This is a genomic window from Roseomonas elaeocarpi, assembly GCF_042433915.1.
Lineage (GTDB): Bacteria > Pseudomonadota > Alphaproteobacteria > Acetobacterales > Acetobacteraceae > Roseomonas > Roseomonas elaeocarpi.
Map to the genome: position 1 here is coordinate 57672 of NZ_JBHLUN010000013.1, position 56289 is coordinate 113960.

At 70.6% G+C, this 56289-nt stretch carries 52 protein-coding genes and 1 tRNA gene (2 of these 53 running past the window's edge); 35 read left to right on the forward strand and 18 right to left on the reverse strand.

The genetic code is table 11. The features are described 5' to 3' along the window. From ACFFGY_RS17800 to ACFFGY_RS17815, 4 genes are all read right to left on the reverse strand, one after another. A protein-coding gene (locus ACFFGY_RS17800; RefSeq protein WP_377045866.1) for an ABC transporter permease crosses the window boundary here: on the reverse strand, positions 1-344 show its 5' portion. Its footprint begins 520 nt before the window's first position; 344 of the gene's 864 nt are visible here — the first part of the coding sequence; its start codon is at positions 342-344; its stop codon lies beyond the left edge, outside the window. A gap of 3 nt (positions 345-347) precedes the next feature. Then, entirely contained in the window at positions 348-1352 is a 1005-nt protein-coding gene (locus tag ACFFGY_RS17805) for an ABC transporter permease (protein WP_377045867.1), read from the reverse strand. 9 nt (positions 1353-1361) lie between these two features. Continuing rightward, complete coding sequence (locus ACFFGY_RS17810) at positions 1362-3257, reverse strand: ABC transporter substrate-binding protein (protein WP_377045868.1); 1896 nt, start codon at positions 3255-3257, stop codon at positions 1362-1364. Positions 3258-3368: 111 nt separating this feature from the next. Further along, on the reverse strand, positions 3369-4307 hold the full coding sequence (locus ACFFGY_RS17815) for an ArsR/SmtB family transcription factor (RefSeq protein ID WP_377045869.1): 939 nt from the start codon (positions 4305-4307) through the stop codon (positions 3369-3371). A 416-nt stretch (positions 4308-4723) separates the two neighbouring features. On the opposite strand from ACFFGY_RS17815, the gene ACFFGY_RS17820 reads away from it, so the two are divergent. Next, positions 4724-4960 carry a helix-turn-helix domain-containing protein gene (locus ACFFGY_RS17820; protein ID WP_377045870.1) on the forward strand — a complete coding sequence of 79 codons (237 nt, stop codon included), beginning with the start codon at positions 4724-4726 and terminating at the stop codon, positions 4958-4960. 9 nt (positions 4961-4969) lie between these two features. On the opposite strand, the gene ACFFGY_RS17825 is transcribed toward ACFFGY_RS17820, so the two are convergent. From ACFFGY_RS17825 to ACFFGY_RS17855, 7 genes are all read right to left on the reverse strand, one after another. After that, positions 4970-5266: a hypothetical protein gene (locus ACFFGY_RS17825; protein ID WP_377045871.1), complete on the reverse strand. Its 297-nt coding sequence runs from the start codon at positions 5264-5266 to the stop codon at positions 4970-4972. A 276-nt stretch (positions 5267-5542) separates the two neighbouring features. Beyond that, complete coding sequence (gene xylA, locus ACFFGY_RS17830; RefSeq protein ID WP_377045872.1) at positions 5543-6859, reverse strand: xylose isomerase; 1317 nt, start codon at positions 6857-6859, stop codon at positions 5543-5545. A gap of 59 nt (positions 6860-6918) precedes the next feature. Next, entirely contained in the window at positions 6919-8100 is a 1182-nt protein-coding gene (locus tag ACFFGY_RS17835) for a Gfo/Idh/MocA family protein (protein ID WP_377045873.1), read from the reverse strand. Position 8101: 1 nt separating this feature from the next. After that, positions 8102-9157, reverse strand: a complete 1056-nt coding sequence (locus ACFFGY_RS17840) for a sugar phosphate isomerase/epimerase family protein (protein WP_377045874.1) — start codon at positions 9155-9157, stop codon at positions 8102-8104. Positions 9158-9188: 31 nt separating this feature from the next. After that, entirely contained in the window at positions 9189-10010 is an 822-nt protein-coding gene (locus ACFFGY_RS17845; protein ID WP_377045875.1) for a carbohydrate ABC transporter permease, read from the reverse strand. Further along, positions 10010-10957 carry a carbohydrate ABC transporter permease gene (locus tag ACFFGY_RS17850; RefSeq protein ID WP_377045876.1) on the reverse strand — a complete coding sequence of 316 codons (948 nt, stop codon included), beginning with the start codon at positions 10955-10957 and terminating at the stop codon, positions 10010-10012. The genes ACFFGY_RS17845 and ACFFGY_RS17850 overlap by 1 nt, the downstream gene beginning before the upstream one ends. Next, positions 10954-12213 (reverse strand): ABC transporter substrate-binding protein, encoded by a 1260-nt coding sequence (locus ACFFGY_RS17855; protein ID WP_377045877.1) that lies wholly within the window; start codon positions 12211-12213, stop codon positions 10954-10956. Before ACFFGY_RS17855 ends, ACFFGY_RS17850 begins: the two co-directional genes overlap by 4 nt. Positions 12214-12417: 204 nt before the next feature. Between ACFFGY_RS17855 and ACFFGY_RS17860 the strand changes: the two genes are divergently transcribed. The 3 genes from ACFFGY_RS17860 (at position 12418) to ACFFGY_RS17870 (ending at position 15462) form a co-directional block, all read left to right on the forward strand. Next, positions 12418-13620 carry an ROK family transcriptional regulator gene (locus ACFFGY_RS17860; protein WP_377045878.1) on the forward strand — a complete coding sequence of 401 codons (1203 nt, stop codon included), beginning with the start codon at positions 12418-12420 and terminating at the stop codon, positions 13618-13620. An 83-nt stretch (positions 13621-13703) separates the two neighbouring features. Beyond that, the gene (locus ACFFGY_RS17865) at positions 13704-14801 is read left to right on the forward strand and encodes a Gfo/Idh/MocA family protein (RefSeq protein WP_377045879.1); all 1098 of its coding nucleotides are present in this window, start codon (positions 13704-13706) and stop codon (positions 14799-14801) included. Positions 14802-14814: 13 nt separating this feature from the next. Continuing rightward, entirely contained in the window at positions 14815-15462 is a 648-nt protein-coding gene (locus tag ACFFGY_RS17870) for a ThuA domain-containing protein (protein WP_377045880.1), read from the forward strand. Between the two features lie 276 nt (positions 15463-15738). Here the strand turns inward: ACFFGY_RS17870 and ACFFGY_RS17875 are convergent. Further along, positions 15739-15813: transfer RNA gene (locus ACFFGY_RS17875), tRNA-Gly, on the reverse strand. 205 nt (positions 15814-16018) lie between these two features. Between ACFFGY_RS17875 and ACFFGY_RS17880 the strand changes: the two genes are divergently transcribed. From ACFFGY_RS17880 to ACFFGY_RS17960, 17 genes are all read left to right on the forward strand, one after another. Next, positions 16019-16960, forward strand: a complete 942-nt coding sequence (locus ACFFGY_RS17880; protein WP_377045881.1) for a tetratricopeptide repeat protein — start codon at positions 16019-16021, stop codon at positions 16958-16960. A gap of 37 nt (positions 16961-16997) precedes the next feature. Next, entirely contained in the window at positions 16998-17663 is a 666-nt protein-coding gene (locus tag ACFFGY_RS17885; protein ID WP_377045882.1) for an LON peptidase substrate-binding domain-containing protein, read from the forward strand. Positions 17664-17846: 183 nt separating this feature from the next. Then, positions 17847-18074: a Trm112 family protein gene (locus ACFFGY_RS17890; protein ID WP_377045883.1), complete on the forward strand. Its 228-nt coding sequence runs from the start codon at positions 17847-17849 to the stop codon at positions 18072-18074. 11 nt (positions 18075-18085) lie between these two features. Next, entirely contained in the window at positions 18086-18535 is a 450-nt protein-coding gene (locus tag ACFFGY_RS17895) for a gamma-butyrobetaine hydroxylase-like domain-containing protein (RefSeq protein ID WP_377045884.1), read from the forward strand. A gap of 69 nt (positions 18536-18604) precedes the next feature. Continuing rightward, positions 18605-19261: a hypothetical protein gene (locus ACFFGY_RS17900; protein ID WP_377045885.1), complete on the forward strand. Its 657-nt coding sequence runs from the start codon at positions 18605-18607 to the stop codon at positions 19259-19261. Beyond that, positions 19261-20202 carry a protein-methionine-sulfoxide reductase heme-binding subunit MsrQ gene (locus ACFFGY_RS17905; protein ID WP_377045886.1) on the forward strand — a complete coding sequence of 314 codons (942 nt, stop codon included), beginning with the start codon at positions 19261-19263 and terminating at the stop codon, positions 20200-20202. Before ACFFGY_RS17900 ends, ACFFGY_RS17905 begins: the two co-directional genes overlap by 1 nt. 149 nt (positions 20203-20351) lie before the next feature. Then, on the forward strand, positions 20352-20807 hold the full coding sequence (locus tag ACFFGY_RS17910) for a hypothetical protein (protein ID WP_377045887.1): 456 nt from the start codon (positions 20352-20354) through the stop codon (positions 20805-20807). Then, on the forward strand, positions 20804-21088 hold the full coding sequence (locus ACFFGY_RS17915) for a monovalent cation/H+ antiporter complex subunit F (RefSeq protein WP_377045888.1): 285 nt from the start codon (positions 20804-20806) through the stop codon (positions 21086-21088). The genes ACFFGY_RS17910 and ACFFGY_RS17915 overlap by 4 nt, the downstream gene beginning before the upstream one ends. Further along, positions 21085-21396: a monovalent cation/H(+) antiporter subunit G gene (locus ACFFGY_RS17920; protein ID WP_377045889.1), complete on the forward strand. Its 312-nt coding sequence runs from the start codon at positions 21085-21087 to the stop codon at positions 21394-21396. The genes ACFFGY_RS17915 and ACFFGY_RS17920 overlap by 4 nt, the downstream gene beginning before the upstream one ends. Further along, entirely contained in the window at positions 21393-21674 is a 282-nt protein-coding gene (locus tag ACFFGY_RS17925) for a Na(+)/H(+) antiporter subunit B (protein WP_377045890.1), read from the forward strand. Before ACFFGY_RS17920 ends, ACFFGY_RS17925 begins: the two co-directional genes overlap by 4 nt. Beyond that, positions 21671-22423, forward strand: a complete 753-nt coding sequence (locus ACFFGY_RS17930; RefSeq protein WP_377045891.1) for an MnhB domain-containing protein — start codon at positions 21671-21673, stop codon at positions 22421-22423. Before ACFFGY_RS17925 ends, ACFFGY_RS17930 begins: the two co-directional genes overlap by 4 nt. Positions 22424-22445: 22 nt before the next feature. Continuing rightward, the gene (locus tag ACFFGY_RS17935) at positions 22446-22790 is read left to right on the forward strand and encodes a sodium:proton antiporter (RefSeq protein ID WP_377045892.1); all 345 of its coding nucleotides are present in this window, start codon (positions 22446-22448) and stop codon (positions 22788-22790) included. Beyond that, positions 22787-24544, forward strand: coding sequence for a complex I subunit 5 family protein (locus ACFFGY_RS17940; protein WP_377045893.1), 1758 nt, complete (start codon positions 22787-22789; stop codon positions 24542-24544). Before ACFFGY_RS17935 ends, ACFFGY_RS17940 begins: the two co-directional genes overlap by 4 nt. Before the next feature lie 267 nt (positions 24545-24811). Beyond that, complete coding sequence (locus ACFFGY_RS17945) at positions 24812-25840, forward strand: amidohydrolase family protein (RefSeq protein ID WP_377045894.1); 1029 nt, start codon at positions 24812-24814, stop codon at positions 25838-25840. A gap of 181 nt (positions 25841-26021) precedes the next feature. Next, on the forward strand, positions 26022-27032 hold the full coding sequence (locus ACFFGY_RS17950; protein WP_377045895.1) for an ABC transporter substrate-binding protein: 1011 nt from the start codon (positions 26022-26024) through the stop codon (positions 27030-27032). A gap of 89 nt (positions 27033-27121) precedes the next feature. Next, the gene (locus ACFFGY_RS17955; protein ID WP_377045896.1) at positions 27122-28159 is read left to right on the forward strand and encodes an ABC transporter substrate-binding protein; all 1038 of its coding nucleotides are present in this window, start codon (positions 27122-27124) and stop codon (positions 28157-28159) included. 128 nt (positions 28160-28287) lie between these two features. Then, positions 28288-29541, forward strand: coding sequence for a LysR substrate-binding domain-containing protein (locus ACFFGY_RS17960; RefSeq protein WP_377045897.1), 1254 nt, complete (start codon positions 28288-28290; stop codon positions 29539-29541). 47 nt (positions 29542-29588) lie between these two features. Here the strand turns inward: ACFFGY_RS17960 and ACFFGY_RS17965 are convergent, their stop codons facing one another. Beyond that, entirely contained in the window at positions 29589-30632 is a 1044-nt protein-coding gene (locus ACFFGY_RS17965; protein WP_377045898.1) for an ABC transporter substrate-binding protein, read from the reverse strand. Between the two features lie 316 nt (positions 30633-30948). Here ACFFGY_RS17965 and ACFFGY_RS17970 point away from each other — a divergent pair, with 316 nt between their 5' ends. From ACFFGY_RS17970 to ACFFGY_RS18005, 8 genes are all read left to right on the forward strand, one after another. Continuing rightward, positions 30949-31923, forward strand: a complete 975-nt coding sequence (locus ACFFGY_RS17970; RefSeq protein ID WP_377045899.1) for an ABC transporter substrate-binding protein — start codon at positions 30949-30951, stop codon at positions 31921-31923. An 18-nt stretch (positions 31924-31941) separates the two neighbouring features. Next, positions 31942-32796 (forward strand): amidohydrolase family protein, encoded by an 855-nt coding sequence (locus ACFFGY_RS17975; protein WP_377045900.1) that lies wholly within the window; start codon positions 31942-31944, stop codon positions 32794-32796. 31 nt (positions 32797-32827) lie between these two features. Then, positions 32828-33637 (forward strand): ABC transporter ATP-binding protein, encoded by an 810-nt coding sequence (locus ACFFGY_RS17980; RefSeq protein WP_377045901.1) that lies wholly within the window; start codon positions 32828-32830, stop codon positions 33635-33637. Positions 33638-33669: 32 nt separating this feature from the next. Continuing rightward, entirely contained in the window at positions 33670-34545 is an 876-nt protein-coding gene (locus tag ACFFGY_RS17985; RefSeq protein ID WP_377045902.1) for an ABC transporter permease, read from the forward strand. Between the two features lie 161 nt (positions 34546-34706). After that, on the forward strand, positions 34707-35600 hold the full coding sequence (locus tag ACFFGY_RS17990; protein ID WP_377045903.1) for a substrate-binding domain-containing protein: 894 nt from the start codon (positions 34707-34709) through the stop codon (positions 35598-35600). Between the two features lie 157 nt (positions 35601-35757). After that, the gene (locus ACFFGY_RS17995; protein ID WP_377045904.1) at positions 35758-36579 is read left to right on the forward strand and encodes a formate/nitrite transporter family protein; all 822 of its coding nucleotides are present in this window, start codon (positions 35758-35760) and stop codon (positions 36577-36579) included. A gap of 95 nt (positions 36580-36674) precedes the next feature. Further along, positions 36675-38003 (forward strand): putative DNA modification/repair radical SAM protein, encoded by a 1329-nt coding sequence (locus tag ACFFGY_RS18000; RefSeq protein ID WP_377045905.1) that lies wholly within the window; start codon positions 36675-36677, stop codon positions 38001-38003. 112 nt (positions 38004-38115) lie between these two features. Next, the gene (locus ACFFGY_RS18005; protein ID WP_377045906.1) at positions 38116-39789 is read left to right on the forward strand and encodes a UdgX family uracil-DNA binding protein; all 1674 of its coding nucleotides are present in this window, start codon (positions 38116-38118) and stop codon (positions 39787-39789) included. On the opposite strand, the gene ACFFGY_RS18010 is transcribed toward ACFFGY_RS18005, so the two are convergent. The 3 genes from ACFFGY_RS18010 to ACFFGY_RS18020 form a co-directional block, all read right to left on the reverse strand. Then, complete coding sequence (locus ACFFGY_RS18010) at positions 39734-40807, reverse strand: tetratricopeptide repeat protein (protein WP_377045907.1); 1074 nt, start codon at positions 40805-40807, stop codon at positions 39734-39736. The genes ACFFGY_RS18005 and ACFFGY_RS18010 overlap by 56 nt on opposite strands. 152 nt (positions 40808-40959) lie before the next feature. Then, complete coding sequence (locus ACFFGY_RS18015; protein WP_377045908.1) at positions 40960-41931, reverse strand: OmpA family protein; 972 nt, start codon at positions 41929-41931, stop codon at positions 40960-40962. 227 nt (positions 41932-42158) lie between these two features. Beyond that, positions 42159-43406, reverse strand: coding sequence for a cupin domain-containing protein (locus ACFFGY_RS18020; protein ID WP_377045909.1), 1248 nt, complete (start codon positions 43404-43406; stop codon positions 42159-42161). A gap of 281 nt (positions 43407-43687) precedes the next feature. On the opposite strand from ACFFGY_RS18020, the gene ACFFGY_RS18025 reads away from it, so the two are divergent. From ACFFGY_RS18025 to ACFFGY_RS18040, 4 genes are all read left to right on the forward strand, one after another. After that, the gene (locus ACFFGY_RS18025) at positions 43688-48670 is read left to right on the forward strand and encodes an NAD-glutamate dehydrogenase domain-containing protein (RefSeq protein ID WP_377045910.1); all 4983 of its coding nucleotides are present in this window, start codon (positions 43688-43690) and stop codon (positions 48668-48670) included. A gap of 160 nt (positions 48671-48830) precedes the next feature. Next, positions 48831-50093, forward strand: a complete 1263-nt coding sequence (locus ACFFGY_RS18030) for an MFS transporter (RefSeq protein WP_377045911.1) — start codon at positions 48831-48833, stop codon at positions 50091-50093. Between the two features lie 586 nt (positions 50094-50679). Continuing rightward, the gene (locus tag ACFFGY_RS18035; protein ID WP_377045912.1) at positions 50680-50886 is read left to right on the forward strand and encodes a hypothetical protein; all 207 of its coding nucleotides are present in this window, start codon (positions 50680-50682) and stop codon (positions 50884-50886) included. Continuing rightward, positions 50886-52349: an amidase gene (locus tag ACFFGY_RS18040; RefSeq protein WP_377045913.1), complete on the forward strand. Its 1464-nt coding sequence runs from the start codon at positions 50886-50888 to the stop codon at positions 52347-52349. Before ACFFGY_RS18035 ends, ACFFGY_RS18040 begins: the two co-directional genes overlap by 1 nt. 303 nt (positions 52350-52652) lie before the next feature. On the opposite strand, the gene ACFFGY_RS18045 is transcribed toward ACFFGY_RS18040, so the two are convergent. Then, entirely contained in the window at positions 52653-54071 is a 1419-nt protein-coding gene (locus tag ACFFGY_RS18045; RefSeq protein WP_377045914.1) for an amidase, read from the reverse strand. Then, complete coding sequence (locus ACFFGY_RS18050) at positions 54068-54274, reverse strand: hypothetical protein (protein WP_377045915.1); 207 nt, start codon at positions 54272-54274, stop codon at positions 54068-54070. The genes ACFFGY_RS18045 and ACFFGY_RS18050 overlap by 4 nt, the downstream gene beginning before the upstream one ends. A 326-nt stretch (positions 54275-54600) precedes the next feature. Here ACFFGY_RS18050 and ACFFGY_RS18055 point away from each other — a divergent pair, with 326 nt between their 5' ends. Both ACFFGY_RS18055 and ACFFGY_RS18060 read left to right on the forward strand, forming a co-directional pair. Beyond that, positions 54601-56199, forward strand: coding sequence for an ABC transporter substrate-binding protein (locus tag ACFFGY_RS18055; RefSeq protein WP_377045916.1), 1599 nt, complete (start codon positions 54601-54603; stop codon positions 56197-56199). Positions 56200-56215: 16 nt separating this feature from the next. Beyond that, positions 56216-56289, forward strand: partial view of an ABC transporter permease gene (locus ACFFGY_RS18060; RefSeq protein ID WP_377045917.1) — the beginning only. 880 nt of this gene lie beyond the right edge of the window; only the first 74 of its 954 coding nucleotides appear in the window; the start codon lies at positions 56216-56218; its stop codon lies off the right edge, out of view.

A 56289-nucleotide genomic window follows, 5' to 3' on the forward strand; every position in this document is an offset into this window, starting at 1 on the left:
TCATTCACCGACATCAGCAGCCGGTCCACCGGCCCGCCGGCATAGCCCGCGAAGAGCCCGACGGCGAGCGCGATCAGGCGGCTGATCACGGCCACGGTGACGCCGAACAGCAGCGTGTTGCGGATGGCGGCGCTGAGCTGCCAGAACACGTCCTGCCCGCGCGAGGTCGTGCCCAGCCAGTGCTCCGCCGAGGGCGGCATGTCCGGCGGCACCACGTAAACGTCGAGCGGCGGGTAGGGTGAGACGAAGGACAGCAGCGCCACAACCACCACGGCACCCAGCAGCAGCACGCCCGCGGTGAATTCCCAGTTGTAGCGCAAGAGGTCGCGCAGGATCTTCCACATGCGTCAGCGGGCCTGCACGCGGGGGTCGAGCAGCGGGTAGAGCAGGTCCACCAGCAGCACCGCGAAGGACACCGCCAGGATGGAGATGGTGGTCACCCCGATCACCAGGCTGTAGTCGCCGGCATGCACGGCGGCCACCAGCAGCGAGCCGAGGCCCGGATAACCGAAGACCTGCTCGGTGATGATGGCGCCGTTGAAGATGGCGCCCAGCGTCATTGCCAGCCCGGTCACCTGCGGGGCCAGGGCGTTGCGCATGATGTAGGCGCCCAGGATACGGCGGTGCTTCACCCCGGCGAGCTCGGCATAAACCACGTAATCCTCGGTGACCACGTTGGACACCAGGGAGCGCATCCCCATGAACCAGCCGCCGATGCCCACCAGCACCAGCGAGGCCGCCGGCAGCAGCGAGTGGCGCAGGACGCTGCCGATGAAGTCCGGGCTGAATCCCGGCTGCAATCCCTGCGCGTAGGCACCGGTGATCGGCAGCACCGGCCAGACATAGCCGAACAGGATCAGCAGCACGAAGGCCACGATGTAGTAGGGCACCGGATGCACGCCCATCGCCACGATACCCGCGAACTTCAGCAGCCGGTTGCGCCGGTAGTAGCCGGCCAGCCCGCCCAGCAGGTTGCCCAGCCCCCAGGACAGCACCGTGGCCACCAGCATCAGCCCCGCCGTCCAGGGTAGTGCGCGGCCGATCAGCGTCGAGACCGGGGTGGGAAAGGCCGAGAGAGAGGGTCCGAAATCGCCCACCAGGATGCGCCCCCAGAAAGCGAGCCACTGGTGCAGCGCGCTGCCGCCCGTGCCGTAAAGGTCCTGCAGCGAGCGGCGCATCATGTCGATCGCCTCCGGGCTGGTGGTGCCGAAGGCGGTGGCGGCGGTGACCGTCTGCTCCACCGGATCGATCGGCGTCGCGTGCGTGATCACGTAGGTCACGTTGATGCCGATGAACACCACCAGCACGAACTGCAACAATCGCCGCAGAAGGTAGAGGCCGTAGCCGCGCATGCGTGACGCTCAGGCCTGACGGGGCTTCAGGCGCGAGATCATGTAGCGGGTGTTGCCCCAGTTGGGGACGGGATCGGTGTAGGGGTCTTCCGCGGTTGGATAGCCCGTCCAGTAGGTCGTATCCATCGTGGTGAACACGTTGTAGGCCATCAGCGGGATGATCGGCATCTCGCGCACCATCAGCTTGGCGTAGTCGCGCCCGATCTCCACCACCGAGGGATCTTCGAAGGGCGTGGAGCGCATGCGCTCGATGATCGCGTCCAGCTCCGGGCTCGACCAGCGCTGCCAGTTGCGGAAGGGCTGCGCCTTGCCGGGCGGCGCCACGTATTGCGAGTGCCAGCTGTCGAGGAAGTAGGCGAGGTCGGGATGACCGCCATAGGTCTCGACGCTCCAGGCCATCATGGTCTCGAAGTCGCCGGCGTTGCGGCGGTCGGTCAGGCTGGTGCCCTGTGCCACGTCGATGCGGCTGTCGATGCCGAACTGCCGCCAGTTCTGCGCGATCATGGTGCCGCTGCGCGTCATCACCGGCCGCGTCTCGCCCTCCACCACCACCTTGATCGCGAAGGGCTTGCCATCGGGCGTCATCCAGTTGCTGCCCTGCTTGCGGAAGCCCGCGGCCTCCAGCAGCTCGGTCGCCGCCTGGGTGTTCTGCTTCCACCAGCCGTAGCCGAGCGAGCGCGCGATCTCCGCCGGGTCGGTCGGCACACTGGGGTTGGAGGGGCGCACCAGCGCCGCGATCTGCGCGCCGACTGTGGGGTCGTAGGGCTTGATCCGCTGCTTGCCGGTGTCGAGCTCGAAGGCGCTCAGCCAGTCCTGCAACGGCCCGTGGTAGTCGCGCGGATGCGTGCCGGTGGGCGGCAGCGCGATGGCGGAGATCGTGGCGGCGCCGCGGTAGCCCGCCATCGACACCGCCTTCATGTCGATCAGCAGCGCCAGCGCCCAGCGCACCCGGCGATCGGTGAACATCGGGTTCTGGGTGTTGAAGATCAGCGCGGGCAGGGTGGGATCGGGATGGGCGTAGGGGAACTTCGGGAACCAGCCGCGCAGCTTGTCCGACTGCCGCACCAGCGTGAACATCCCCTCCGGCGCCACGTCGTGCACCACGTCGAGCTCGTGGTTCAGCTGCGCGATGACGCGCTTGTCGGCCGGACCGCCATCGACGTAGGACACGTAGCGCGGCCCGGGCTCGCCGAAGCGGCCGAGCGAGGTGCGCTGCCAGTCGTCGCGCCGCTGCCAGGTGAAGCGGCGCCCTTCAGGGTCGAAGCTGTGCAGCACGTAGGCGCTGAGCGACACCGGCGGGTTGAAGTCGTAGCGCACCGGGTCCGCCACCTTCTCGAACACGTGCTTGGGCATGATCCAGATGGCGTTGAAGCGCACCATGAAGTTGGCGTGGAAGCGCGCGTTGGGTTTCTTGAGCTTGAACACCACGGTGTAGGGGTCGGGCGCGCTGACCTCGTCGACGTTGAGGATCAGCTGCGCGCTCCAGCGCATGCCGGGGTTCTTGATCTGCGTCTCGACCGTGTGCACCACGTCGGCGGCGGTGAACTCGACGCCGTCGCTCCAGTACAGGCCCTGGCGGAGCTTGGCCGTCATCTCGCTGAAATCGGCGTTATAGATCGGCGGGGCGGAAGCCAGCGAGTTGTCGAAGGGCCCGTCGACGCCGCTTTCCGGGTCGATGTACCACAGCGTGTCCATGACGATCTGCTGCAGGCCGTTGTACTGGCTGCCGGCGTTGATGGCCCAGATGTTGAACCAGCCTGCGTTGCGGATCACGCCTTCCGGGTTTTCCAGGATCAGCGTTTCCCGTCGCGGCGGTGCGCCGGGGGTGGCGGCGTTCTGTGCCATGGCCGGCGTGATGGCGAGTGCGATCGGCGTGGCCAGCAGGGACCTGCGGCTGAACGACATGACCAATCCTCCCGTTCCGCCTGTTTCCGGCGGATCTTGAGGATGAGGCTAGGGTTCACCGTTCCATAGCGTCAACCAAATTATCGGTACTGACCTGAAAAACGGGTCCGGTCAGGCAAGGTGCAGGCGCATCACGATGTCCTGGTCGTGATTGCCGAACTTGCGGCCGAAGATGTTGAGGCCGCCGGGATGCTTCGCGCCCTCCTCGATGCCGACGCGCAGGCGGATGGAATGGTGCTCCTCCAGCTTCAGCGCCGCCAGCGTCACGTCGGAGATGCGCAGCCCGTCCAGGAAGGTGCCGTGGTCGTTCACCAGCCAGTTGCACAGCCGACCGTACTGCGAACCTTCCAGCTTCCACCAGCGCGGCGTGAAGGTGCCGCGCTTGTCGCCGTAATCCGCGGGCGAGGTCCAGGTGCCGATCGGCACGCCGTTGATCCGCAGCGAGATGTCGGAAGGCCAGTTCAGGCTGGTGCCCGGCACCTCGGAGGACATCTCCAGGCTGACCTCCACACCGCGGACCGGGGCGCCGAGCAGCTTGGCATTGTTGGGGAACTGGTACTCGACGAAGCCGCGCGAGAACCACAGCAGTGCCGCTTCGACCCGTGCCGGATCAAGAAAGAAATCAGGCACGTCCAACAGCCCGATCACGCCGCTGCCCGAGCAAAGTCCGCAGGGCGCATGCACCTCGCAGGAGGTATAGAGGCCGAGCGGCATCGCCACCTCCACCATGTCGTGGCGTCGCTGCGGGGCGGGACCGTCGAGGCGGATGACGATGTCGTCGAACCTGACCCGGCAGATCTTCTGCTGGCCCTTGGCGGCCTTCACCAGCTCGGTCTCGATCAACCCGCACTGCTCCAGGATCAGCACGTTCGCGGCCACCGTCGATTGCGGCAGGTCCAGCAGCGCGCCGATGCGGTTCACGTTCAGGGGGCCGTGCTGCCGCAGCAGGCGCAGGATCTGCAGCCGCACCGTCGAGGCGAGCCCGCGCAATGCCACGGGATCGGCTTCCGGGATCACTGTCAGGAAGGTGCGGCTCGGTGCACTCGTCATACGTCTGGCCCCGCGGGAAACCTGACGAGTATATCCGGAAAACGGATTTTGTAATGTGCAACCCGGCGGCCAGGCACCCTTCGGAGATGACCTTGCCGGCGTCTCGGGTGTGGAAACGTTGCGGGTTCAGGCAGCGACCCTGAACGTCGGACAAGCCGCTGACCCTTCCGACCGGCGACCATCCCCTGCGCAGAGTGAACTTGCCTGCCGCCGCAACGGACTTAACCTATGTTATATCGCAGCGGTCGCACAATCGAAACCTGACCGGTGACGCGGTGGGGGGAGGCGTGCGGCCGATCCCCGCCTCCGAAGGCGGCGGTGCCCGGACGCCGGGTTGTTGTGAAATTGCAGCTAGCAAAACGTACGGTGCCGGAATATCCCGTCATCCAACACAGGTCCAAGGCAGTTTTCCGCCCATGCCGCAGAAGTCCCTTCCTGGTGGTCAGAACAAGCTTCCGGAGCGGAGAAAGCTGTGGGAGGACGTGACGCTGACCCTGATCCAGTTTCAAGGACATGACCTGCCGCTGAGCCTGGCTGAGCTCGCCGAGCAGACGGGATTGCGCAAGAGCGCACTGTTGCGTGCGCTCGCCACGGCGGAGCAGCGGGGCGACCTCGTGCGCGTCGGCGACTTCGACTGGCGGCGCGGAGCCTAGCCGCAGGCGCTACTTCGGCTCCGGTGCGCCGAGGTCCCGCAGGTTGGGGCGCATGCTGCTGCCGCGCAGCGTTCCCCATTCCTCCTGCCACAGGTCTTCATCATCGAGCACCGCCAGGGCAGCCGGACTGAGAGTGCGGTTGAGTGCTGTCAGGATTGCCTTCGGCATCACCATCACCGCGTCATCGTAGCCCTCGGGGCCGATGATCTCGGCCAGAACCTGGCCGCCTTCGCTGAACAGGATCAGGGTCACGCCATCCTTCAGGAGGTCGCGCGTGGTCCGGAACTCTAGCCGCGCCTTGCTCATCCAATCACACCAGCAGGATTAACTCAGGTTGTGTCGGGCAGAACGGCTCGTCAACCGCGCGACGGGCGGAATGGTCATACATCGCACGAAGATTTCGCCCGGCCAGGAAGACCCGTGGCGGGCGCAACATGGGCGAGGAAAGCCCATGGCCCGCGATGTGGAAGGTGGAGGCTCCTTCCGTTTCCTGTCCGGTCCGCAACCGGGATGCGGTGGTGCGTTTCGCGGCGCCCCTGAACGAGGCGCCGCATCCCCAGCTGGGCCCGCCGTGGCGAGGCTTCAGCCCCCGGCGAAACGCCCTGCCAGATTCTCCAGCCATTCCTGTTGCCCGCTGCGGGGCCTGGGGCCGATGCCGCTGGCCAGGGCGTGCTCCGCTGCCGCCTCCAGGCTGCTGCCGCCTGTCAGGACCGTCTGCCCGAAGGCGCCGTCCCAGCCGGCGTAGCGCTCCGTCCGCGCCTGGTCGATCCGGCCGTCGAGGATGATGCGCTCCGCGATCAGCAGGGCGCGCGCCATGGTGTCGATGCCCCCGACATGGGCGTGCAGCAGGTCCTCGGGCGCGATGCTCTGCCGGCGGATCTTGGCGTCGAAGTTCATGCCGCCGGTGCCCAGCCCGCCGGCGCGTACCACCTCCAGCATGGCGAGCGACAGGTCCTGGGCATTGTTGGGGAACTGGTCGGTGTCCCAACCGTTCTGCGGGTCGCCGCGGTTCATGTCGAGCGAGCCCAGGACGCCGAGCGCCGCGGCGGTGGCGATCTCGTGCTCGAAGGAATGGCCGGCCAGCGTGGCGTGGTTGGCCTCGATGTTGAGCTTCACCTCGCCCAGCAGCCCGTGCCGCGCGAGAAAGCCGTACACGGTGGCCACGTCGCGGTCGTACTGGTGCTTGGTGGGCTCCATGGGCTTGGGCTCGACCAGGATCGTGCCCTTGAAGCCGATGCGGTGCTTGTGCTCCACCACCATGGTGAGGAAGCGGCCGAGCTGCGCGTCCTCGCGCTTGAGGTCGGTGTTGAGCAGCGTGTCGTAGCCCTCGCGCCCACCCCACAGCACGTAGTTGGCGCCGCCCAGCCGGTGCGTCGCCTCCAGCGCGTGCTTCACCTGACCCGCCGCGAAGGCGAAGACCTCCGGATCGGGGTTGGTGGCGGCGCCTGCCATGTAGCGGGGGTGGCTGAACAGGTTCGCCGTTCCCCACAGCAGGCGGATGCCGGTGCGCTGCATCTGCGCCTGCACGCGCTCCAGCACCTGGTCGAGCCGCGCGTTGCTGTCGCGCAGGGTTTCGCCCTCCGGCGCCACGTCGCGGTCGTGGAAGCAGAAGAAGGGCATCCCCAGGCGCTCGAGAAAGGCGAAGGCAGCATCCGCCTTGTTCAGCGCGGACTCCATGGCATCGCCCGAGAACCACGGGCGCCCATGCGTCGGTGCGCCGAAAGGATCGAGGCCGTTGCCCACGAAGCTGTGCCAGTAGGCCACCGCCGGGCGCAGCCAGTCCTCCATGGAACGCCCCAGCACCAGGCGCTGCGCCTCGTAGTAGCGCAGGGCGAAGGGGTTGGAACTGTCGGGCCCCTCGAAGCGGACGGTGGGCAGGGCGTCGAAGAAGGTGCTCATCGTGGACGGCGTTCCTGATCGTATGGTTCACGGCGCGGCGGGCGAGGTGCCGGACGGGTTCAGGTCCCGACCGCAACCCAGGCGGCGTCGCGCCGGGCGGATTCCACCGCCGCCGCGATGAAGTGCATGCCTCGCAGGCCTTCCTCAAGGCCCGGCACCAGCAGGCTCGCCGCGTCGGCGCTTCGCCGTTCCAGCCGCGCGGTGATCTGTTCCGCCACGTCGCGGTAAAGTTGCGCAAAGGCTTCCAGGTAGCCCTCGGGATGCCCCGCGGGGATGCGCACCCCCCGGGCGGCGCCGGGCAGCATCGCGGGGCCGCCGCGCCGCAGCAGCCGCGGCGGCTCCCCGTAGGGCGTGTGCAGGAGGTTGTTGGGCTGCTCCTGCGCCCATTCCAGCCCGCCACGATCGCCGTAGATGCGCAGGCGCAACCCGTTCTCGTGGCCGGGCGCGACCTGCGAGCACCACAGCATCCCCCGCGCCCCGCCCGCGAAGCGCAGCAGCATATGGGCGTTGTCATCCAGCGCGCGGCCCGGCACGAAGCGGCTCAGCTCGGCGCAAAGGCTTTCGCAACGCAGGCCGGTCACGAACTCCGCCAGGTTGAAGGCGTGCGTGCCGATGTCGCCCACGCTGCCCGCGGCGCCGGAGCGCGACGGGTCCGTGCGCCAGGCCGCCTGCTTCTGACCGCTCCCCTCCAGCGGCGTGGTCAGCCAGTCCTGCGGGTATTCCACCTGCACCACGCGCAGCGTGCCGAGCTCGCCGGCCGCCACCATCTCGCGCGCCTGCCGCACCATGGGCGTGCCGGTATAGTTGTGGGTCAGCGCGAACAGGATGCCCGCTTCCCGCACCGCAGCCGCCATCGCTTCCGCGTCCTCGACGCTGTGGGCGAGGGGCTTGTCGCAGATCACGTGGATACCGCGCCCGGCGAAGGCGCGGACCGGTGCGGCGTGCATGTGGTTGGGCGTGACCACGGCCACCACGTCGATGCCGTCGGGACGGGCCGCTTCGCGCTCCGCCATCTCGCGGAAATCCGCGTAGGCACGGTCCGGCGCGATGTGCAGCGCCGCCGCGCTCTCGCGGGCCCGCCCCGGATCGGAGGACAGCGCCCCCGCCACCAGCTCGTAATGGTCGTCCAGCCGCGCGGCGATGCGGTGCACCGCGCCAATAAAGGCGCCCTGGCCCCCGCCCACCATGCCGAGACGTATCCGCCGTCCCAGAACCGTGCCGGCGCTTGCCTCGATCGTCATCTCAGCGGATCCCCAGCAGTGCGCGGTTGGTGTCGCGGTCCACGCCGCTTGCCGCGAAGTCATCGAAGGCGCGGGAGGCGACCTCGATGATGTGCCGCGCGATAAAGGGCGCGCCCTCGGCCGCGCCCTGCTCGCTGCTCTTGATGCAGCATTCCCATTCCAGCACCGCCCAGCCGTTGAAACCGTACTGCGACAGCTTCGAGAAGATGGGGCCGAACTGCACCTGCCCGTCGCCGAGCGAGCGGAAGCGCCCGGCCCGCCGTGCCCAGGGCTGGAAACCGGAATACACGCCCTGCCGGCCGCTCGGCTGGAACTCCGCGTCCTTCACGTGGAACATGCGAATCCGCTCATGGTAGATGTCGATGAAGGCAAGATAGTCGAGCTGCTGCAACAGGAAGTGGCTCGGGTCGTAGAGGATGTTGCAGCGCGGGTGGTTGCCCGTGCGCTCCAGGAACATCTCGTAGGTGATGCCGTCGTGCAGGTCCTCGCCCGGGTGGATCTCGTAGCAGAGGTCGACGCCGGCCTCGTCGAAGGCATCCAGGATCGGCCGCCAGCGCCGCGCCAGCTCGTCGAAGGCTTCCTCGACCAGGCCTGCCGGGCGCTGCGGCCAGGGATACACGAAGGGCCAGGCAAGCCCACCGGAAAAGGTGACGTGCGCCTTCAGGCCCAGGTTGCGCGACGCGCGGGCGTTGAGCCGCATCTGCTCCACCGCCCATTCCTGGCGCGCCTGCGGGTTGTTGCGCACTTCCGGCGCCGCGAAGCCGTCGAAGGCCCGGTCATAGGCCGGATGCACCGCGACCAGCTGCCCCTGCAGGTGCGTGGACAGTTCCGTCAGCTCCACCCCCGCATCGGCCAGGATGCCCTTGACCTCGTCGCAGTAGGTCTTGCTCTCGGCCGCGCGCTTCAGGTCGAACAGCCGCGCGTCCCAGGAGGGGATCTGCACGCCGCGGTAGCCATGCTCCGCCGCCCAGCGGGCGATGTCGGGCAGGCTGTTGAAGGGCGCCGCGTCGTCGGCGAACTGGGCCAGGAAGATGGCCGGCCCCTTGATCGTGCGCATCGTCACCTGTGTCCTCCGGATGTTCCGTACTTCAGCCTTTGACGGCGCCGCTGGTCAGGCCCGCGACGATCTGCTTCTGGGCCACGAGAAAGAAGATCACCGCCGGCACCAGCGTCAGGGTGATGAAAGCCAGGATTGCCGGCCAGTCGGTGGAATATTCCCCGGCGAAATCCATGATCGTGAGCGTCCAGGGATAGGTTCCCGGCGAGTTCAGCAGCGTCAGCGGCAGGAGGTAGCTGTTCCAGCTGTGCACCAGCGAGAAGACCGCCACCGTGGCCAGGATCGGCCGCGACAGCGGCAGCACGATGCGCCACAGGAAGCGGCCGTAGCCGCAGCCGTCCATCACCGCGGCGTCCCAGAGTTCCTCGGGCAGTTGCCGGAAGAAGCCCCAGAGCAGCAGGATCGCCATGCCCAGCCCGAAGGCCGACTGCGGCAGGATCACGCCCCAGGGCGTGTCCAGCAGACCCAGGTTCCGTACGCGGATGAACAGCGGCAGGATCGCGGTGGCCGCCGGAAACAACAGGCCCAGCAGGAAGTAGGAAAACAGCAGCCGTTTTCCCAGGAAACGGATCTGCGCGAAGGCGAAGGCCGCCATCACCGACACCACCAGCGTCAGCAGCACCGTTCCCCCCGACAGCAGCACCGAATTGCCGAGCGACAGCCACAGCCGCCGGCTGGCAAGCGCGGAAAGGTAGTTCTCGAAATACCATTCGCCCGGCAGCCCGAAGGGGTTCACCCGCAGCTCGCCCATGGTCTTGAAGCCGCCCAGCGCCACGGTGACCAGCGGCAGCAGCACGATGCCCGCCACCAGCAGCAGCGACAGGTTCCGCGCGAAGGGAGAGTCCCGGTACATCAGTCGCTCTCCCGCATCACGAAGCGGCGGTAGATCAGCGTGAAGCCCACGCAGACCAGGAACAGCACCACGCCCACCGCGCTGCCGAAGCCGATGTTCATGCGGGTGATGCCGAAGGTGTACTGGAAGCTGACCACGGTGTGCGTGGCGTTGGACGGGCCGCCGCCGGTCAGCGGCATCACCACGTCGAACAGCTGCAGCGCGCCCACCACGGAAAAGAACACGGAAATCCGGATCGCCGGGTAGAGCATGGGCAGCACGATGCGGCGAAAGGCCTGCCAGGGTGTCGCGCCGTCCATCGCGGCGGCCTCGCGCACCTCGGTCGGGATGTCCTGCAGCCCGGCCACGTAGATCATCAGGTGGAAGCCGAAGTACTTCCACACCACCACCACCAGGATGGTGTAGATGGCGAGGTCCGCGTCGGCCAGCAGGAAGGGCGGCTCCATCCCCAGTGCCCGCGCCGCCGCGGCGAGGAGGCCGACATTGCCGTCAAACACGAAGCGCCAGATCAGCCCGGCCGCGACCTCGCCCAGCACGTAGGGCAGGAAAAAGATCGTGCGGAAGACCGTGCTGGCGCGCGAGTTGCGCGACACCAGCACCGCGAGCCAGAGGGCCAGCGGCAGCTGCACGATCAGCGACACCGCCACGATCAGCAGCGTGTTCCAGCCGGCGCTGGCGAAGACGCTGTTGCGGAACAGCAGCTCGTAGTTGCGCCAGCCCACCCAGTCCGTGGGGCTGCCGTAGCCGTTCCAGCGGTAGAAGCTGTACCAGCCCGCCTCGACCACCGGCAGCACCACGAACACCGTGAAGAGCAGCGTGGCGGGCAGAAGGAAGCTGCCCGCCATGGCGTTGCGGCCCAGGGCTTCCCGGCGGGCGTCCCGGCTGGCCCCCCGGGCCTGCCGCCGGGATGGCGCCAGGGTTCCGGCCGTGGCGCCGTCCAGGCTCACTGCTCCATCTCCCAGGCATCCTGGATCTGCCGGCCGACCTCGCGCGGCTGGATACGGCCCACCGCCAGGTCGGCGGAGGTGTCGTTCACCACGCGCCCGACCGAGGGGCCCATCATCTGGTCGTAGAAGTTCTGCACGTAGGTGGCGCGCGACAAGTGGGCCGCCATCTCGCGGAAGATCGGGTTCTTCAGCGCCTCGCCGGCGCCGCGCGCCGCGGGGATGAAGAAGCCGCGTTCCGCCGCTTCGCGCTGGATCGCCGGGCTGGTGTAGAAGCGCAGGAAGTCCACGGCCTCGGGCGGCGCGCCCTTGGTGACCAGGAAGCCGTTGACGCCGCCCACCACGTCGCTGGGATCATCGCGCCCGCCGGGCACGGTGGGGAAGGGCAGCCAGCCCAGGTCGGCGTCTGGGATGCCCTGCTGGTTCGCGCTCTGCGTCCGCTGCGTGTTGACGAACCAGTTGCCCATCACCTGCAGCGCCGCCTTGCCGTCGCCGAACTGGCCCGCCGCCTGCGGCGCGGTGTCGCCGAGGAAGCCGCGCTGAAAGGGCTGCAGGTCGATCAGTTGCTTGAACATCTCGCTGGCGCGCAGGAAGTCAGGGCCGTCGAAGCCGCTCTTGCGGGTCATGGCGTTCTCGAAGCCCGCGCGGCCGCCGATGCGCAGCGCCAGGCCCGACCAGAACATGTTCAGCGGCCACTTGTCGGAACCGCCCGCCGTGAAGGGCTGGATGTTCGCGGCCTTGAGCTTGCGCACCGCCTCCAGCAGCCCGTCCCAGGTGCGCAGGCTGTCGGGCTCCACCCCCGCCTGGGCCAGCAGGCGGCGGTTATAGAACAGCGCCACCATCGACTGGTGCGAGGGCGCGCCGTAAACGTGCCCCCCGTCGCTGAGCGCTTCCACCGCGGCCGGGTTCAGGTCGTTGGCCCAGTCGCCGCGCATCTTGTCGGTGATGTCCTGCAGCAGCCCGGCCTTGGCCTGCGCGAACATCACGCCGCCGCCCCAGGTGTAGATCAGGTGCGGCCGCTCGCTGGACTGCAGCATCGTCGTCAGCTTGGCCTTGTAGGGCTCACCCGACATCACCTGGATGTCGACATGGGTTCCCGGATGGGCGGCCTCGTAGCGGCGCGCGACGTCGCGCTGCCACACGGTGGTTTCCGGCGTGTTTTCCGAGATGAACCAGCGTACCGTCGTGTCGGCGAGTGCCGGAAGTGCCGTGAACGCGAGCGTCGTGCAGACGGCCGCAGCGCGGAGCCAGCCAAGCATCGTTCCTCCCCGGACGCCGTCGAGGGCGCCTCGTTTATTTTGCATTCCGTAAAAACCATGATGGCGCCGGTGCTGGAGCGTCAAGGGAAATCTGCGATCCTCGGTCTTAGCTCCAATCTTATTTTAGGTTGCCGAATTTAATGCCTTGACGCTGCCGTGGGCGCGGCAGAATCCTGGCCGCGTGGAAGAACACGCGACATCCGCATGAAGACGGCCGATCCCGAGTTCATGCGGGCCATCAACCGCTACCACGTCATCGACGCGATCCGGCGTGCCGGGCCCATCGCGCGCGTCGGGATCACCGAACGCACCGAGCTCAGCCCCGCCACCGTATCCGCCATCACCGCCGCGCTGATCGAGGAAGGACTGGTGCAGGTGCAGCGGCTCCCCTCCAACGGCGACGCGGCGCGCGGCCGCCCGCGCGTGCTGCTGGACCTGAACGGTGCCGCCTATACCGTGGTCGGCGTGAAGCTGTCGGCGCATCGCATCGGCGTCGCGGTGACCGACGCGCGGGGGGAGCCGCTGGCGGAGCTCGTGCTGCCGCTGCGCGTGTCCCGCCAGTCGCCCGGCGTCGTGGCCGACCTGGTGGAGGACGGCGTGCGCCGCTGCGTCGCCGATGCGGGCCTGCGCATGGAGCAGATCAGCGGCATCGGCATCGGGTTGCCGGGCGTGATCGACGGCAACACCGGCGTGTCGCACTGGAGCCCCGTGCTGGGCCTGTCGCCCGTTCCCTTTGCCGAGGCCGTGGCGCAGCGCCTGGGCACGGCGGCGATCCTGGAAAACGATGCCGGGCTGGTGGCGCTGGCCGAGCACTGGTTCGGGCACGGGCGCGACCTGTCGGACTTCGCCGTGGTGACGGTGGAGAACTCGCTGGGCCTGGGCCTGATCGTGGACGGGCGCCTCCATCGCGGCGCGCACGGCGTGGGGCCGGAGCTCGGCCACGTGAAGGTGGTGGCCGGTGGCCGCCCGTGCCGCTGCGGCCAGCACGGCTGCCTCGATGCCTACGCCTCGGACTGGGGGCTGCTGCGGCTGGGCGAGGAAGCGGGGCTGCTGCTGCCCGGCGACGACACGCCGGAGCGGATCGCTCTCCTGGTCGAGCGCGCCCTGGGCGGCGACCCGGCGGCGGCGGCGCTGTTCCGGCAGGCCGGCAGCCTCCTGGGCCTCGCCGTGGCGAACCTGATCAACCTCCTCAACCCGCCACGGATCATCCTGACGGGAGAGGGGCTGCGCGCCGGCGCGCTGCTGCGCGAGCCGTTGCTGGAAGCGGTGGCGGCCAACGTCCTGCCGACGCTGCGCGAAGCCAGCGAAATCCTGTTCCACGCCTGGGGCGACGAGATGTGGGCGCGCGGTGCGGCCACCATCGTGCTGCGTCGGATCTACGAGGCGCCCTGGAACAACGCGGCCTGAAGCTGGCCGGACAAAGTTCGGGCCGGAGCAAACCGGCCTGAAACAACGCGGCCCGAAGCGGCCCGGAAGGGAAGGAGATATTCATGGAGGCTGTCAGGATCGGCCTGATCGGCTGCGGCAATATCAGCGCGGCCTACCTGCGCGGGGCGGCCTTCTTTCCCGAGCTGCGCGTCACCTGCTGCGCCGACGCCAACCCCGACCAGGCGCGCCGCCGTGCCGAGGAATTCGGGCTGCGTGCCGTCACCGTGGAGGAGCTCCTCGCCGACAGTGAGGTCGAGGTCGTGCTCAACCTCACCACGCCGCAGGCCCATGTTCCCGTGGCGATCGCCGCGCTGGAACACGGCAAGCACGTCCATACCGAGAAGCCCTTCGCCACCTCCACCGCCGAGGGGCGCCGCCTGCTCGAAGCCGCGAAGGCCACGGGGCTGCGCGTCGGCAGCGCGCCCGACACCTTCCTGGGCGGCGCGCACCAGACGGCGCGCAAGCTGATCGACGACGGCGCGATCGGCGCGCCGCTGTCGGGCACCGCCTTCATGATGAACCATGGGCACGAGCACTGGCATCCCGACCCGCGCTTCTACTACGCGGCGGGCGGCGGGCCGATGTTCGACATGGGGCCCTACTACCTGACCAACCTCGTGAACCTGCTGGGGCCGGTGGCCAAGGTCGTGGGCGCCACGACCTCGGGCTTCCGCGAGCGTACGGTCGGCAGCGGCCCGCGCACCGGCGAGGTGGTGCCGGTGGAAACGCCCACCCACGTCACCGGCCTGCTGCACTTCGCGAGCGGCGCGGTGATCGCGATCACCACCAGCTTCGACGTCTGGCAGCACCGCCACGGCAACATGGAGATCTACGGCACGGAAGGCTCGCTGGTGGTGCCCGATCCCAACCGCTTCGGCGGCACGGTGTCGCTGGCCAAGCGGCGCGAGGCCTGGGCGGACGTGCCACTGTCGCACGGCTACGCCGACGGCAACTTCCGCATCATCGGGCTGGCGGACATGGCGCGCGCCATCCGCACGGGTCGTCCGCATCGCTGCGACGCGGCGCTGGGCTTCCACGTGCTGGAGGTCATGGAAGCCTTCGAGCGCTCAGGCCGCGAGGATCGCGCCATCACGATCGAGAGCCGCTGCGAACGCCCGGCGGCCCTGCCGCCGCGCTCGGCACTGGGCGAACTGGACTGAGGGAGAAAACACCATGAGCAAGCAGGCATTGATCGTTTGGGGCGGCTGGCCCGGTCACCAGCCCGGGGAATGCGCGGCCGTGATCGGCGGCATGCTGCGCGAGGAAGGCTTCGAGGTGGTGACCGAGAACACCACCGAAGCCTTCACCGACCCGTCGTTGCGCGACTTCAGCCTGATCGTGCCCATCGTCACGATGTCCACGATCGAGAAGGAGGAGATCGAGGGCCTGAGCGAGGCCGTGCGCTCCGGCGTCGGGTTGGCCGGCTTCCACGGCCAGATGGGCGACAGCTTCCGCAACGAGGTGAAGTACCAGTTCATGGTGGGCGGCCAGTGGGTCGCGCATCCGGGCAACATCATCGACTACACCGTCCAGGTGACGCGGCCCGACGACCCGATCATGGAGGGGATCACCGAGTTCCCCTATCATTCCGAGCAGTACTACATGCACGTCGACCCCAACAACGAGGTGCTGGCCACCACCACCTTCCGCGGCGACCACTGCGCCTGGATCGACGGCCACGTCATGCCGGTGGTGTGGAAGCGGCGGCACGGCGAAGGGCGGGTCTTCTATTCCTCGCTGGGCCACGTCGCGGCGGAGTTCGAGGTGCCGCAGATGCGCACCATCATGCGCCGCGGCATGCTGTGGGCCGCCAGGGGGTGATGATCACCGGGGGCCGGGCTGCCCGCCTTTGTGGCGGGGATGCGCCGGCCCCGGGATGGCGTCCCGGCGTTGCGGGCCGAGGTGATCCTAAGATTCAGGGTGCAAGCAAGCTGTCCGGCGGGAGACTGCCGGCCGGTTCTGCGTTTCGGGGTGAGGCAATTTCTGGCTGACCGGGCGTGCCCAGGTTTTGCTCAGATGACACGTCCCTCTCTGGACCGTCACGACCGTAGGCGGTCACTCGGCATCATCAGAAAAATGAGGGAAATCAATCTCGACTGGAGCGGGCGAAGGGATTCGAACCCTCGACCCCAACCTTGGCAAGGTTGTGCTCTACCCCTGAGCTACGCCCGCATTCCGTCGGTGAGGGGCGTATGCCATGCCCCCTCCGACCCGGCAAGAGGCTCCTCGGCAGTTTTTTGCATGGCCCCGAACGGCGGCGGCTGCGATCACCATTCCCTGACCGTTGGACGCGGCCGCCACCGCACAACCGCCCATTGCGTCCTGGCGGGGCAGTCGCATCTATGGACCCCTGCAACCTGTAGGAACCGCCCCGAAGATGGACACGATCCTCGACCCCAACCGTCCCGCCGCGGGCGGCGGCGCCCCCGCCGACGCCATCCGCGACGGCGATCAGTCGACCTTTATGCAGGACGTCATCGAGGCCTCGCAGCAGACGCCGATCCTGGTGGACTTCTGGGCGACTTGGTGCGGCCCCTGCAAGCAGCTGACGCCGACGCTGGAAAAGGTGGTCCGCGCCACCGGCGGCCGGGTGAAGCTGGTCAAGATCGACATCGACAAGAACCAGGCCCTGGTCCGGCAGCTGGCGCAGATGGGGCTGCCGCTGCAGTCCGTGCCGACCGTGGTGGCCTTCTGGCGCGGCCAGATCGCCGACCTCTTCCAGGGCGCCCTGCCCGAGAGCGAGGTGAAGAAGTTCGCCGAGGCGCTGCTGAAGCTGGCCGGCGGCCAGACCCCCGCGGCCGACCTGCTGGGCGAGGCCAAGGCCGCGGTCGAGGCCGGCGACCACGCCGAGGCGCTGCAGCTCTTCGGCCAGCTGGTGCAGGCCGAGCCCGAGAACCCGGAGGCCTTCGCGGGCGTGGCCCGGGCGCTGATGGCGCTCGACGAGGAAGATCAGGCGCAGGCCGTGCTGGCCCAGGTCCCGGCCAAGATCGCCAACCATGCCGAGATCGCCTCCGTGCGCGCCGCGCTGGAACTGGCGGTGCAGGGGCGTGAGGCGAGCGCCAAGCTGGGCGAGATCGAGCGCCGCGTGGCCGCCGATCCGGACGACCATGCCGCGCGCATCGAGCTCGCCGTGGCGCTCAACGCCGCGGGCGACAAGGACGGCGCCGCGGAGGCCCTGATGGCCGCGATCCGTCGCGACCGGGACTGGAACGACCAGGCGGCGCGCAAGCAGCTGCTGAAGTTCCTGGAGTCCTGGGGCTTCGCCGACCCGGCCTCGGTTGCCGCGCGCCGCAAGCTGTCCACGCTGCTGTTCAGTTGACGAGGTCCTGCTGACCTACCAGGGAGCGCCCCCCAGGATGCCCGCCTTCCACCCCCGGCCCGACAGCCTGCCGGAGGAGATCGCGGTGTTTCCCCTCACCGGCGCTCTCCTGCTGCCGGAAGGAAGGCTGCCGCTCAACATCTTCGAGGGGCGCTACCTGAACATGGTGCAGGACTGCCTGGGCGCCGGGCGGTACCTTGGCATGATCCAGCCCGACGGCAGCGCGCCCGCCGAACCGGCGCTGCCGCCGCCGCTGTTCCGGATGGGCTGCCTGGGCCGGATCGCCTCCTTCGCGGAAACCGAGGACGGGAGGCTGCTGATCACCCTGGTGGGGGTGATCCGCTTCCGCGTGGCGGCCGAGCTGCCGCTCCACCGCGGCTACCGCCGGGTGCGGGCGCGCTACGAGAACTGGCTGCACGACCTCGACCTCGGGGCGCCGCAGCCGCCGCTCGACCGGGCCGCGCTCACCGCCGCCCTGCGGCCCTACTTCGCGCATCACGGCATCGAGGTGAACTGGGAGGCGATCGAGGGCGTGCCCGACCGGCTGCTGGTCAGCACGCTGGCCATGGTCTGCCCCTTCGAGCCGAGCGAGAAGCAGGCGCTGCTGGAAGCCTCGCTTCCGGAGGAGCGGGCCGATATCCTGCTCGCCCTGCTGCGCATGGGCATCCAGGATGGCGGCAGCGGCACCCGCCGGCCAAGCTGAGCGGGCGGGTGGCCGGAACGGGATCACCCGGGGCGGGCACCACCCGGGCGGGAACGGCCCCGGAGGCGGGGAATCACGGAAGCGGGGATTGCCCCCACCGTGCCGCCTGAACCAAGTTGCGCGAACGATTTGCCTGAGCGCCGGGGTCGCACGCCGCGTCCTCCGTGCCGAGAGTGAGACATCATGAGCGACAGCAATCCTTCCCACAGCTCCGCCGCGCAGCCGGGCGGCACCCAGGCCCCGGTGGACCCGCGCCTGCTGGAAATCCTGGTCTGCCCCGTCACCAAGGGACCGCTCCGCTACGACCGCGAGAATGGCGAGCTGGTGAGCGAGCAGGCCGGCCTGGCCTATCCGATCCGCGACGGCATCCCGATCATGCTGCCCGACGAGGCACGCCGCCTCGACGGCTGATGCGGCGCGCGATGACCGAAGCTCCCACCGAGGTCCGCCTCCGCCGCGCCGAGCGGGCGCTGGAGGTCGCCTGGCCCGACGGCGCGCGCCATCGACTGCCGGCGGAATACCTGCGGGTGGAAAGCCCCTCCGCCGAGGTGCAGGGACACGCGCCCGACCAGAAGCGCACCGTGGCGGGCCGGCGGCACGTCGGCATCATGCGGCTGGAGCCGGTGGGCAACTACGCCCTGCGGATCCTCTTCGACGACCTGCACGACACCGGCATCTACAGCTGGGCCCTGCTGCGCCAGCTGGGCGAGGAGCAGGAGGATCGCTGGCGGGCCTACGAGGCCGCGCTGGCGGCGGAGGGCCTCAGCCGCGACCCGCCGGCCCGGCGCCCTGCCGGCTCGGCGGTCAATCTGCCGAGATCGTCATGCGCCGGCCATGAAGCGGTTGCATCCAAGCACCACGATCCGACGTAGAACGATCGTCCTGGCCGTCCATCCCACCCGGGAAACGCACAACAAGGGCCTGGAACCAAGGAGCGTCGCATGACCGGATCAGCATCCCGCAGGGTTCTTCTTCTCGGCACGCTTCTGGCGGGGCTGCCCCTGCTGGGCCTCCCGGCCGCGGCGCCCGCCCGGGCCCAGGGCACCACCGCCGCGGCGCCCGCCACCCCGCCGGTGCGGATCCGCGGCACCATCACGGCGGTGACCGACAAGACGCTGAGCGTCACCACGCGTGCCGACGAGAAGCTCGAGGTCGCCCTGGGCGATCCGCTCTCGGTCACCTCGCCCAAGCCCGTGGCGCTGGCCGACATCAAGAGCGGCGACTATCTTGGCATCGTGGGCGAGCCCGGCCCCGACAACACCCTGCGCGCCCGCGCGGTGGTGGTCTTTCCCGAGGCGATGCGCGGCACCGGCGAGGGTCACTACCCCTGGGACCTGCCCGGCACCAGCATGACCAACGCCACCGTCAGCGCCGTGGTCTCGGCCAGCCAGGGCCGCACCCTGACCATGAGCTACAAGGGACAGGAGGTGAAGATCGAGGTGCCGCCCGACACCCCGATCGTGACGCCCGTCCCGGCCACCCGGGCCGACCTCAAGCCGGGCGCGGCCGTCATGCTCACCGCCACGCGCGACGCGGCCGGACACCTGTCCGCCAGCCGCGTGAACGTGGCCAAGGACGGCGTGAACCCGCCCAACTGATGTCCGACGCCGCCGAGACCGCCGCCAACGGGGCCACCAACGGGGCGGCCGGAACCCGCCCGCGCCGGGAGCGGCGCGGCGCGCCCCGGCCGCCGGCGAAACCCTTTCCCTGGCTCGACCGGGGAGGGCGGTTCTCGCCCTTCAAGTCGGCGGTCTTCGCGCTGACGATCCTGCCGGGGCTCCTCACCGGGGTGCGCTGGATCGTCGGTGATCTCGGTGGCGAGCCCTACATGGAGGCCACCCATCAGACCGGCCTCTGGGCGATCCGCTTCCTGCTGATCTCGCTGGCGGTGACGCCGCTGCGCTACCTGCTGGACTGGCCGGGCGTGGTGGTGCTGCGGCGGATGCTGGGCCTGGCCGGCCTCGCCTACGCGCTGGTGCATTTCCTGCTCTACGTGATCGACCAGAAGTTCAACCTGTTCCACGTGGTCAGTGAGATCGTGCTGCGCCTCTACCTCACCATCGGCTTCGTGGCGCTGGCGGGCCTCTGCGTGCTAGGCTGGACCTCCACCGACGCGGCGCTGCGCCGGATGGGGCGCCGCTGGAAGCAGCTGCACCGCCTCGTCTTTCCCATCGTGGTGCTGGCCGCGCTGCACTTCTACATGCAGAGCAAGGTGGACGTGAGCGAGGCCGTGATGGTGAGCGGCTTCTTTCTGTGGCTGGTGTTCTGGCGCCTGCTGCCCGCCACCCGCCGCGCCAGCATCCCCGTGCTGCTGCTCCTGGTGCCGGCCGCGGCCCTCGGCGCCGCGGCGCTGGAATATGCCTGGTACGCCCTGGCCACCCGCGTCCCCGCGATCCTGGTGCTGAAGGCCAATCTGGGCTTCGACCTCGGGCCGCGTCCGGCGGTCTGGGTGGCGATGGCCGCCGTGGTGGCGGCGCTGCTGCCGCTCTGGCCCCGGCTGCGCCGCCGCGTCTCCCCCACGGGCCCCGCCACGGCCTGACGGATACCGCCGTCCTGGCCCGGGCGCGCCCGAAGGGGCGCCCCGCTGGCCCCGGATGAGGTTGGTCCGTTGCGTGCTCCGAACAGCCCGCTGGCCGGCGGAAACCTCCTTCTCCGCCGCCGGTTACCGAAACGGCGGGAGGTAAGTGCATGCTGCTTCGGATCCTGGGTCTGGCGCTGCTCTACCTCGCCTTCGTCGGGCAGCCCACCTGGCAGGAAGCGGCCGCCGCGCTGATCGGCGCCGCGCTCTTCGCCGGCTTCTCGCTGGCGCAGCGGCAAACCGCGCCGCAGCCCTTCCGCTTCTCCCTGCCGCCACTGCACGCCGCGGTCTCGCTGCTCGGCGCCCTGGGCCGCGAAACTGCCACGGTCGGCCTGGCGCTGCTGCGCGCCGTGATCGGCCGGCCCGTCCGGGGGGAGGTGACGACGCAGCCCTTCGAGCCCGGCGGCCCCGACGCGCGCGACGCGGCACGCCGCGCCCTGGTGATCCTGGGCCTGTCGCTGGCCCCCAACGGCTTCGTGCTGGACGACACCGGGGAAGCGGAAGGCCTGCCGCTGCACCGCCTCGCGCCGCAGCCCGTCGCCGCCGACCGCCGGTGGCCGCTGTGAACCTGCCCGCCGGTGCCGACCTCGGGGCCGGCTGGCCCTGGATGCTGGCCCTGCTGGCACTGCTGCCCGCTTTCGCCCTGTCGGCGGCGATGGCGCTGCGGGGAAGCGTCGGCGCCCGGCTTGTGGCGGCGCAGCTCGCCTCCTCGGTCGCCGTGCTGGCGCTGGTGACGATGAGCTTCGCCTTCGATCAGTCCTCGCTCCTCGACCTGCCGCTGACGCTGGTGCTGTTGTCGCTGCCGGGCACGTTGGTGATGGCCCTGTTCCTGGAGCGCTGGCTGTGAAGGCGCTGCTGCTGCCCGCCCTGCTGTTGCTGACCGTGGCGGCGACCTGGCTCGGCGCGCTGGGCGCCGCGCGGCTGCGCACCCCGATGGAGCGCCTGCACGCCGTCACCTTCGTCAACATCGCCGCCGGCACCGCGCTGCTGCTCGCCGCGCTGGTCAGCGACGGTTTTTCCGCGCGGGTGCTGAAGGTGGCGCTGATCGTCGTCCTGTCCTGGGCCACCGGCGCCGCTCTGTCGCACGCCACCGGCCGTGCCCTGGTGCGGCGCGAGGCCGGGCGCGCCGCCGCGGCGGAGGGCGAGGCGCCGTGACGATCCTGCTCGGGGCGCTGTTCCTCATCGTGGCCGCGACCGGCACAGGCATCGTGCTGAGCCGCCAGCCGCGCCGTCAGGTGATGGCCATGGCCGTGCATGGCTTGGCGATGACGCTGCTGTTCGCGGCACTGCAGGCACCCGACGTGGCCTTCTCGCAGCTGGTGGTTGGCACCGTCGCCGTGCCGCTGCTCTTCCTGGTGGTGCTGGCGAGCCTGCGCCTCCACCGACCCCCGCCCGAGGACGGCGCGAAGCCGGAAGGGGGCGGGCCGGGATGAGGCTCCGCTACCTCCTGACCGCGCTGGCCGCGCTCTGCCTCCTGCCGCTGGCCGCCCCGGTGATCCGCCACATGCCGGAGTTCGGCGCCCATCCGCTCCCCTATGGTGAGGCCGTGAACCGGATCGCGCCCGCCGAGCGGCAGGTCACCAACATGGTCAGCGCGGTGAACTTCGACCTGCGCGGCTTCGACACGCTGGGCGAGGAAACCATGCTGCTCGCGGCCGTGGTGGGCACGGTGGTGCTGCTGCGCGGCGCGCGCGGCGAGGGCACGGCGGACCGCCCGGCCAGCTGCCCCGGCCGGCCCATCGCCCCGCGCAGCCCGGGCGTGGTGCTGCTGTGCCGGGTGCTGACGCCGATGCTGCTGCTCTTCGGCCTCTACGTGGTGCTGCACGCGCAGCTGACGCCGGGCGGTGGCTTCCAGGGCGGGGTGATCATCGCGTCGGGCCTCATGCTCGTCTGGCTGGGCGAGGGCTACGGTGCCTGGCGGAGGCTGGTGCCGGGCAAGGTGCTGCACGCGATGGAGGGCGGGGGCGCCGCGCTCTACACGCTCACCGGCCTCGGCGCGCTGCTGAGCGGGGCGGCGTTCCTGACCAACATCCTCCCCTTCGGCGAGATGCGGCAGCTCCTGTCGGGCGGCATCATCCCGGTGGTGAACCTGGGCGTCGGCCTCGCCGTGGCGGGCGGCTTCGCGATGCTGTTCCTGGAGTTCCTCGAGGAAACGCGCGAGCCCGAGGGCAACGACGAATGACCCTTCCGGCAAGGACGCGGCGGTGAGCGTCATCCCCTGGCTCGCCGCCGCCTGGCTCTTCGCGATCGGCCTTTACGGCATCGTCACGAGCCGCCACTACATCCACCTCATCGCCTGCCTCTCGGTGGCGCAGTCGGGCACCTACGTGCTGCTGCTGGCGATCGGTTTCCGGTGGAATGCCGGGCCGCCGGTCTTCTTCGACCATCCGCCCGGCACGCCGGCGGTGGACCCGGTGGTGCAGGCGCTGGTGCTGACCGACATCGTGGTGGGCGCCGCCGTCACGGCGCTGCTGCTGACGCTGGCGCTGCAAGTCCATAAGCGCAAGGGCACGCTCGACCCCGAGGCGCTGCGGCCCATGCGCCGATGATCTCCGCGCTGCCGCCGCTCGCCGTGGCCGTGCCGATCCTGGTGGCCGCGGCGCTGCTGGGTTTCGGGCATTTCCTGCCGCGCCGCGCCGCCGACGTGGTGGCGATCCTCTGCGCGCTGGGCATCGCCGCGCTGGGGGCGGTGATGGCCGCGCAGGCGATGCACGGGCCGCTGCTGCACTGGTTCGGCGGCTGGAGCATGCGCGGCGACGTGGTGCTGGGCATCGCTTTCTCCGCCGACCTCGCGGGTTCCACCATGGTGGCGCTGCTGGGCCTGCTGTTCGCCGCCTCCTTCCTGTTCGCCTGGGGCTTCTTCGAGGAAGTGGGCGTGCAGTTCCACGTGCTGATGCTGGTGTTCCTGGCCGCCATGGCGGGCTTCAGCCTGACGCGCGACCTGTTCAACCTGTTCGTCTGGTTCGAAGTCATGAGCGTCGCCGCCTTCGCGCTCACCGCCTACCGGCTGGAGGAGTCCTCGCTGGAAGGGGCGCTCAACTTCACCGTCACCAACACGCTGGGCGCCATCACCATGCTGGCCGGCATCGGGCTGCTCTACGGCCGGCTGGGCAGCCTCGACATGCCCACGCTGGGCCAGCGCGCGGCGGCGGCTGGCGCGGACCCGGTGCTGCTGGCGGGGTTCTGCCTCCTCACCGTCGCGCTGTTGGTCAAGGCGGCCACGGTACCCTTCCACTTCTGGCTCCCCGACGCCCACGCCGTGGCGCCGAGCCCGGTCTCGATGATCTTCTCGGGCGCCATGGTGGCGATGGGGATCTTCGGCCTCACGCGCCTCACTTGGAACATCTTTGCCCATGCCGGGCCGGTGGCGGACCAGGCGCACGGGGTGCTGCTCTGGCTGGGCGCCATCAGCACCGTGGCGGGCGGCATGCTGGCCCTGGCCCAGCGCCACCTCAAGCGGATGCTGGCCTTTTCCACCGTCTCCCACACCGGCATCCTGCTGATGGGGCTGGCCACGCTGCGCCCCGACGGGCTGGCGGGGCTGCTGACCTATCTCGTGGGGCACGGGCTGGTGAAGGCGGCGCTCTTCGCGCTGGCGGGCGTGCTGATGGCGACGCTGGGCGGCATCGACGAGATCGGGCTGCGCGGCCGCGGGCGCGACATCTGGCCCGCGGGCCTCGCCTTCGCGCTCGGCGGGCTGCTGCTGGCCGGGGCGCCGTTCGGCCTGATGGATGAGGGGGTGAAGCTGCTGGACGCCGCCGCCTCGGCCGGCGGCACCGCCTCCATCGCGGTGCTGGCCCTGCCGCTCGGCGCCGGGCTGACCGGCGGCGCCGTGCTGCGCGTCACCGGCCGGGTCTTCCTGGGCTGGGGCGAGGTGCCCGGCGAGGAAGAACGCTCGCCCAGCGAGGAAGAAAGCGAGCAGGCCAACCGCCCGCTCTGGCTCATGCTGCTGCCGGTGGCGGTGCTGCTGCTGCTCGCGCTCACCACCGGGGAATTCGTGGCCGGGTTCGCGCGCCACGCCGCGAACGGGATGATGAGCGCGGCGGGCGAGGGGCCGCCGCTCGTGCCGGACGCGCCGGCGCATTCCTGGCTGTCCTGGGCGGGGCTGGCGCTGGCGGTGGTGGTGGCCGCCTGGGACCTGGGCCGGCAGCACCTGCCGCGGCTGCTGGACCGCCCGGTGGACGCGCTGACGGCACCGGTCTTCGCCGGGCTGGACCGGCTGCACAGCGGGCTGATCGGCGACGAGGTCGCCTGGATCCTGCTGGGCCTCGCCGTGCTGGCGCTGCGGCTGGCCTATGGCTGATCCACGACCGACCACGGCTGCGCCCTCCGGGGAAAGACCGCGCCGCCGGTTCTTCCTCCGGCCCCGGCGGGAACGCGGCCGCCTCCGAGCCGCCGCTGATCCTCGAAGTCTTATCGGCGCGGCGGCGGAATCAATGGCCGCGCGGCGGGTCCTGCTTCCTAAGCTGCCAGACAGCAGGGGCGTGGCGAAGCGCAGCCTTTACGCAAGGTCCGGAAAAGGGCCAGGAAAGAACACGGCCACGACGCCGACGGAGCACGAGAGTCCGAGATGATCATCGACTGCCACGGCCACTTCACCACCGCACCCAAGAGCCTGCATGCCTGGCGCGCGCAGCAGCTCGCCAGCGTCAACGACCCCGCCAACGCGCCCCGCAAGTCCGACCTCCGCATTTCGGACGAGGAGATCCGCGACGCCATCGAGAACGGCCAGCTGAAGATGCAGCGGGACCGCGGCGGCGACCTCACGATCTTCTCGCCGATCGCCGGGCAGATGGCGCATCACCTGGGCAACGAGGCGACCAGCCGGGACTGGACCGAGCTCTGCAACGACCTGATCCACCGGGTCTGCACGATGTTCCCCGACAACTTCGCCGCCGTCTGCCAGCTGCCGCAGTCGCCCGGCGTGTCGCCCGCCAACTGCATCCCCGAGCTTCGCCGCTGCGTCGAGGAACTGGGCTTCGTCGGCTGCAACCTGAACCCCGACCCCTCGGGCGGCCACTGGAAGGAGCCGCCGCTCTACGACCGGTGGTGGTACCCGATCTTCGAGGAGATGGTGCGCCTCGACGTACCGGCGATGATCCACGTCAGCTCGTCCTGCAACCCAAACTTTCACCACACCGGCGCCCACTACATCAACGGCGACACCACCGCCTTCATGCAGTTCATCCAGTCCAGGCTGTTCGAGGACTTCCCGACGCTGCGCCTGGTGATCCCGCATGGCGGCGGCGCCGTGCCCTACCATTGGGGCCGCTACCGTGGGTTGGCGCTGGAGATGAAGGACGGCACCACGGTGGAGAAGCTGATGAACAACGTCTTCTTCGACACCTGCGTGTACCACTACCCGGGCGTGCAGCTCCTCACCGACGTGGTGCCGGTGGACAACATCCTGTTCGGCTCGGAGATGATCGGCGCCGTGCGCGGCATCGACCCCGAAACGGGCCAGTACTTCGACGACACCAAGCGCTACGTCGACGCCTGCCGCGACCTTTCCGAGGAGCAGCGCCATAAGATCTTCGAGGGCAATGCCCGCCGCGTGTATCCGCGCCTCGACGCGCAGCTGAAAAGCCGCGGCCACTGAGCCCGCCACCCCGCCGCTGAAGCGGTGAGGCGGCGCGCGGTCGGCCGCGCGGGAATGGCCCCGGATCATGCGGTTCGGGGCCGCGGGACGTCGCCCCGCGATTGAAGACTGTGGGTTGGGATGAAGCGCGGCAAAGACCGCGGCGAAACGCCCTGAAGGGGCGATGAGGGAAGGAGGGGCCATGGGAGGCGCTGGAGCCACGCGTCGGGCCGTCCTGGGCGGCGGGCTGGCCATGGCCGCGCTCGGAAGCGGCAGGCTGGCCGCGCAGGCGCCCGCGCGGCCAGTGACGATCGCCAATGCCGCGGGCAGCGTCAACGTCACGATGCAGCAGCTGATGAAGCAGCAACGCTACCTCGAGGAGTTCGGCCTCGCGCCGGAACTGATGCACGTGTCCGACGGCACCCGGATCAACAGCGGCATCATCGGCGGCGACATCGACCTCACCACCATGTCGGGCTTCGCGCAGGTGTTTCCGGCGGTGGAGCGCGGCGCGCAGCTGAAGCTGATCTGCGGCGCCGCGCTGCTGCCCTCGCTCTGCGTCTTCACCGCCAAGCCGGAGGTCCGCACCCTCAAGGACCTGGAAGGGCGCACCGTCGGCACCGGCTCGCTCGGCTCGCTGCTGCACCAGCTGATGGTGGGGCTGTTCAACAAGTACGGCGTCGACAGCAGCAAGGTGAAGTTCGTGAACATCGGCGCCAGCGTCGACGTGTTCAAGGCAACCGCGGTCGGCACGGTGGATGCCGGAACCGGCGAGAACGCCATCCTCGAGCAGCTGGACGACTACAAGGTCAGGCTGGTGGAACACGGCAACATGGCCGAGGAACTGCCGGAATACACTTATCAGGGCGGCTGGACCTCGCAGCGCACGCTCGACCAGAAGCGCGACACCGTGGTGCGCGCCCTGGCCGCCTACGCGAAGCTCTACCGCTTCGTGCAGATGCCCGAGGCGCAGGACGCCTTCCTGCGCGCGCGCCGCACGGTTCTGCCGGGCTCCGGCGACCGGGAAGGGTTGGCGCAGTGGCACTTCATCCAGCGCTACAAGCCCTTCGCGGTGGACCTGGTGCTGGGGCCGGAGCGGCTGGACTACATGCAGAAGCTGAACCTGCAGCTCGGCACGCAGAAGCAGCTCCTGCCCTACGACCGCGTGGCCGACAGCAGCGTCGCGCGCGACGCCCTGTCGCTGCTGGCCTGAGCGGCGATGTCGGCAACAGCATCGGGACGGCCCGGTCCAACGGACCGGCCGCCCGGAGATCCGAAACAACCGAGCCGGGAGACCGATCAGTGACCAGGACATCCAACCAAGGCCTGTCACGCCGCATGCTGCTCGGCGCCACGGTTCTGGGCTTCGGGGGGCTGGGCTTCGCGGCCTCCGCCGGCCGCGCCCGGGCGCAGGCCCCGGCGGCCAGGCCGGTGACCATCGCCAACGCTTCGGGTCTCGCCAGCTTCACCATGCAGGAGGTGTTGCGCCAGCAGGGCTACATGGAGGAGTTCGGCCTGAAGCCCGAAACGCTCAACATCGGCGACGGCGGCAAGATCGTGGGCGGCATCATCGGCGGCAACATCGACGTGTCCATGCTGTCCGGCTTCGCGCAGATCTTTCCGGCGATCGAGCGCGGGGCGCAGCTGAAGGTCATCGCTGGCGGCGGCATGCTGCCCTGGCAGGCGGTGTTCACGGCCAAGCCGGAGGTCCGCACGCTGAAGGACCTCGAAGGCAAGACGGTCGGCACCGGCTCGCTCGGCGCGCTGCTGCACCAGCTGATGGTGGCGCTGCTGCAGAAGCACCAGGTCGACGTTTCCAAGGTCCGTTTCGTCAACATCGGCGGCAGCGTCGACATCTTCCGCGCCGTCACCGCCGGCACCGTGGATGCCGGGCCCGGCGACCTGTCGCTGATCGACCAGCAGGACGAGTTCAAGGTCCGCCTGCTCGAGCACGGCAACATGGCCGAGGAACTGCCCGAATACACCTACCAGGGCACCTGGACCTCGACGCGCGCGATCGAGGGCAAGCGCGACGTGATCGTCCGCAGCATGGCGGCCTACGCCAAGCTCTACCGCTTCGTGCAGTCCCCGAATTCGCAGGAGGCCTTCGTGCGGGCGCAGAAGACGCTGTTCCCGCGCGCGCCGGAAGACCAGGCCGTGACCCAGTGGAAGTACATCCAGAAGTACAAGACCTATAACGAGGCGCTGGTCGTGAGCGAAGAGCGCTTCAACTACATGCAGAAGCTCAACATCGAGGTGCAGTCGCAGCGCAAGGTGCTGCCCTACAGCCAGATCGCGGACATGTCGCTGGCGAAGGAGGCGCTGGCCATGCTGGGCTAACGGCGCGGCCAGGGGCGGGCCACAGCGTTCCCCCACAGATGATCACGAAAATGTGTGGTTCGCCGGGCCTCCGCGCTTCCTATCGTCCATCCTCAAGCAAGCAAGAAATACCAGGGGTGGACAAAGAGATGGCACGGCCCGCGGGCTACAGCCTACGACATTTGCGTGTTTTCCAAGAGGTTGCCCGCCTCCGGAGCGTCCGTAAGGCGGCCGATGCCGTTCACCTGACGCAGCCGGCCGTGACGCAGGCCATCGCCAAGCTCGAAGGGCAGATCGGGACGCAGCTCTTCGACCGCCGCAGCAGCGGGACCTATCTCACGCCGGCCGGGGAGATCCTGGCCCATCGCGTCGGACGCATGTTCCGGCAGATCGAGGAGGCGCTGGCCGCGCTGAGCCCGGGTGACCTGCCCAGCGCGCAGCTCGCCTGCGCGGCGGAACGGATCACCCTGCCGCAGATCCGCGCGCTGTCGGCCATCGCCAACAACCAGGTGGCCCGCATGGCCGAGCAGGCCGGGATTTCCCAGGCCTCGCTGATCCATGCCGCGCGGGAGATGGAGCGCTGCCTGGGCACCCGCCTGCTGCGCCATGCCTCCTCCGGCCTCTCCACCACCGAGGAAGCGGGCGAGCTCGCGCGGCGGCTCTCGATCGCGGTGCGTGAGTTCGACTGCGGGCTGGAGGAAATCTGGGCCGACGCCAACCACCATCGCGGCCTGCTGCGCATCGGCGTCATGCCGCTGGCCGGCAGCTTCCTGGTCGGGCAGGTGGTCAACGAGCTGATCAAGTCCGCCCCGGAAGCGCGCGTCCAGCTGCGCACCGCCGACAGCAGCTACCTGTCCAACGCCCTGCTCAACGGCGACATCGACTTCGTGATCGGCCTGTCGCGCCTGACGGATGGCGAGAAGTTCACCCAGGAAGCGCTGGCGGCGCTGCCCTACGTGCTGGTGGCGCGCGCGGGCCATCCGCTGACGCGGCGGTCCGCGATCCGCCTCGCCGATCTCGAGGATTACGAGCTGATCGCGCCCAGCCGCGAGGCGACGCGCCGCGTGGCCTTCGACCGCCTGATCGCCCTGGTTCCGCACGCGCGGGCGACCAACATCGAGGCCTCCTCCATTTCCACCCTGCGCTTCCTCTTGTCGGGCAGCGACCGGCTGGCGCTGCTGACGCATTTCGAGTTCGAGCAGGAAAAAGCCGCGGGCGTCCTGACCGCCCTGCCGTTCGGCCCCATCGAGCCCGCCCCGTTCATCGGCGTCTCGTGGCGCAAGGATTGGGAGCTGCCGCCGCTGCACAAGCAGTTCCTGAGCCTGCTGCGCTCCCATGCCGCGGCGATCTCGGCGGTGGAAGGCCAGGCGCCGATGCTCCATTGCCCTGAGGAGGCCGCCTAGCGGCGCCGTCGCCACGGCAGCGGGCCGCTGCGGGAGCGCGGCGCCGCTCACAGCAGCCGCACCGCCTCGGCTGGCAACGACCGGTCCACGGCCGCCTCCTCGGGGACCGGCTTCGGCTGCACGCCGAGGCGAACGTTCAGCGCCTGCAGGAAGGCGATGCGCTCGGGCGGGATGGCGAGGTCCAGCGCGAAGGGCTGCACGGTCTGAAAGAAGCGCCACTGGTAGTCCGAGGACGCCTCGAAAGCCTCGTCCTTGCCGCCCAGCGCCGCCCGCCGCGCCGCGAACCAGGCGTCGCGGGAATCCGGGCCGGCCAGGAAGCGGAACATGGTGCCGTAGGCCGCGAGCGTGCGCACCAGCAGCTCCCGCTTGCTGGCGATGACGTGGTCCGCCGCGAAGCCGCCCTGGAAGGGGTAGTCCCGCAGGTTGCGCCACATGTCGCCGCCTTCCACGACGTGGACGCCCAGCGCGGGCAGCTGCGGGATCACGTCGATCTGCCCCGGGCCGGCATCCACCACGCCGGCCACCACCGCGCGGAACACGTCGGCGCTGCTGCCGATATTGGCGAAGGTCACCGACGCCGGGTCGATGCCTTTGCTCAGCAGCAGCGCCACCACCGTCTGGTGCAGCTGCGCCCCCAGTGAACCGACGCCGATCGTACGGCCTTTCAGGTCCTCCACGCTGCGGATGTCCGGCTTGGCGCTGAACACGGTCTGCTGTCCGAGCAGCACGGAACCGTTGGTGATCTTGAGCTTGGCGCCGCGCTGCACCGCCGGAAACACCTGCGAGAAGCCGGCCAGTGGGCAAAGGTCCATCTGCCCGCTCAGCACGCTGCCCATCAGCTTCGAGCCGTCGGACACGTAGAGAGGCTTCACCCGCAGCCCGAACTTTTCGAAGAAGTTCTGCTGGTGCATCAGTTCCTCGAAGGCCGAGGTCAGGTTGCCGGCGGCGTTGATGATGTTGACCGTGTCTCCACCCCCGGCCTGCGCGCGCGCCCGGCGGGGCAGGGCCGCCGGCACCAGCGCCAGCGTCGTGGCGGCCGCGGCGCCCCGCAGGATGCCGCGACGCTCCAGCGCGTGCTGTCCGGTTGTCATGGATGGGCTCTCCCCGGCTGCGCCACGTGCCACGGCCTGTTCCCCCACGGGCCGCAACGCCGTCTCGTGACGAATTTGCACGAATGATGTTCCGCAACAGCCATCAGTTCCGATATCGGTCCGATAAATCCTCGCGGTGCTGCGCTGCAACAAAGGCTTGCCGGCCTCTTCTTATACCCTTCCGGCTGCTTCTGATTGGTGCGGCCCGGCCGGTGTGAGGGAGGCTCCCCGCCAAGGACCGCGGGTCGCGACGGAGCGGGTGTGCAGGCGCGACGGCACGACGTCCCGCGGCGGGGCTGGAGTTCAGGGGAGCACCATGGCTGAGAAAGTGAAGCTCGACATCTCGATCGCGGAGTATCCGCACACCGCCGCGATCCTGAGCGGCGAAATTCCCATCGAAGGTGTGGAGCCGAACTTCATCAGGGTCGTGCCGCAGATCGGCGCCTTCCGCCGCATGGTGCGCCAGGTCGAGTTCGACGTCTGCGAGATCGCGCCCACCACCTACATCATCGCGCGCGCCTACGGTGCCCCCTTCGTGGCGCTGCCGATCTTCGTGATGCGCCGCTTCCACCATGCCGGCCTGCTGGTGCGCCCCGACGCGAACATCACCACGCCCAAGGACCTGGAAGGCAAGAAGGTCGGTGTGCGCGCCTATTCCGTCACCACCGGCGTCTGGACCCGCGCGATCCTGATCAACGAGTTCGGCCTCGATTCCTCCAAGGTGACCTGGGTGGTCGATGACGAGGAACACGTCACCGAGATGCCGCTGCCGTCCAACGTCATCCACGCGCCGGCGGGCCGCTCGCTGGCCGACATGATGGCCGATGGCGAGCTCGCGGCGGGCTTCGACGCCAATGCCGGCATCGGCCGCACCGGCAATCCGACCGGCGGCTGGAAGGTCGTGGAAGCGAACTACCCGGACCTGTTCCCCGATGCGGAAGCGCTGGAAGCCGACTGGTACCGCCGGACGCATATCTACCCGATGCACGGCACCATCGTGGTCAAGGATGCGGTGCTGCGGGAACATCCCTGGGTGGCGCAGTCGCTGTTCAAGGCCTTCTCCGAGGCCAAGCGCCAGTGGCTCGAACGCCTGCATGCCGGGCAGGCGACCACCGCCACGGACAAGCGTTACCTCGCGCTCACGAAGATCGTCGGCCCCGACCCGCTGCCCTACGGGATGGAGGCCAACCGCGCCACGATCGAGGCGCTGGAAGAAACCGCCTTCAAGCAGGAACTGACGCCGCGGCGGATGGAGATGCGGGACATCTTCGTCGATCCCGAGCGGAACTGAGAACAGGAGGAAGGCACCGTGGCTTCGCGATACGTCGACATCCACCCGCACGTCATTTCCACCGACGAGAAACGCTACCCGCACTCGCCGCTCTTCGGAAAGCAGTCGGACTGGTCCAAGGAACGCCCGACGGAGGTCGAGAACCTGATCGAGTTCATGGACGAGGCCGGCGTGGAAAAGGCCGCGATCGTCCAGTCCTCGACCTGCTACGGCTACGACAATTCCTACGTCTGCGACGCCGTGCAGCGCTATCCCGGCCGCTTCACCGCGGTGGGCTCGGTGGACCTGATGCAGCCCGACGCGCCGCAAACCATCCGCGGCTGGACCGAGCGCGGCCTCACGGGCCTGCGCCTCTTCACCGGCGGCAGCACCAAGGAGTTCGACACCTCCGAGCTCGACGATCCGCGCTCCTTCGCCGCCTGGGAAACGGCGGGCGAGCTCGGCCTGCCGATCTGCATCCAGACCGGCCCGGTCGGCCTCGCGCAGGTGGCGGGACTGGCGAAGCGCTTCCCGCAGGTGAAGATCATCCTCGACCACCTGGCGCGTCCGGTGATCGACGACGGCGCGCCTTACAAGAAGGCCGTCAGCCTCTTTGCGCTGGCGCCCTTCGAGAACGTCTACCTCAAGCTGACACCGCGCATCTTCACCACCGTGGTCCAGGGCGCGGCGCGGCCGGACACCTTTTTCCCGAAGCTGATCGAGATGTTCGGCGCCTCGCGCCTGGCCTGGGGCTCCAACTACCCCGCCTCGGAAGGCTCCATGAAGGAGAACCTCGAGATCGCCGAGGACCGCCTCTCGGTGGTGGGCGAGGCGGACCGCCGGCAGATCTTCGCCCGCACCGCACAGTCGCTCTACCCCACGCTCAAGGACTGACAAGACAACAACGACGAAAGGAGGTGACGCCGTGAACAAGAAGATCAAGCTCTCGGTGGAAAACGTGTCCAAGACGTTCCGCATCCGCGGCGGCGCCAACGGTGAGGACGGCATCCTGCCGGTCCTCCGTCACGTCAACTTCGACGTGTACGAGGGCGAGATCGTGTCGTTGATCGGCGAGAGCGGCTGCGGCAAGACCACGCTGCTGCGCATCGTGCAGGGCCTGGTGCGCCACGACGCCGGCAACATCCGGGTGGACGGGCAGCCGGTGTCGCGCCCCGGCCGCGACCGCGGCTTCGTGTTCCAGCAGGCCAGCCTGCTGCCCTGGCGCTCCGCCCGCGCCAATGTCGAGTTCGGGCTGGAGCTGCAGGGCGTGCGCGCCGCCGACCGCCACCGCCGTGCGGAGGAGCTGCTGAAGCTGGTGGGTCTGGGCCATGCCGGCGCGCAGTTCCCGCACGAGCTGTCGGGCGGCATGCAGCAGCGCATCGGCCTGGCGCGCGCGCTGGCGATCGACCCGGCGATCATGCTGATGGACGAACCCTTCAGCGCCCTCGACGCCCAGACGCGCGAAGTGCTGCAGGAAGAATTGCTGCGCATCCAGCGCGAGGTCGGCAAGACCACGCTCTTCGTCACGCACGACCTGGATGAGGCGATCTACCTCAGCAACCGCGTGGTCGTGCTCGCGGCCAAGCCCGGCCGCGTCAAGCGCATCATCGAGATCCCCTTCGAGCGCCCGCGGCCGCCGCTGACCGAGCTGCGCGGCGACCCGCGCTTCCAGCAGATCCGCGCCGAGATGTGGGAGCTGATCCGCAACAGCGCCCCGCTCGCCGCGGCCGCCTGACGATCCTGGCCGCCGAACAGGAACAAACCCCGATGTCGCAGTCCACGACCCCCATCAACATCCCCATCGACCGGAACAACATGTCCAGCCGAACGGAAGTGGCTGCGCATCTGCAGCCCGAAACCCAGATCGAGGATATCGGCCCGCCGCCCAAGCAGCGCGCTTACCTCTGGATCATCCGCCTGTGTTCCGTGGTCGCGGTGATCGGCCTCTGGGAAGTGCTGGGCCGCCAGGTCAACCCGCTCTTCATGAGCTATCCCAGTGCCATCGCCGTGGCGGCGGCGGCGATGATCGGCAGCGGGGAGCTCGGCACCGCGCTGGTGAGCAGCCTGTCCACGCTGATCCTGTCCTTCGTGATCGCCAGCGTGATCGGCCTGGGCCTCGGCCTGCTGATCGGCCGCTACCGCGCGGTGGAAGCCGCGACGGACTGGCTGGTGAACGCGCTCTACTCGACGCCGCTGGTGGCGGTGATCCCGCTGGTGATCCTGTGGTTCGGGCTGGGCAACACCGCGAAGATCTTCATCGTCACGATCCTCGCGGTCTTCCCGATCCTGATCAACACGATCTCGGGCGTGCGCAACGTACCCTCCAACCTCGTGGACGTGGGCACTGCCTTCGCCGCCAACGAGTACCAGGTCTTCACCAAGATCATCCTGCCCGCGGCGTTGCCCTACATGATGACCGGCCTGCGCCTGGGCGTCGGGCGCGCGATCATCGGCATGGTGGTGGCGGAGTTCTTCACCGCGATCACCGGCCTGGGCGCGCTGATCGTGAAGTACGGCAACCAGTACGACACGGCCTCGATGTTCGTGCCGATCTTCGTGCTGATGTTCCTGGGCGTGATCCTGTCGCTGGTGGTGCGCAGCCTCGAGCGCTGGGCCGCCCCCTGGCGCTTCACCGAGGAGTGAGCGGCGGCGGCCCGGATGCACCCCGGGTCGCGCCACTGGCCGGCCACGACCGGCTCCGTCCATTCCCGGCCGGAAGCCCATCCGGCCGCAGCAACAGCATCGCGCGGAAGGCCCGCACCGTGGGCGTGCCGCGGCGCAAGACCCGAAGCTTGGAGACACTCATGGCCTATCCCGAAAGCGGCCCCGTCCGGCTGCGCACCAACCTGGCCGACTATCCCGTCACCATGGCCCTGAAGCGCGGCGAGGTGAGCTCGCCCCTGGTGGAGTTCGACTTCTGCGGCCCCAAGACGGCGCATAACGGCTTCAAGGGCATGGTGCGCGAGAACGCCTACGATGCCGGGGAACTCGCGATCGTCACCTTCCTGCAGGCCAAGGCCTACGGGAAGCCCTACGTCATGCTGCCCGCGCCGATCTCCGGCCGCATGCAGCACCACACCATCGGCTACAGCAACAAGCACGGCGAGATGAGCCCCAAGGACATCGAGGGCAAGAAGGTCGGCGTGCGCAGCTACGCGCAGACCACCGGCCTCTGGGCGCGCGGCATCCTCCAGCACGAGTACGGCGTGGACCTCGACAAGGTCACCTGGCTGACCGTGGACGAAGGCCACCTCGCGGAATACCAAGATCCGCCCAACACCCAGCGCCTGCCCAAGGGCTCCAAGCTTGGCCAGATGCTGATCGACGGCGAGATCGCGGCCGGCATCCTGGGCAACGACATGCCCGACGACCCGAGCATCCGCACGCTGATCCCCGACGCCAAGGCCGCGGGCAAGCAGTGGTACGAGCGCGAGCGGATCGTGCCGATCAACCACATGTTCGTGGTGCACCAGGACCTGTCCCGCACCCGTCCCGACGTGATCCGCGAGCTGTTCCGGATGGTGGTGGAAAGCCGCGCCGCCGCGGGCGAGGTGGGCCTGCTGCCGCCCTTCGGCGTGGAAGCGAACCGCAAGGGGATCGAGCTGGCGATCGACTGGGCGCTGGAACAGCGGATCATCCCGCGTCGCCTCAGCGTGGACGAGCTGTTCGACGAGAACACCGCCGGCCTGACGGCCTGAGGCCGGGGGAGGAGACGGGACGCCGGACCCGTCCGCCCACCCAGGCGGCCGGTGCCCCGTCGCGGCGCGGTCAGAAATTCCGAGGTGCGGCAGGTTCCCGCAGCCGCAACCATCGCGTCACGGCGGCACTAACCCCTGGTTGAGGTGGGGGGACGCCATGCCGGAGGACCAGCAGCAGCACCGGAAGGACGCGGAGAACGAGGACGTCCAGGAGCTTTCGGCGCCGCGCTCCCCGGTGATCTACGAGGTCGTGCGACGCCAGGGGCAGGAAGAGCTCGAACGCCCCGTCGGCTCGCTTTTCTGGTCGGGCTTCGCCGCCGGCATCGCGATCATGGCCTCCGTGATCGCGCAGGGTGCCCTGATGCACAAGCTGCCGCCCGGAACGCCGGGGCGCGAGGTCATCGCGGAACTCGGCTACAGCCTGGGCTTCCTGCTGGTGATCCTCGGACGCATGCAGCTGTTTACCGAGCAGACCATCGTCACCGTGCTGCCCAACATGGCCGAGCCGGGCTGGCACCGGTTCGCGACCACCGCGCGCCTCTGGGGCATCGTCTTCCTGGCCAACATGCTGGGCACCGCCGCCGCGGCCTTCATCAACATCCGCTTCCACCTGGTGAGCCCGGAACTCGCCCACTCCATGCTCGAGGTTTCGGCCAAGCTGCTGCCGATGACACCCTCCGAGGTGCTGCTGCAGGGCATCCCAGCCGGCTTCCTGATCGCCTCGGTGGCCTGGATCCGCGCCGCCGCCAGCGGCGGCGAGTTCGCGATCGTGCTGGTGCTGACCTACGCCATCGCGCTGGGCGGTTTCACCCACGTGGTGGCGGGTGCGGCCGAGGCCTTCCTGCTGCTCTTCGACGCCCAGGCGGGGCTGGGACAGGTGCTGGGCGGCATGATCCTCCCCGCCCTGGTGGGCAACGTCATCGGCGGCACCGGCCTCTTCGCCCTGCTGGTCCACGCCCAGGTCCGGCAGGAGATGTGACGCCGCGGCCGCACCGGGCGGGCATGCGCCTCGGCGTGTGCCGCCCGGCGCCGGCGGACCTTGTTGTTCCGCTCCGGAACATAATATGAACTCTCATGCAGAGCCGCGCCATGGACCTCCGCCGTAAGCTGGAAATCCTCGCCGACGCGGCGAAGTACGATGCCTCGTGCTCGTCCTCCGGCACCGAGAAGCGCGACAGCCGCGACGGCGGCCTGGGCTCCACCGAGGGCATGGGCATCTGCCACGCCTACGCCCCCGACGGCCGCTGCATCTCCTTGCTGAAGGTGCTGCTGACCAACGCCTGCGTCTACGACTGCGCCTACTGCATCAACCGCGCGTCCTCCAACGTCGCGCGCGCCCGCTTCACGGTGCGCGAGCTGGTGGAGCTGACGCTGGACTTCTACCGCCGCAACTACATCGAGGGACTGTTCCTGAGCTCCGGCATCATCCGCTCGCCGGACTACACCATGGAGCAGATCCTCAACGTCGCCCGCCTCCTGCGCGAGGAACACGGCTTCCGCGGCTACATCCACCTCAAGACCATTCCCGACGCCGACCCGGCCCTGGTGGCCAAGGCCGGCGCCTATGCCGACCGGCTGAGCATCAACGTCGAGTTGCCCAAGGTGGAAAGCCTGGCCGCCCTGGCGCCCGAGAAGGACAGCGGCGCCATCCGCCGCGCCATGGGCGACCTGCGCCTGCGCATCGACGAGGCCAAGGAAGCCAGGAAGGACCAGGAGGCCGGCCGCACCCGCGCCGCGCCGCCGCGCTTCGCCCCCGCAGGGCAGAGCACGCAGATGATCGTGGGCGCCGACAACACCGATGACCGGCAGATCCTCCACAGCTCGGCCAACCTCTACGGCTCCTACCGGCTGCGGCGCGTCTACTACTCGGCCTATTCCCCGATCCCCGACGCGCCCTCCGCCCTGCCACCGGCCGCCCCGCCGCTGATCCGCGAGCACCGGCTGTACCAGGCCGACTGGCTGATGCGCTTCTACGGCTTCGAGGCCGGGGAGATCGTGGCGCCGGAAGACAGTGCCGAGGGCGGCGGGGCGCCGGGGATGCTCGACCTCGACGTGGACCCCAAGCTCGCCTGGGCGCTGCGCAACCGCCACCGCTTCCCGGTGGACGTGAACCGCGCCGACCGCGAAGCCCTGCTGCGCGTGCCGGGCCTGGGCGCCAAGACGGTGGAGCGGCTGCTGGCCGCCCGCCGCCACCGCGACATCCGCATGGACGACCTCGCCCGGCTGCGCGTGTCGCTGCGCAAGGTGGCGCCCTTTGTCCTCGCGGCCGACCACCATCCCCGCGCCGGGCTGCTGGACCGCGCCGACCTGCGCGCGATGCTCACCGCGGGGGAAGGGCTGGCGCGGCAGCTGCCGGTGACCGGCAAGCCGCAGCAGCTCTCGCTCTTCGGGGCCGCCGCGTGAGCGGCGCGGATGGATGGCGCGTGAGCGGCGTGGGCAGGGACTGCAGGGGCAGGGCGACGGCAACGCCATCTGAGCGGCCGGGAAGCAGGTGCCAGCCCGGGAGGGGTGCCGCGTGAGCGCCACCGCCGACCTGTTCGCGCCCGCGCTGCCGGGAAGCGATGCCGCTGCCCCCGACCTTTGCACACCCGCGCCTCCGGACGGCGTGGCGACATCCTCCACCGGTTCCGACCCCACCCACCTGTCGGACGCCACGGCCCCGGGGAGCGACGCGGGCGGCCACAGCGTCGCGCTCGGTCACCCGGCGGACTACGCCGGCTGGCGCGAGGCCGCCCGCGCACTGGTGATCGCGGGCGTCCCGCCCGAGGCCGTGCAGTGGTCCAGCCCCGCCGACCCGCCGGCGCTGTTCGGCGGCCCGCCGCCACCGCCCGCGCCCGAGGGCGCGCAGCTTCGCGTGCCCAAGGACTTCCCGGCGCTGGCGGAGGTGGTGATCCGCCACCGCGACCCGGCCCGCTTCGCCCTGCTGCACCGCCTCCTGTGGCGCCTGCAACGCGAACGCGCCCTGCTGGAGGTCGCCACCGACCCGGACGTCCACCGCGCCACCACCATGCGCAAGGCCATCGGCCGCGACGCCCACAAGATGCACGCCTTCGTCCGCTTCCGCGAAGTGCCGATGCCGGATGGCGCGCCGTCCCGCTACGTGAGCTGGTTCGAGCCGGAGCACCACATCCTGGAGGCCGAGGCTGGCTTCTTCACCCGCCGCTTCGCGCAGATGCACTGGTCGATCCTCACCCCCCGTGCCTCGGCCCACTGGGACGGCACCGCGGTGAGCTTCGGCCCCGGCGCCCGCCGCGGCGACGCCCCGGCCGAGGATGCGGCGGAAGACCTGTGGCGCGCCTACTTCGCCGCCATCTTCAATCCCGCCCGCCTGAAGCCCGATGCCATGCGCGCCGAGATGCCGGTGCGCTACTGGCGCAACCTGCCCGAAGCGCAGCTGATCCCGCGCCTGATCGCGGAAGCCCCGGCCCGGGTGGCGGCCATGGTGGAGCGCGGCGCCACCGCCCCGGCACAGCGCCGGCAGCGCGCGCTGCACCTCCCGGCCGCGCCGCGCGTTGACAGCATTGCCATGCCAGACAGCAACCCCGCGCCCATTCCCGGCGCCCCGATCGACACCGCCGCCGCCACGGCCGCCCTGCTGGAGCTCCGCCGCGGCCTGGAGACCCGCAACGACCTGCCCGACTGGGCGCGCAACAGCACCCAGCCGGTCTTCGGCGAGGGTCCGCCCGGCGCGCCGATCATGTTCATCGGCGAGCAGCCGGGCGACGAGGAGGACCTGGCCGGCCGCCCCTTCGTGGGTCCCGCCGGCCGACTGTTCAACCGCGCGCTGGAGGAAGCGGGCGTGTCCCGCGACGAGGCCTACGTCACCAATGCGGTGAAGCACTTCAAGTTCACGCCCACCGGCCGGCGCCGCCTGCACCAGTCGCCCGATGCCGGTGACATCAGCTACTACCAGCCTTTCCTGCAGCGCGAGATCGCCATCGTCGCCCCGCGCCTCGTGGTGACGCTGGGTGCCACCGCGCTGCGCGCCGTCACCGGCCGCGCCATGCCGGTGACCAAGGTTCGCGGCACGATCCTGCGGGGCGCGGACGGGAAGCCCTTCTTCCCGACCGTCCACCCGTCCTACCTGCTGCGCATCCCCGACGCCGCCACCAAGGCCCGGGAATACGAGCGCTTTATCGAGGACCTCGCTTCGGCGGCTTCGACTGCCCGCGCGCTTCCTGCTTCTTGAGCTTGCGGCGGTCCAGCTTCTCGCCCTCGGGCGCGGCCGCCTTCTTCCCCTTGCCCTTCGGGGCAAGGTCTTCCGTGGCGGGGGCGGGCTGCGCGGGCGTCGCCGCGGCGGCCACGGTGGCAGCCTCCTCCGGCGCGGCCTCGGCCGCGTCATGCAGGCGCTTCACCCCCGCATCGCCAGGCTGCCGTTCCAGCAGCTGACGCGCCAGCGGCAGCGCCTCGGCCGGGCGCTTGAGCTGCAGCAGCGCTTCCACGGAGCGGCGAAGCGCGGTCGTCTCGTCGCCGGGATAAACGTTCATCGTCTTGTTTTCGCGCGCCGCCAGCACCGACTGCGCCTCGGCCAGCGCTTCCTCGCGGCGGCCGACGCGCAGCAGGAAGGTGGCCACCATGTTGTGCAGCCCGGCATCCTCGGGCTTCATGGCCGAGGCCGCCTGCGCCGCCTCGGCGGCCTCCTCCCAGCTTTCCAGCGAGGCCAGCGCCTTGGCCAGGCCGATGCGCGGGGGAAGCTTGCTGCCGTCCGCCTCGACCTGCGCCCGTGCCTTGGCCGCCGCCGTGGCCCGGGCCGCCCGCGCGCCCTCCGCGTCGATGGGGTGCAGCACCACTGCCTGCAGCAGGTAGGCTTCCGCATCCTCCGGCGCCGCCGCCACCATCCGCTCCGCCTCGGGCACGGCTTCCTCGTGACGCTTCAACTGAAGCAGCGCGGAGCACAGGCGGCGCAGGGCACCGTAATCCGTCAGCCGGATGGCCAGGGCGCGCCGGGACACCTCTACCGCCTCTTCCGACCGCTGCGAGGCCAGCAGGTGGCCCGCCAGCATGTTCAGCGCGCCGACATCCTCGGGCCGGATCGAGATGGCTTCCTGCACGGCCTCGGCCGCGTCCCGGAAGCGCGCCTTGGCAGCCAGCGCACGACCCAGCGCCATCCAGGCACCGAAGTCACCCGGATCGCCTTCGAGCCCCAGCCGTTCGGCCAGCGCGGCGCGGGTCGTCTCGTCCTGGGTCTCGTTCAGCAATTCGGTCATGCCTGCGCTCCGCCAGGGCCCGCTGGAACGGGCCATGGTCCATGGTTCAGTGCAGCAATTTGCCAAAATGGAGCAAAGTTACAAGTTTTGCTCCAGGCACGCGTCCGGACACGACCCGCAGCAGGGCACCGGTGCCGCGCCCGCGGCGTCGTTCAGGGTGCCTTGTCCACCGGCACCGGCGGGTCCCCTGCGGCGGGCGGATCACCCCGCGGCGTGGGTTCCGACCCGGTCGCGCCGCCGGGGCGCGGAGTGTCCGAGGGCGGGCTGGCAGGCAGCTCGCCCTGAGGGGTTGAACCGTTCGGCGGCGCGGTGCCCCCTGCCGGGGCGGCGCCGGGTGCCACGCCACTGGGCGTGGTGCCGGAGGGCGCATTGCCGCCGGGCCTCGCGCCGTCCGGTGCGGCGCCGCCGGGCGCCGTCTCCGGCACCGCCGGCCGCGGGGCGGCTGGCTCCCGTGGTGCCGCCGGGGCACCGCCACCGGGCGCCTCCGGCGAACCGCCCGGAGATCCGCCTCCGGGAACCTGGCGGGGAGCTTCCTGGGGGACCGCCGCCGGACCCTGTGCCGGAGCGCCGGGCGAGGAAGCCGGTGGGGAGGCAGGCGGTGAGGCCTGGGGCGCCGCTTGCGGCGGCCGGGCTGCCGGTGCGGCCGGCGGGGGCGCGGCCGGAGGGGGCGCAGCCGGTGCCGGCGTGGCCGGAACAGGTGCCGGGGCCGCCGCCGGCAGCACCACGATCGTGACGCTGCGCTGCTGCCGATTGCCGGTGCTGCGGCTGAAGCCGGCCACGCGGGCTTCCGAGCGCAACCGGCCTGCAGCGATCTTCTCGGTGCCCGTCAGCGCTTCGGCCACGGCCCTGGCGCGGCTCGCGGCGAGGCGCACGTTGGTGCTCTGCCCAACTTCGCGGTCGGTGTGGCCCAGCACGCAGGCGTTGCGGTCCGGCTCGGCCTTCATCAGCTGCGCGGCCGCCGCCAGGGCGCTGCGCGCCGCGTCGGTCACCTGCGCGCTGCCGGGGCGGAAGGGCACCGCGAAGACGTCGTCCTCCAGCTCCTCCGCGCCGATGCAGTTGAAGCCGTGCCGCGGCGCCTGCGCGCTGGCACCGCCTGCCATCAGCAGCAGCGCGACGCCCGACAACAGGATTTTCCGCACACGATGCCAGGTCGCGTGGGGCCAAATCGGATTGGGTCGCCGGGCATCGGCGTCCGCAACGCCAATCTCCCTTGCGTCGACTACTCGGGCATCGATCACTCGGGCATCCGTCACTCGGGCAACCATCATTCAGCCATCAACCCTTCGGGCACCGGGCTGCCCCGCCCCACCCCGCTGGATGGGCGGACAGGTGGGCGGACAGGGCGAAGGCATCAGGCCGCCTCCGTCAGCAGCCCTGCCGAGGCGAGGCGCTGCAGCAGCAGCGGCGCGTCCACCCCGGGATGCTCCGCCTGCAGCACCGGCCCGGTCACCTCACGCCGGGCGAGCACCCAGCTGGTGGCCTCGGCCTCGGCGGGCGAGAGCGGCACCGTGGCGGCCGCGGTTTTGAGCAGCCATTCCGACCCGCGCCGCACCGGCTTCGCGCCGCCGGCGACCACGCGAAACACCGGCGCGCCGTCTTCCGCCGTGGCCTGGTCCGGGTCCGCGGCGGCGGCTTCGGGCGCGGCGAGGCCGCGGGCGGCCAGGATATCGATCGGCGGCCGCTCGAAGCGGTAGTTGCTCACGTGCTTGGCCAGGGCTTCCAGCACCTTGGGCTCGCGGCAGTATTCCGCCAGGCGGTTGCCCAGGGCAGCAGCGCGCGAGTTCAGCGCGAACTGCGCCGCCGGGGTGCCGTCCTGCCGCGGCAGCGGCTGGCGGAACAGCGGGTCCTGGATCGCGCGCTCGAACAGCATGCCCGCGAGGTCCACGCCCAGCGAGGCGTTGACGCCGTAGGCGATGTGCACGCTGGTCGGCGCCTCGGCCAGGGCGTCGTGGTACCAGCCGCGCGGCAGGTAGAGCAGGTCGCCCGCGCGCAGATGCACCTTCTCGCGCAGCGTGCCGCGCGCCCGGTCGTGATGCGCCTGGCCCAGGTTGCGGAAGGCGGGGTGCGGGATCGGCCATTCCGCCCGCTCCGACCAGATGTTCCAGGTCTTCTCGCCCTCCACCTGCACGGCCCAGACGTCGTGCGTGTCGAAGTGGGTCGGGAAGGCCTTATGGCTCTGGAAGGAAACGTAGATGTTGGCCTGGACCTTGCCGAGGCCGGCATCCTCGATGGCCTGCGACACGCCCCCGATGCCCGGCGTCAGGCTGTCGGTGTCGTTCATCACCACGCTGGCGCCGCGCGTGATCCAGTCGCGCAGCTTCGCGGCCTCGGGCTGCATCACCTGCGTGCCGTCGCGGCCGGTGGCGCGGGTGCAGTAGGCCTCGGCCGGCACCTGGCCGGTGTCCATGTACAGGCGCAGCGAGTGGCTGGACCAGATATGGGTCATGTCCAGCAGCCGGTTGATGCCGCGCCATCCCAGCACGCTGGCGAACTTCCGTTCATCCCCGCGTATGTGCAGCGGCTGCCGGTCGTAGAACTCGGCGAAGAAGCGCTCGGGCGTGATCGGCGCGAGGATGTCGGACAGCGTCATGGCGGCCATGACGCGGAGCCTAGCCGAGCCCCCGGCGGCCGTCATCGGGCCCCGCGCGGGATTCTGCGCCCGGGATCGCGCCCGGGATCGTGCCTGGGGGGGCGCATCGGGGGGAGGGGCGACCGGGCGCGCGTCAGGGATCGGCCGGGGACCCCGACCGCACCCGGGATGGCGCCCATGATGGAGGCCCGGATGGTGACCGGACGAGGTGCGCGGCTTGCGCCCCGGCCGGGGCCCTCCGATACCTGCCACCGAAGCGGGCCACCAAGGTCCGAGGGAGCGAACCCATCATGCCGCAGGACCAGGTCGCCTCGCCGCCCGAGCACAACCCGCACGGCCGCCCCCCGCAGCCGCCGCCGGCCGCCGCCGCCGGCCAGGGCGGAACCGCCGCCACACGCGCCGTGCCGGAAGGCGCGGGCCTGCGCGAAGGCATCCTGCGCGACGCCGAAACGAGCCTCGACCGGCTGGTTCCCGCCCATCCCGCCGAGGCCCGCCACCTGTTGCGCGCCCTGTTCGAGGCCCTGCCCACGGCCGAACTGGCGGCGGAAGCGCCGGAATCCCTGGCGGAGGCCGCGGCCTCGCTGCTGGGCTTCGCCGCGCTGCGCGAAGGCGAGGCGGCGCCGGGCCGCGGCGCCAAGGTCCGCCTGCTGCCGCCCGGCCCCGGGCGTGCCGCGGCGGTGGCCGAGATCGTCAACGACGACATGCCCTTCCTGGTGGACAGCGCCGTGGCCACCCTGACGCTGAGCGGGCGCACGGTGCGCCGCCTGCTGCACCCGGTGCTGCCGGTGCGCCGCGATGCTGGCGGGCGGCTGCTGGGCTTCGGGGCCGACGCGCCCGGGACCGACGCGCCCGAGACCGACGCCCCGGCCCGCGATGCCGGAACCGGCCGGGGGCGCGCCGAAAGCCTGATGCGCATCGAGATCGCCCCGGCCCCCACCCGCCTGCTGGGCGAGGACGCGCCGACCGCGGGCGTCGAGGCCGCCGCGGCGCCGGACTGGCCCGCGGTGGAGGCCGCGCTGCGCGATGCCCTGCGGGACCTGCGCCTCGCCCGCGCCGACGCGCCGGCCATGCGCGACCGCCTGCTGGCCGCCGGCACCGACGTGGCGGGCGCCCCGGATGGCGAGGAAGCCCGCCGCTTCCTGGGCTGGATGGCGGAAGGGAACTTCCTGCTGCTGGGCCACCGCCTGCTGCGCCTCGACGCCGCGGCGGAGGCGCGCGAGATCGACGGCCTCGGCCTCCTGCGCGACATGGCCGTGCCAGCCTTCGACGCGCTGGCCCCGGCGGCCTATCCGGACTCCCAGTCTTCCGGCACCCAAACACCGGATGACCAAACCCCGCAGGGCCAGGTCCCGGTCGCGGCCACGCTTCCCACGCTGACCGTCACCAAGGCCGGCCTGCGCTCGCGCCTGCATCGCCCGGTGCAGCTCGATCTCGTGCTGACGCCGGTGTTTCCGGAAGGGCGCGCGGTGGCGGTGCACGCCTTTCTCGGCCTCTTCGCGCCCAGCGCCTACAACCGCAACCCGCGCTCGATCCCCTGGCTCGGCCGCAAGGTGGACCGCATCCTCCTCGCCGCCGGCGCTGCGCCCGACAGCCATGTCGAGCGCTCGCTGCGCAACATCCTCGACACCTGGCCGCGCGACGAGCTGTTCAGTGCCACCGAGGCGGAAATCCTCGACGCCGCGCGCCGCGTGGTGGACCTGCAGATCCGTCCGCACCCGGCGCTGGTGCTGCGGCGCGACCCGTCGGGCCGGTCGGTGTCGGCGCTGGCCTGGCTGCCGCGCGACACCTTCGACACCCGGCTGCGCGAGCGCGTCGGACGCCTCATCGCCACCGCCTTCGACGCGCGGCTGAGCACGGTGGGCGTGGCGATGGGCGACGGGCCGCTGGCGCGCGTCCACTACGTGCTGCGCACCACGCCGGGCGCGGTGCCGGCGGTGGACGACGCGGTGCTGGAAACCGCGGTGGCGCAGGCCGCGCGCTCCTTCGCCGACCGCCTCGCCGACGCCCTGCGGCGCGAACGCGGTGAGGCGGCGGCCGCCGAAACCCTGACCCGCTGGGCCGAGGCCTTTCCCGCGGGCTATGCCGAGGACACGCCCGCGACCCAGGCCGTGGCCGACCTGCGCCTGGCCGAGGTGGCGCTGGAAACCGGCCGCCCCGCCGCCCGCGTGACGCGCGCCGCGGCCGGGGGCGCGCGGCAGCTGGTGCTGCGCCTGGCCAGCCCGGGCGGGCCGCTGCCGCTGGCCGACGCGCTGCCGCTGTTTGAATCCCTCGACCTGCGCGCGGTGGAGGAAACGCCCTATCGCCTGGCGCCGGCCGGGCAGCCCGCCGCGGTGCTGCACGTCTTCACGCTGGAAGCCGGCGCGGCGGTGGAGGCGGACCGCTTCCCGGCGCTGCTGGCCGCGCTGGACGCGCTGCTGGGCGGACGCATCGAGGCCGACGGCTTCAACCGCCTCGTGCTGCGCGCAGGGCTCGACTGGCGCGAATGCTGGCTGCTGCGCGCCATGTTCCGCTGGCTCAAGCAGGTGGGCTTCACCTTCAGCCAGGAGGCCGTGGCCGGCGCCCTGGCCGCCGAGCCCGAGGCCGCGCGCCTGCTGACCGACCTGTTCCTCCTCCGCTTCGACCCCGCCCGCGCCGGCAACACCGCGAGCCGCGGCGACGCCCCGATGGCTCCTGCCGCGACCGGGCCTGACGAGGCGGCGCTGGTGTCGCGCTGGGAGGCGCTGCTCGACCGGGTGGACGATCCGGATGCCGACCGCATCCTGCGCCGCCTGCGCACGCTGCTCGACGCCATCCTGCGCACCAACTACTTCCAGCGGCGCGACCGGCTGGTGCTCAAGATCGACAGCGCCGCGGCGGGCGAGATGCCGGCGCCGCGGCCCTGGCGCGAAATCTTCGTCCATGCCGTGGAGATGGAAGGCTGCCACCTGCGCGCCGGCCCCGTGGCGCGCGGCGGCATCCGCTGGAGCGACCGGCGCGAGGACTTCCGCACCGAGATCCTGGGCCTGATGAAGGCGCAGCGGCTGAAGAACGTCGTGATCGTGCCCACCGGCGCCAAGGGCGGCTTCGTGCTCAAGGGCGCGGTTCCCCCGGCCTCGGACCGCGAGCGCTTCAACGCCGCCGGCATCGCGGCCTACCGGCAACTGGTGCGCGGCATGCTCGACGTCACCGACAACCTCCAGGGCGAGACCGTGGTGCCGCCCGAGAACGTCGTGCGGCGCGACGGCGACGATCCCTATATCGTGGCCGCGGCCGACAAGGGCACCGCCACCTTTTCCGACACCGCCAACGCGCTGTCGGCGGAATACGGCTTCTGGCTGGGCGACGCCTTCGCCTCCGGCGGCAGCCAAGGCTACGACCACAAGGCCATGGGCATCACCGCCCGGGGCGCCTGGGTGATGATCGCCCGCCACTTCGCGGAACTCGGCCACGATATCCAGCGTGAGCCCTTCACCGTGGCCGGCGTCGGCGACATGAGCGGCGACGTCTTCGGCAACGGCTTGCTCGTGTCCCGGCAAACGCGCCTCGTGGCGGCCTTCGACCACCGCCACATCTTCCTCGATCCCGACCCCGACCCGGAGGCGTCCTTCCGGGAGCGCGAGCGGCTGTTCCGCCTGCCGCGTTCCTCCTGGGCGGACTACGAGGCGCGCCTTCTCAGCAAGGGCGGCGGCATCTTCCCGCGCAACGCCAAGTTCCTGCCCTTGTCCCCCGAAGCGCGCACCCTGCTGGGCATCGAGCGGGAGCGCGCCGAGCCGGCCGAGGTGCTGCGCGCCATCCTGCGCCTCGACGTGGACCTGCTCTATTTCGGCGGCATCGGCACCTACGTGAAGGGTTCCGCCGAAACCCAGGCCGAGGCCGGCGACCGCGCCAACGACGCGATCCGCGTGGACGGGCGGGAGCTGCGCGCCAAGGTCCTGGGCGAGGGCGCCAACCTCGCCATCACCCAGGCTGGGCGCATCGAGGCGGCGAAGGCCGGCGTGCACCTCAACACCGACGCGCTGGACAACTCCGCCGGCGTCTCGACCTCGGACCACGAGGTGAACATCAAGGTGCTGCTGGCCGACGCCACCGCCTCGGGCGCCATCACCATGCCGGCCCGCGACACCCTGCTGGCCGCCATGACCGACGAGCTGGCGGAACAGGTGCTGCGCGACAACACCGAGCAGTCGCTGGCCGTCAGCCTGGAGGAAGCGGCGGGCCCGGACGCGCTGCCCGACCACGCCGCGCTGATGACGCGCCTCGAAGCGGCGGGGCTGCTCGACCGCGCCGTGGCGGGCCTGCCCGACGCCGCCAGCATGACCGCGCGCATCGCCTCGGGCGAGGCGCTGACGCGGCCCGAGATCGCGGCGCTGCTGCCGGTGGCCAAGCTCTGGCTCGCCGACGCGATCGAGGGCAGCGCGCTGCCCGACGACCCGGCGCTGGTGCCGCTGCTGGTGGACTACTTCCCCACGCCGCTGCGCGATCGCTTCGGGGCCGAGGCGCGGCGCCACCGGCTGCGGCGGGAGCTGATCGCGACCGTGCTGGCCAACGCGGTGGCCAACCGCCTCGGCCCCGCCGCCCTGGCGCGCCTCGCGGCCGAAGCGCCGCCCGAGGCGGTGGTGCGCGAAGCCTGGCTCGCGGCGGCGCTGTTCGGCATCGACGCGGCGGCCGACGCGATCGACGCGGCCCAGGCGCCCTGGCCCGTGCGGCGCGACGCGCTGCTGGCGCTGCGCCGCCTCCAGGAAGCCTCGGCGCAGGGGCTGCTGCACCAGGACATCCCCGGCGAGGCTCCCGGGCTCGGCGACACGCTGGAAGCGCTGCGCCCCGGCGTCGCGGCGCTGGTGGCGGAAGCGCCCGCCGGCACGCCCGACCTGGATCTGCCCGAGGACGCGGGGCGCCTCGCCGCCGCGGCCCCGGCGCTGCTGCCGGCGCTGGGCGTGCTGCGCCTGGCCGCCGAGGCCGGAACCGGCCCCGCCGCCGCCGCCCGCGCCTGGGGCGAGGCCGGGCGCGGCATGGCGCTCGACGCGCTGCGGGGCGCGGCGCTGGCGGCCCCCGCCGCCGGGCCCTTCGGCCCCCGAGCGCGGCTGAGCCTCATCGAGGAGGTCGACGCCCTGCAGCGCCGCTTCGCCGCCGCGATCCTGCGCGGCGAGGACCCGGCTGCCACGGCCGGCGAAGCGCTGCGCACGGCGCAGGAGGCCGCCGCCGTGCCGGACCTCGGCGCCGTGACGGTGGCGCTGCACGCGCTGCGCCGCGTGGCGCCGCCATCTGCGGCCCCGGGCCGGGCCGCCGCCGCCTGAGGCCCGCGCGCCGCGGCACCCATGCCGGGGGCGACGCCGCCCCCCTGACCATGCCGGGGCGGCTCCCGCCGCCTCGCCACCCCCGTAAGGACAGCCGAATGCCCCCACCGGACCTGACCGGCACGGCCACCGCCCCCATTCCCGCGCGGGGCCGGGCCGCTTGAACCGCCGCGCCTTTGCCTGGGCCCTGTACGACTGGGCCAACAGCGCCTTTCCGACCGTGGTCTCGACCTTCGTGGTGGCGGCCTACTTCACCCAGGCCGTGGCGCCCGACCCGGTCGAGGGGCAGGCGATGTGGGGTTGGATGCAGACGCTGGCCGCCGTCGCCATCGCCTTCCTGTCGCCCGTGCTGGGCGCGGTGGCCGATGCCGGCGGGCGGCGCCGGCTGATGCTGGGGCTCGCCACGCTGGCGACCGCCACCGCCACGGCGCTGGTCTGGTTCGCCCGGCCCGACCCGTCCTGGAGCCTCTGGCTGCTGGTGTGCGTGGGCATCGCCACCGTGTGCTTCGAGGTCGGCACCGTCTTCTACAACGCCATGCTGCCCTCGGTCTCGACGCCCGAAACCATGGGCCGGATCTCCGGCCTCGCCTGGGGTCTGGGCTATGCCGGCGGCCTCGCCTGCTTGGCGGTGGTGCTGCTCGCGCTGATCCAGCCCGATCCTTCGCCCTTCGGCCTGGACCGCGCCCTGGCCGAGCACGTGCGCGCCGCCCCCGTGGTCACCGCGCTCTGGCTGGCGCTGTTCGGCTGGCCCGTGCTGGTGGCGCTGCCCGAGGCGCCGGCGCCGCACGGTGCCCCACGGGTGGGCTGGTTCGCCGCGGCGCGCGACGGGTTGCGGGAACTCGTGGGCGTCATCCGCCGCCTGCCGCGTCAGCCGGCGCTGGGGCGCTTCCTGCTCGCCAACCTGCTCTACACCGACGGTTTGAACACGCTGTTCGCCTTCGGCGCCATCTTCGCCGCCGGCGCCCACGGCATGGGGATGAGCGAGATCCTGCTGTTCGGCATCGCGCTCAACGTGTCGGCCGGGCTGGGGGCGGCGGGCTTCGGCCTCATCGACGACCGCATCGGCTCGCGCACCGTGGTGCTGCTGTCGCTGGCGGCACTGATCGCCATCGGCGGCGGGCTGATCCTGGTCGCCTCCAAGACGGTGTTCTGGGTGCTGGCGGTGCTGCTCGGCGTGTTCTTCGGGCCGGCCCAGGCGGCCTCACGCACGCTGATGGCCCGCCTCGCCCCGCCCGAGGAAGTGTCGGCGCATTTCGGCCTCTTCGCCCTGTCGGGCCGCATCACCGGCTTCCTGGGGCCCGCCGCGCTGGCGGCGGTGACGGCGGCCACGGGCTCGCAGCGGCTCGGCATGGCCACGGTGCTGGTGTTCCTCCTGCTGGGCCTCCTGACCCTGTTCACGGTGCGGGTGCCCGACCGGGCGTGAGCCACGGGCCGGAGCCGCGCCCCGACGGGGCCATCCAGGGGTGCCCAGCCCTTCCGCCGCGCACGGAGGGGCTGGCCAGCCTGGGGCAGGGCGATGAGCGCGCCCGCCGCACGTCGCGGAGCCGGGCAGCACGGCGACCTTTGTCCGTTGCACGTCGCGGAGGCAGGCAGCATGGCGGCCCCCCGCTCCACATGGCGGGGCCGGGCAGGGCCACGGCGTCGCCTGTTCCACTGAGCGGCGATAGTGAGCGTAACGACCCCGCCCGTCCTGCGCGGCGGGGGAGCAAAGTCGGGCGATGGTTTCACCCGCCGCCAGCGTCGGAAAGCAGGTCCGGCCGCAGCCTCTCTCGCCTCGCAAGCCCAGCCTGAAGAACTGCGCGACAGGAAGGCAGATGCCGTTCAGGCAATCAGAATGATCGTGTCGCGGGAGCGGAAACTGCGATCTGCTTACGAAAAAGGCTTTTGTCCCCCGTCCCGGAGGTTTCAGTCTCCCCAGGACGCAGGGATGGCGGAAGCCTTCCGCCCGGGCGGGAAGGGCGCCGCGTCCCGCTGCGCCGCCCCGCAGGGCTACACAGGAGCCGGACGCCATGGACGACGACGCTTTCCTCCACGTGGTCACGGAGACCGCAGAGGTCTGGTCCGGCATCGCGCCACCCAATGACACCGCGCGCCACATGGCGGCCGACCTGCGCAAGATCATCGTGGATTTCGAGGCGGTCCGCGGCCGCGCCCGCTTCGAGGACGAGCCCTCGGACTTCGAAGCCGCCCTTCACGCCTGCCGGGAGAACGGCTGATGGACATGCTGCCCCCCGCCGCGCGCGACCTGCCCGGCGACGCCGCCGCCGACGCGCTCGCCAACCTGACCCTGGTGGAGGCCGCCGAGGCCGTGGCGCGGGGCGACACCACCGCCGTCGCGCTGACCGAAGCCTGCCTCAGCCGCATCCGCCGCTTCGAGCCGGTGGTCAACGCCACCACCTGGATCGAGCCCGAGCAGGCGCTGGAGGCCGCTGCGGCGGCCGACCGGGCACAGGCCGCGGGCGCGCCGCTCGGGCCGCTCCACGGCGTCCCCATGGCCCACAAGGACATGTATTACCGGGCGGGCAAGCTCTCCACCTGCGGCTCCGCCATCCGCGGCGACTTCCGCCCCACCTACACCGCCACGGTGCTGGAACGCCTCGACGCCGCCGGGGCGCTGACGCTCGGCGCGCTGAACATGGCGGAGTTCGCCCAGAACCCGACCGGCCACAACCGCCACTTTGGCGACTGCCGCAACCCCTGGGACACGGCGCGCATCACCGGCGGCTCCTCCTCCGGCTCGGGCGCCGCGGTGGCGGCGCGCTTCAGCTTCATGGCGCTGGGCTCCGACACCGGCGGCTCGATCCGCCTGCCGGCCTCGGCCTGCGGCGTGGTGGGCCTCAAGCCGACGCAGACGCGCGTCAGCCGCCACGGCGTGATGCCGCTGTCGTTCTCCTGCGACAATGTCGGCCCGTTGACGCGCACCGTGCGCGACTGCGCCCGCGTGATGACCGTTCTCGCCGGCCACGACCCGAAGGACCCCACCAGCGCGCGAGAGCCCGTGCCCGACTACGAGGCGGCGCTGAACGGCGACCTGCGCGGCACCCGCATCGGCGTGCCGGAAACCTGGTTCCTCGAGGGCGTGGACGCGGCCGTGATGGCAGCCTTCGAAGCCTCGCTCGAGGTGCTGCGCGCGCGCGGCGCCACGGTGACGCGCATCACGCTGCCGGTGATGGACGAGGTCGCGGCCTATTCCGCCGTGGTCAGCCGCTGCGAGGGCTCGGCCATCCACGCGCAGTGGATGCGCGACCACCCGGGCGACTACGCCGTGCACCTGAGCGGCCGCATGTTCCCGGGCTACGCGATCCCCGCCACCTACTACGTCGAGGCGCTGCGCCGCCGCGGCCCGGTGCTGCGCGCCTTCGCGGGCGAGGTCTTCGCCGCCGTGGACCTGCTGGCCAGCCCCACCATCCCGGGCGCGCTGCCGACGCGCGCGGAAACCAATATCGATGGCGGCGACGTCGACAACATCCGCCGCTTCGGCCTGGTGTCGTGGAACACGCGGCCGCTGAACTACCTGGGCCTGCCGTCAATCAGCGTTCCCTGCGGCTTCGATGGCAACAACGCGCCGGTCGGCCTGCAGATCTCCGGCCGTCCCTTCGCGGAAGCACGGGTGATGCAGGCGGGCGATGCCTATCAGCGCGACACCGACTGGCACGCGCGGATGCCGCCGCTGGGCTGAGGTGGGGCGGTGTGGCCAGGGGAGAGAAAGAATTCTCTCCCCCGGACCCCCACTCATCTTTTTTCGTGACGCTGCCGCCGGGTGGTGAAAGCCGGTCGCGAAACGGCGGCAGCCAGGTGCACTGGAAAAACCTGATCTGGCTTTCAGCTTTTCCTGACACGTCCCTCGCTCCGGGTCATCAACCCGGAGCGCACAACCTCGGCCACGTTCCCGCGGCAGCCTCAGGAAAAAAGATGAGGGGCGAGGGGTCCGGGGAGGGGGAGAATACTTTCTCCCCCTCCCCGGGACGGAGCCGAAGCAGAACTACGCCGCGGCCAGAAGTTCCGGCTTGTCCGCAACGCCCCATCCCGCGGTGATCTTTTCCACCGTGCGGCCGACGCGCAGCACCGTCGCCTCGTCGAAGGGGCGCCCCACGATCTGCGCCGACAGCGGCAGCCCCGTGCCCGACAGGCCGGCGGGCATGGACAGCGCCGGGTTGCCGGTGACGTTGAAGGGCATGCTCTGGATCGGCCAGGTCATTGCCCGGTCCGGCGGGAACTGCGCGAAGGCGGGTGCGGGGCCCAGCGCGCAGGCGGTCAGCAGAACGTCGTGCTGCCGCAGCGCCTCGTTGTTCACCACCATCGACAACTCGCGACGCATCCGCTGCGCCTGGACGTAGTCGGCGGCGCTGATCGCCGCACCCACCACCAGGCGCAGGAACAGCAGCTCGCCGAAATCGCCCGGACGCTCGCGCAGGTCCTTCTCGTGGATCGCGTAGGCTTCCGAGGTCAGGATGACGCGGCCGCAGGCGCTGAACTGCTCGAAGCTCGGCAGCGTCACCTCTTCCACGATGGCGCCCGCCTGGGCCAGCGCCTCCGCCAGCCGGTCGAGCGAGCGCACCACCTCGGGCGAAAGCCCTTCGGCATCGCGGTACAGGTTGCGCGGCAGCCCGACGCGCAGGCCGGCGACGCCCGCTTCCAGGTCGCGCCGCAGGTTCGCCGCGGGCTTGTCGGCGCTGGCGGGATCGAGCGGATCGTAGCCCGCGATGATCTCGGTGGTGATCGCCGCGTCCTCCACCGTGCAGCTCAGCGGCCCGCAATGATCGAGCGTGTAGGAAAGCGGGAACACGCCGCGCCGGCTGACCAGCCCGTAGGTCGGCTTCAGCCCCACCGTGCCGCAATAGGCGGCAGGCCCGCGGATCGAGCCGCCGGTGTCGGAGCCCATCGCCGTGCGCACCAGCCGCGCCGCGACCGCGGCGCCCGAACCGGAGGAGGAGCCGCCGGTGACGTGGTCGGTGTTCCACGGGTTGCGCGCGGGCGGGAAGGGCAGGTCGAAGCTCGGCCCGCCCATGGCGAATTCATGGGTCGCGAGCTTGCCCATCAGCACGCCGCCGGCCGCCGCCAGCTTCGCGCCCGACACGCTGTCCTCGGTGGGGATGTTGTCGATCAGCAGCTTGGAATGACAGGTCGTGCGGATGCCGGCCGTGTTGTAGATGTCCTTCAGCGCGTAGGGCACGCCGTGTAGCGGCCCGCGGTCCTGCCCGGCCGCCAGCTCCCGATCCGCGCGCTCCGCATCGGCGAGCGCGCGTTCCTCCGTCACCAGCACGAAGGAATGCAGGCTGCCGTCGATCGCCTTGATGCGGTTCAGCGTGTCCTGCGTCAGCGCCACCGAGGTCAGGCTGCCGTCGCGCAGGCGCGTCCCGGCCTCGGCGATGGAAAGGTCTTCCAGCTTGGTGTCGGTCATGCCTTGGCCCTCGTGATGGTGTCGAGACTGTAGGTGCCGGCAGGCTCCGCCGCCGCGGTGCGCGGCTGCCGCAGCACCGGCAGCATCTTCATCAGGTCCTGGTAGGATTCGAGGACGCCGCGATAGCGCCCTTCCGGCAGGGTGATCCCGGCACGCTGCAACAACATGTCCAGCTGCGGATCGTGATCCGTCGTGTCCGTCATGGGCAACTCCGTCTTTATGCGCACCTTCCCGCGCCCTGGCGGAACACGAGGGCGGAACACGAGCGGCACGACGTGGACGAGGCTACATCCATCTTTTCGGCCTTGTCGTGCGCGAAGTTGCGGCCGTCCCGACGCAACGCCCACGATGCGGGAGTTTTCCGTGGCGCCTTTGTGCAGCTTGCACGAATCAGCGCCACAACCCTGCGTGGCAGGCGGATTTAGACGTCACGCGGGCCAAGCTTTGCTCGATACACCCCCAACAATTGCGGCACAGTTTTCCCGTTGCCAGCGCCCGCGCGGTGCGACGGCCGGCCACAGGAGACGAGATGGTTTTCGCTTCCCTCCGCTACGGCGCAGCCTTTCTTTCCGTCACGGCGCTTCTCGCCGCCGCCCCCGCACCATCCCGCGCCGAGAGTGTCCTGCGCGTCGCCATGACGGCGGGCGACGTCCCGCTCACCGCCGGCCTGCCGGACCAGGGTTTCGAGGGCTGGCGCTTCGTCGGCTACAATCTTTATGACTCCCTCGTGCTGTGGGACCTGTCCCGCTCCGACCGCATCGCCGACATCAAGCCCGGCCTCGCGACCTCCTGGCAGGTGGACCCGAACAACAATAAGCGCTGGGTCATGCAGCTGCGGCAGGGCGTGAAGTTCCACGATGGCTGCCCCTTCACGGCGCAGGACGTGGTCTGGAACATGGAGCGCTACACCAAGGAGAGCGCGCCGCAGTTCAACGCCCGGCAGTTCGCCTTCGCGCGCGGCTACCTCACCAACTACGACGGCGTGGAGGCGGTGGACGAGCACACCGTCGCCTTTACCACCAAGACGCCCGACAGTCTGTTTCCGTACAATCTCAGCTTCCTGATGATGGTGAGCCGCTGCGCCTCGGAAGCGGTGAAGAACGACGCCGACGCCTTCGCGCGCAACCCGTCCGGCACGGGCCCCTACCGCTTCAGCCGCATGGTCCCGGGCGAGCGGCTGGAGCTCGTGCCCAACCGCGACTACTGGGACAAGGAGCGCATCCCCAAGCAGGACCGGCTGGTGCTGCTGCCGATGCCGGAAGCCTCGACCCGCACCGCCTCGCTGCTGTCGGGCCAGGTGGACTGGATCGAGGCGCCGGCCCCGGATGCGATCCCGCGCCTGAAGTCGTCGGGCATGCAGGTGATCACCAACGCCTACCCGCATAACTGGGCCTACCAGCTCAACTTCGTGGACAAGCCCTTCAACGACATCCGGGTGCGGCAGGCGGCGAACTACGCGCTGAACCGCGATGACATGGTGGAGCTGCTGGGCGGCATCGCGCTGCCGGGCTACGCCACGCTGCCGCCCTCCACGCCGTATTTCGGCAACCCGGTGCGCTACGAGTACAACCCCGACAAGGCCAAGGCCCTGCTCAAGGAAGCGGGCTGCCTGCCCTGCAAGGTGAGCTTCGCCATCTCCACCTCCGGCTCGGGCCAGATGCAGCCGCTGCCGATGAACGAACTGGTGAAAGCGCAGCTGGAGGCGGTGGGCTTCGAGGTCAACCTCGAGGTCATGGACTGGAACGCCCTGCTGCAGGTGAGCCGCGACGGCGTGGACAAGAACCACAACATCAGCGGCATCAACATCAGCCGCGCCACGCAGGACCCGTTCAACGGCATGCTCCGTCACGTCATGACGGCGCAGTGGGCACCCAAGGGCAGCAACTGGGGTCATTTCACCGACCCCAAGATCGACGAGCTGGTGGATCAGGTCATGAACACCTTCGACGCCGAGAAGCGCCTTCCCCTCCTGACCCAGATCCACGAGCGCATGAGCGAGCAGGCCGTGATGATCTGGGTGGCGCACGACCTGAACCCGCGCGCCCTCTCGCCCCGCGTCCACAACTTCGTCCAGGCGCAGAGCTGGTTCCAGGACCTCACCAACGTCACGGTCGACCCGCCGCGCTGAGCGGAAGGAAGGTTTCATGCTCGCCTATATCCAGCGTCGCCTCTTCGCGGTGGTGCCGATCGCGCTGGGCGTGACGGTGATCTGCTTCGC

Excerpts from the sequence above, each read along its gene's own strand:
- ACFFGY_RS17805 (WP_377045867.1), bottom strand. The coding sequence starts at position 1,352 with ATGCGCGGCTACGGCCTCTACCTTCTGCGGCGATTGTTGCAGTTCGTG.
- ACFFGY_RS17810 (WP_377045868.1), bottom strand. The coding sequence starts at position 3,257 with ATGTCGTTCAGCCGCAGGTCCCTGCTGGCCACGCCGATCGCACTCGCC.
- ACFFGY_RS17815 (WP_377045869.1), bottom strand. The coding sequence starts at position 4,307 with ATGACGAGTGCACCGAGCCGCACCTTCCTGACAGTGATCCCGGAAGCC.
- ACFFGY_RS17820 (WP_377045870.1), top strand. The coding sequence starts at position 4,724 with ATGCCGCAGAAGTCCCTTCCTGGTGGTCAGAACAAGCTTCCGGAGCGG.
- ACFFGY_RS17825 (WP_377045871.1), bottom strand. The coding sequence starts at position 5,266 with ATGAGCAAGGCGCGGCTAGAGTTCCGGACCACGCGCGACCTCCTGAAG.
- xylA (WP_377045872.1), bottom strand. The coding sequence starts at position 6,859 with ATGAGCACCTTCTTCGACGCCCTGCCCACCGTCCGCTTCGAGGGGCCC.
- ACFFGY_RS17835 (WP_377045873.1), bottom strand. The coding sequence starts at position 8,100 with ATGACGATCGAGGCAAGCGCCGGCACGGTTCTGGGACGGCGGATACGT.
- ACFFGY_RS17840 (WP_377045874.1), bottom strand. The coding sequence starts at position 9,157 with ATGCGCACGATCAAGGGGCCGGCCATCTTCCTGGCCCAGTTCGCCGAC.
- ACFFGY_RS17845 (WP_377045875.1), bottom strand. The coding sequence starts at position 10,010 with ATGTACCGGGACTCTCCCTTCGCGCGGAACCTGTCGCTGCTGCTGGTG.
- ACFFGY_RS17855 (WP_377045877.1), bottom strand. The coding sequence starts at position 12,213 with ATGCTTGGCTGGCTCCGCGCTGCGGCCGTCTGCACGACGCTCGCGTTC.
- ACFFGY_RS17860 (WP_377045878.1), top strand. The coding sequence starts at position 12,418 with ATGAAGACGGCCGATCCCGAGTTCATGCGGGCCATCAACCGCTACCAC.
- ACFFGY_RS17865 (WP_377045879.1), top strand. The coding sequence starts at position 13,704 with ATGGAGGCTGTCAGGATCGGCCTGATCGGCTGCGGCAATATCAGCGCG.
- ACFFGY_RS17870 (WP_377045880.1), top strand. The coding sequence starts at position 14,815 with ATGAGCAAGCAGGCATTGATCGTTTGGGGCGGCTGGCCCGGTCACCAG.
- ACFFGY_RS17880 (WP_377045881.1), top strand. The coding sequence starts at position 16,019 with ATGGACACGATCCTCGACCCCAACCGTCCCGCCGCGGGCGGCGGCGCC.
- ACFFGY_RS17885 (WP_377045882.1), top strand. The coding sequence starts at position 16,998 with ATGCCCGCCTTCCACCCCCGGCCCGACAGCCTGCCGGAGGAGATCGCG.
- ACFFGY_RS17890 (WP_377045883.1), top strand. The coding sequence starts at position 17,847 with ATGAGCGACAGCAATCCTTCCCACAGCTCCGCCGCGCAGCCGGGCGGC.
- ACFFGY_RS17895 (WP_377045884.1), top strand. The coding sequence starts at position 18,086 with ATGACCGAAGCTCCCACCGAGGTCCGCCTCCGCCGCGCCGAGCGGGCG.
- ACFFGY_RS17900 (WP_377045885.1), top strand. The coding sequence starts at position 18,605 with ATGACCGGATCAGCATCCCGCAGGGTTCTTCTTCTCGGCACGCTTCTG.
- ACFFGY_RS17905 (WP_377045886.1), top strand. The coding sequence starts at position 19,261 with ATGTCCGACGCCGCCGAGACCGCCGCCAACGGGGCCACCAACGGGGCG.
- ACFFGY_RS17910 (WP_377045887.1), top strand. The coding sequence starts at position 20,352 with ATGCTGCTTCGGATCCTGGGTCTGGCGCTGCTCTACCTCGCCTTCGTC.
- ACFFGY_RS17930 (WP_377045891.1), top strand. The coding sequence starts at position 21,671 with ATGAGGCTCCGCTACCTCCTGACCGCGCTGGCCGCGCTCTGCCTCCTG.
- ACFFGY_RS17940 (WP_377045893.1), top strand. The coding sequence starts at position 22,787 with ATGATCTCCGCGCTGCCGCCGCTCGCCGTGGCCGTGCCGATCCTGGTG.
- ACFFGY_RS17945 (WP_377045894.1), top strand. The coding sequence starts at position 24,812 with ATGATCATCGACTGCCACGGCCACTTCACCACCGCACCCAAGAGCCTG.
- ACFFGY_RS17950 (WP_377045895.1), top strand. The coding sequence starts at position 26,022 with ATGGGAGGCGCTGGAGCCACGCGTCGGGCCGTCCTGGGCGGCGGGCTG.
- ACFFGY_RS17960 (WP_377045897.1), top strand. The coding sequence starts at position 28,288 with ATGGCACGGCCCGCGGGCTACAGCCTACGACATTTGCGTGTTTTCCAA.
- ACFFGY_RS17965 (WP_377045898.1), bottom strand. The coding sequence starts at position 30,632 with ATGACAACCGGACAGCACGCGCTGGAGCGTCGCGGCATCCTGCGGGGC.
- ACFFGY_RS17970 (WP_377045899.1), top strand. The coding sequence starts at position 30,949 with ATGGCTGAGAAAGTGAAGCTCGACATCTCGATCGCGGAGTATCCGCAC.
- ACFFGY_RS17985 (WP_377045902.1), top strand. The coding sequence starts at position 33,670 with ATGTCGCAGTCCACGACCCCCATCAACATCCCCATCGACCGGAACAAC.
- ACFFGY_RS17990 (WP_377045903.1), top strand. The coding sequence starts at position 34,707 with ATGGCCTATCCCGAAAGCGGCCCCGTCCGGCTGCGCACCAACCTGGCC.
- ACFFGY_RS17995 (WP_377045904.1), top strand. The coding sequence starts at position 35,758 with ATGCCGGAGGACCAGCAGCAGCACCGGAAGGACGCGGAGAACGAGGAC.
- ACFFGY_RS18000 (WP_377045905.1), top strand. The coding sequence starts at position 36,675 with ATGCAGAGCCGCGCCATGGACCTCCGCCGTAAGCTGGAAATCCTCGCC.
- ACFFGY_RS18010 (WP_377045907.1), bottom strand. The coding sequence starts at position 40,807 with ATGACCGAATTGCTGAACGAGACCCAGGACGAGACGACCCGCGCCGCG.
- ACFFGY_RS18020 (WP_377045909.1), bottom strand. The coding sequence starts at position 43,406 with ATGGCCGCCATGACGCTGTCCGACATCCTCGCGCCGATCACGCCCGAG.
- ACFFGY_RS18025 (WP_377045910.1), top strand. The coding sequence starts at position 43,688 with ATGCCGCAGGACCAGGTCGCCTCGCCGCCCGAGCACAACCCGCACGGC.
- ACFFGY_RS18035 (WP_377045912.1), top strand. The coding sequence starts at position 50,680 with ATGGACGACGACGCTTTCCTCCACGTGGTCACGGAGACCGCAGAGGTC.
- ACFFGY_RS18040 (WP_377045913.1), top strand. The coding sequence starts at position 50,886 with ATGGACATGCTGCCCCCCGCCGCGCGCGACCTGCCCGGCGACGCCGCC.
- ACFFGY_RS18045 (WP_377045914.1), bottom strand. The coding sequence starts at position 54,071 with ATGACCGACACCAAGCTGGAAGACCTTTCCATCGCCGAGGCCGGGACG.
- ACFFGY_RS18050 (WP_377045915.1), bottom strand. The coding sequence starts at position 54,274 with ATGACGGACACGACGGATCACGATCCGCAGCTGGACATGTTGTTGCAG.
- ACFFGY_RS18055 (WP_377045916.1), top strand. The coding sequence starts at position 54,601 with ATGGTTTTCGCTTCCCTCCGCTACGGCGCAGCCTTTCTTTCCGTCACG.